Here is a 55,666-nt window from a genome sequence, read left to right as displayed (position 1 = left end):
ACCGGCAGGCACTCACCGAGCAACTGCTTGCGGTAGCAGCCCTTGGCCGCGAAGTCCTCGGCGAGGACGGGTGGAAGGACATTGTTCCGGTGTCCGCAACGGACGGTTTCCAGGTGGGCACAGTGGCGGATGTCCTCATCAGCCACATGCCGCCGTCGCAGCCCCTGTACCCGGACGGGCACCTGACGGACGAGCCCGAAGCCGTTATGGTGGCCGAGCTCATCCGTGAAGCCGCCCTGGAGGGCGTCCGCGACGAACTTCCGCACTCCCTGGCCGTAGTGGTGGAGGAGATCGTGCCCCGCGAGGGCCGGCCCGAAGACAGCCCGTTCCTTGACGTCCGGGTGAACCTCTACGTCGAGCGACCGTCCCAGAAAGCCATCATCATCGGCAAGGGCGGAGCCCGGCTCAGGGAGGTCGGCACCACCGCCCGCAAGGGGATCGAAGCGCTGCTCGGAACGAGGATCTACCTCGACCTGCACGTCAAGGTAGCCAAGGACTGGCAGCGGGATCCGAAGCAGCTGGTAAAGCTCGGTTTCTAGCACCGCTGGCGGTTCCCGACAGCCCGCCGGTCCACCGCCGGCGGGCTGCCTTGCAGGCTGCCGGTCCGGGGCATCGGGCATTCTCCCAGTCTCGGCCACTAAAATGGACCGAACCCCATTTTTTAGAGGAAGGTAACACCACGTGGTGCGACGCCGAGACACACCCGGACAAGGCGCTGGTTCGCCTGTGTCCGACGCCGCCGCCCGGCACTCGGATGACAAGGCCATGGGCCCCGCCCGGCACTTGGGCGCCATGCGCGGCAAGCCTGCCTGGCTCAAGGTGGCAACCGCCGTCGTGGCCCTTGCCCTGGTGGGCGGCCTGGCGTTTGCCGCCTTCTGGGTGGTCCGTTTTCAGATGAACATCACCAAGGCACCGCTGGGGGCCGGAAGCAACCGGACCGAGGAGCCGGTCAACGACTCCACCGACCGGATGCAGATCCTGATCCTGGGCTCGGACACCCGCGACGGCAAGAACTCGGAATACGGCACCTCTGAGGATTCCACCGGCTATGGCCAGTCGGACGTCATGATGATGATGGACATCTCGGCGGACAACAAGCGGGTCAGCGTGATCAGCTTCCCGCGGGACCTGCTGGTGGACATTCCGGAGTGCACCGACCAGAAGACCAAACAGGTGTTCCCTGCCCAGAGCGGTGTGATGATCAACGAAGCCATGAAGCAGGCCGGCATCGGCTGTGCCGTGGATACGGTGAACAAAATTACGGGACTGGAAATCGACCACTTCATGATGGCGGATTTCAACGCGGTCAAGGAGCTCTCCAACGCGGTGGGCGGCGTGGAAGTCTGCATCAGCGACGCGGTTTACGACCCCGACTCCAGGCTCCGCCTCCCCGCCGGGAATTCGCAGGTGCAGGGTGAACAGGCGCTGGCGTTCCTGCGGACCAGGCATGCCTTCGCGGACGGCGGCGACCTGGGCCGCATCAAAGCGCAGCAGGGCTTCCTGTCGTCGCTGACCCGGAAGATCAAGGATGACGGCACGTTGTCCGATCCCCAGAAGATGCTGAAAATTGCCGACGTCGTGACGCAAAACCTCACCGTTGACGATGGATTGGCGTCGGTTCCGTCGCTGCTGACCATCGGCAACCGGCTCAAGAACATCGACATCAGCAAGGTCGCGTTTGCGGCCGTGCCGACGACCCCGGCGCCCGCCGACCCCAACAGGCTGGCCGTTGCCGAGCCGGCCGCATCCCAGCTCTTCGCCGCGCTGCGCAAGGACATTGACCTGACCGATCCGACGGCAACGCCGACGCCCACGGCCGAACCGAGCGAGTCAGCCCCCGCGCCTTCGACACCGACGGAGACCGCGCCGCCCGCCTACGACAAGGCGCTGCAGCCGGTGACCGTTGCAAACGGAACGGGTGTTCCGGCACGTGCCCAGGAAATCACGCAGGCGATCATTGCCGGCGGCTTCACCCAGGTGGCTGAGCTCGTGGCGCAGCCTCTTGAAAAGACGGCCGTCTACTACGGTCCAGGCTTTGAGGACGTGGCGGCGGACGTCGCGGTTTTGATGGACATTCCGGCCACGCAGGTCCTTCCCGCGGCCGGCGTCAGTGGCGTGCAGGTCTACCTGGGCACGGACTTCATGTCCGGCACCAAGATGGGCGTGGCCCTCCCGACCGACATCGTGAACCAGACGGCCGGGGACACCGTGTGCCAGCAGGCCAATCCGGAGCTGATCACCCGCTAGCGGAGCCTGCAAAAAACTGAAGGCCTGCGGGGCCGTCCACTTTGTGTGGCCGGCCCAGCAGGCCTTTCGCGTCGGGTCTGTTACCAGATGCTGACGCGCTCTTCGGCCGGCAGCCACATCCCGTCCTGCTCCGCCACGCCGAATGCTTCATGGAAGGCATCCAGGTTGCTGGCGATAGCGTTGGTGCGGAACTCGTTGGGGGAGTGCGGGTCCGTGGCCAGCCTGCGGATGGCCTCCTCGTTGCGGATCACCTGACGCCAGCCGGCAGCCCAGGATGCGAAGAACCGCTGCTGCCCGGTCAGGCCGTCCAGCACCGGCGGTTCCGCGCCGTCGAGGCTGATCAGATACGCCTTGTACGCGATGGTGAGCCCGCCGAGATCGCCGATGTTTTCGCCGAGCGTGAGTTTGCCGTTGACATGGTGACCCGGAGCTGCGGTGGGCGACAACGCGTCGAACTGGGCCACGAGCTTCGACGTCAGGGCCTCGAAGGCTTTCCGGTCATCCTCGGTCCACCAGTTGCGGAGGGTACCCCCGCCGTCGAACTGCGAGCCCTGGTCATCGAAGCCGTGGCCGATCTCGTGCCCGATGACGGCGCCGATGCCGCCGTAGTTGACGGCGTCGTCGGCATCCGCCGTGAAGAACGGCGCCTGGAGGATTGCCGCCGGGAACACGATCTCGTTGAGCAGCGGGTGGTAATACGCGTTGACCGTCTGCGGCGTCATCAGCCACTTGTTCCGGTCAACCGGCTTGCCGACCTCGTCGAGGTGACGGTCGACGTCGGCGTTGTGGGCCCGCTCGACGTTCCCCAGGAGGTCCGAGGGGTCGATCTCCACTGCGGAGTAGTCGATCCACTCATCCGGGTAGCCGATTTTGGCGCGGAATGCGTCGAGTTTCTTCAGGGCCTCCACCTTGGTGTCCTCGCCCATCCAGGCGAGCCCGGTAATGCTCTGCCGGTACGCCTCGATGAGGTTGGCCACCAGCGTCTGCATGTGCGCCTTGTGGGTTTCGGGAAAGTGCCGGGAGACGTAGATCTGGCCGACGGCCTCGCCCAGGGAAGCTTCGACGACGGCGACTCCCCGCTTCCAGCGGTCCTTGTTGCGCGGCGTTCCGCTGATGGTGGTGCCGTAAAAGGCGAAGTTCGCGTCCACGAATCCGGAGGAGAGGTAAGGCGCCGCGGAGCTGACAACCCGCATGGCCAGCCAGTCCTGCCACGCTGCCAGCGGTTCGGATTCGAGCAGGCCGGCCGCTCCGGCGAAGAAATCAGGGGTGCTGACCACTACCTCTTCGCGTTTATCCGGAGTGATTCCGGCGGCCTCGAACCAGGCGTCCATCAAGGGGAAAAGCTCCACGGCCTCTGCCGCGGATTTCAGGTTGTACGTCTTCTGCGGATCCCGCAGCGTGACGTTGTCCCAGTGGTGGGCGGCCAGGGCCGTCTCCAGCCCGACCACGCGCTCCGCGGCGCCGTCGGGATCGGCAGTCCCCGCGAGGCTGAGCATGGTCCGTACATGTTCGCCGTAGGCCTTGACCATGGGGGCGAACTTCTCTTCGCGGTAGTAGGACTCGTCCGGCAAGCCGAGGCCGCCCTGCCCGGTGTACAGCAGGATCCGGTCCGGGTTGCCGGCGTCGGGGGCCGGGTAGATGTAGAAAAGCCCGGACACGTCGGAGCGGAACAGCCTTCCGGCGAGTTCGATGACATCCCGGGCGGAGGCGGTGGCGAAGACTGCCGCAAGCCGTTCCCGGATGGGGTCCATGCCCTTCGCTTCCACGGTGGCTTCATCCATGAAGCTCTTGTACAGGTCGCCGACCTTCCGCTCGATGCCGCTGGCGTCATCGCCGCGCCCTGCGGCTTCTTCGATGATTTCCCTGACCGCCAGCTCGGAGCCGTCCCGCAAGGCCGTGAAGGTGCCTTCCAGGGGGCGGTCGTCCGGGATGGTCGTGCTCTTCAGCCACGCGCCGTTGATGTGCTGGTACAGGTCATCCTGCGGCCGCACGCTGTGGTCGATATTGGACAGGTCGATCCCCGAGTTTGGCACAAGTGCTCCTTCAGGTGAGGGCTGCCTCCGGCGCTGGCACCGGTGGCAGCGTCTGCATAGTGGACGTTGCTGGAGGTGTTGCTCCTTCATCTTACGCACCCGTGTTACTGTGAAATGGTGCGCGCAGAACTGCTTCTTCTTAGCTGCCGCGGCGAGGCCTCAGACGCGATCTAGCGCAAGGCCCATCCTCGTCGCGGAGTTAGTGTTGCCCGGCCACCCTTTCAAACAGGAACCACAGAAAAGGCCCCGATTGTAATGCGAAACGCACAGAAGCCCTCAGGAATGCCGGTCCACCGCTACGTCCCGTTCCAGGACCAGATCAACGTTGAACTGCCGGACCGGACCTGGCCGGACAAAGTCATCACCAAGGCCCCGCGCTGGTGCGCCGTTGACCTCAGGGACGGCAACCAGGCCCTGATCGACCCCATGAGCCCGGCCCGCAAGATGAAGATGTTCGACCTGCTGGTCCGCATGGGTTACAAGGAGATCGAGGTCGGTTTCCCGTCCGCCTCGCAGACTGACTTCGACTTCGTCCGCCAGCTGATTGAGGGCAACCACATTCCGGACGACGTCACCATCCAGGTGCTGACGCAGGCCCGCGAGCACCTGATCGAGCGGACCTACGAGTCGCTGGTCGGCGCCAAGCAGGCCATTGTCCACCTGTACAACTCGACATCGGTCCTGCAGCGCCGCGTCGTCTTCAACCAGGACGAGGACGGCATCCTGGACATCGCGCTCCAGGGCGCCCGCCTGTGCAAGAAGTACGAGGAAACGCTGGCGGACACGCACATCACGTACGAGTACTCGCCGGAGTCCTTCACCGGAACGGAACTCGAATACGCCGTCCGCGTCTGCAACGCCGTGGCTGACGTCTTCGAGGCCTCCGCCGACAGCCAGGTCATCATCAACCTGCCGGCGACGGTCGAAATGGCCACCCCCAATGTCTACGCCGACTCCATCGAGTGGATGAGCCGCCACCTGCACCCCCGCGAGGGCATCATCCTCTCCCTGCACCCGCACAACGACCGCGGGACCGGCGTTGCCGCCGCCGAGCTGGGCTACCTCGCCGGCGCGGACCGGATTGAAGGCTGCCTGTTCGGAAACGGCGAGCGGACCGGCAACGTGGACCTGGTCACCCTGGGCCTGAACATGTTCGTCCAGGGCATCGATCCCATGATCGACTTCTCCGATATCGACGACGTCCGCCGCACCGTGGAGTACTGCAACCAGCTGCCGGTGGCGGAGCGTTCGCCGTACGGCGGCGACCTCGTCTTCACGGCGTTCTCCGGCTCGCACCAGGACGCCATCAAGAAGGGCTTCGAAGCCCTCGAGAAGGACGCCGCTGCCGCCGGCAAGGATGTGGCCGACTACACCTGGCAGGTTCCGTACCTGCCGGTGGACCCCAAGGACCTGGGCCGCAGCTACGAAGCCGTCATCCGGGTCAACTCGCAGTCCGGCAAGGGCGGCGTGGCTTACCTGCTGAAGAACGAGCACAGCCTGGACCTGCCGCGCCGTGCGCAGATCGAGTTCTCCGGCGTGATCCAGACGCGGACGGACACCGTGGGCGGCGAGGTCAGCGGCGCCCAGCTCTGGCAGACGTTCCAGGACGAGTACCTGCCCTCCAGCAAGGAGGACGGCCAGTGGGGCCGCTATTCGCTGGGATCGTTCAGCACGGAAACGGACGACGACGGCGCCATGACCTTGCACGCGACGGTCACCGTGGACGGTGTCCAGGTCCGCCGAACCGGCTCCGGCAACGGCCCGATCGCGGCGCTGCTGGCGATCCTGGGCCAGGACGGCGTGGATGTCCGGGTCCTGGACTACAGCGAGCACGCTCTCTCGGAAGGCGGCAACGCCCGTGCCGCGGCGTACGTTGAGTGCGCAGTCGGCGAGCGGGTCCTGTGGGGCGTCGGCATTGACTCCAACACCACCACGTCCTCGCTGAAGGCCGTCATTTCGGCCGTCAACCGCGCGGTCCGGGACGCCCAGGCCTAAACCCATCACCCGTTCCGCTGACCTGCTGCGCCCCCGGATCAATCCGGGGGCGCAGCAGCCGCGTTATCCGGAAGGTCAGTGCGAAGATTAACTGTGGCCCAACAATCCTCATTTTCTGCGCGCGCGTACCGGGATGATGCCGTCGTGCTGCGCACCCATAAGCTGGGCGAAGCCGACCGGATCATCACGCTCCTCACCAAACACCACGGACAGGTCCGTGCCGTTGCCAAGGGCGTGCGCCGCACCAGCAGCCGCTTCGGCGCCCGGCTGGAACCCTTTATGGTGGCGGACCTTCAGCTGATTTCGGGCCGGACACTGGACATCGTCACCCAGGCCGTAGCCAAGGGCGCCTACGGGGGCAGCATCGCGGCGGACTACGGCCGCTACACGGTTGCGGCCGCCATGACCGAGACAGCCGAGAAACTGACGGACGTGGACGGCGAGTCCGGCACCGCGCAGTACAACCTCCTGGTCGGGGCTCTGGCCTCGCTGAGCAGGGGCGAGCACACCCCGGAACTCATCCTCGATTCATATCTGCTGCGTGCCCTGGCCACCGGGGGATGGGCGCCAAGCTTCACGTCGTGCGCCCGCTGCGGCGCGCCGGGACCGCACACGGCGTTTTCGGCGCCACTGGGCGGCATGGTGTGCGCCAACTGCCGTCCGCCGGGATCGCCCGCACCCGCAGCCGAAACAGTTTTCCTTCTTGGGGCACTGCTGACAGGGGACTGGACGACGGCGGATGCCTCCGTGGCGGTCCACCGGCGGGAAGCTGCCGGTTTGGTGGCCAGCTACCTGCAATGGCATCTTGAACGTGTGCTGAAATCCCTCAAACATGTGGAGCGTAGCTGACAGTGGCCCTTGGAAAGAAGAAAACTCCCGTCCGGCAGCGGACCACGCCGGTGACCGCACCGTACCGGCACAGTTCCGGGGCCGTGCCGCCGTCCATTCCCGACGAGTTCATTCCCCGGCATGTGGCGATCGTAATGGACGGCAACGGCCGCTGGGCCAACCAGCGGGGGCTGCCGCGGATCGAGGGCCACAAGGCCGGCGAGCCGGCGCTCCTGGACGTTGTTGCCGGCGCCATTGAACTGGGCATCAAGTACGTCACCGTGTACGCCTTCTCCACGGAGAACTGGCGGCGGTCCCCGGAGGAAGTCCGCTTCCTGATGGGTTTTAACAAGGATGTGCTACGACGCCAGCGGAATCAGCTGGACGAGTGGGGCGTGCGCATCCGCTGGTCGGGGCGTCGGCCCAGGCTGTGGGGCTCGGTGATCCGGGAACTGGAAGAGGCTGAGGATTACACCCGGGGCAACAGTACGTGCACGTTGACCATGTGTGTTAATTACGGCGGCCGCGCCGAAATCGCGGATGCGGTCACGGCGATTGCCGAAGACGTGGCGGCCGGCCGGCTCAAACCGGGTGCCATCACGGAGCGGACCATTCAGAAGTACCTGGACGAACCCGACCTTCCCGACGTCGACCTGTTCCTCCGAAGCTCCGGCGAGCAGCGGCTCTCCAACTTCATGCTGTGGCAGTCCGCCTATGCGGAGTTCGTCTTTATGGACACGCTCTGGCCCGACGTCGACCGCCGGACCCTGTGGGACGCCGTCGAAGTCTATGCCCGGCGTGACCGCCGGTATGGCGGTGCCGTGGATGCCGCGGCACCGGCAGGCGGTCAGCCCGGATAGGAATGCAGCCAGGCGACCAGGTCGCTGTACGCTTCCTGCCGCACCTCGCGGCGCGAGAGGAAGATGTCGTGGATGGCCCCCGGGTAGCGGAAGACGGCCGTGCGCCGGCCGAGGCCCAGGGCGCGGCGGGCGGTCTGCTCGACGTCAATGACGGCGTCCACCCGCATCAGCTCCTCGGACCACTCGGCCTGGATCCTGGTGCGGTCCGAGAGCATCACCAGGACCGGCGCACCGATGTCCAGCCGCCGTTCGACGGCGGAGTGTCCGGCAAGGACCGCCCGGGTCCAGCCGGCACGGATGGGGAACGACGCCGTCGGGCGCCACTGCGGATCAAGGAACCATTCCCCGTGCGCCTGGTCGCTGACGCTCTGCCAATAACCCGGCATTTCCGGGAAACGGAAGGGCCTCTTGGGATCCGTGCGCGCGAACGGCTCCACCAGGTGCATGGCGATGTTCCGGATCAGGCTGCTGCCCTGGAGCTCCAGCCAGGGGGCATTCAGGATGAGTGTCCCCAGGGCGCCGGGATGGCGGTCGGCCCAGAGCGCGCCGATCAGCCCGCCCAGCGAATGCGCCAGCATGTGGACGGCAGGGTCCGCCGCCGAACCGGTACGCAGCGCCACATCCGCCTTAATCACTGCCATCGCGGCCGCAATGTCTTCGTCGTAGACGCCCAGGTCGGTGGTGTAGCCGGGTGTCTGCCAACTCCGCAGGCTGCGGCCAAACTTCCGCAGGTCGAGGGCATAGAAATGGAGCCCGTGCGCGCCGACGTGCTTGGCAAGTTCTGCTTGCAGGAAGTAGTCCGCCCAGCCATGCAGGTAGAGGACGGCTACGGGGCGTGCGGATCCGTTGTGTGTCCGCGCTTCCGATCCCGGCCATTCCAGGTTATGGAACATGTTCTTACGCAGGGCGGCGAGGAAGGCCGGCGGACCCGGCGGGGCGGCGGGCACGTACCGCACCAGCGTGGCACACACCGCGCCTTCGTCATCGTCGGACAACGGAAGCTCCACGCGGTCGAACCCGTCACCGAGCTGGTCAGGCCGCCACGCCGGCGGGTTCGGCACGGCCCCGTTCATTCCGTGCCGCCATCATCCGGGATGTATCCCCGGATCCAGCGGCTCAGCCGGGCGTAGGCATCGGCCCGGACGTGGGCCGGAGACAGGAAGACGTCGTGGAGTGCGCCGTCGATCCGTTCCAGCGTGACCGACCGGCCCAGGGCCATGGCCCGGATGGCGATGGTGTTCACATCCAGCACGGCGTCCGTCCTGCGCATCGCTTCGGTCCAGAACATTCCGGTTTCGCTGGCCTCGGACAGGAGCACCAGGATGGGGATGTCGATCCGGAGCCCGCGGGCCACCCTGGAATGCCCGGCCAGCACGGCCCTAAGCCAACCGGCCCGCACGGGAAAAGCCATGGGTGGCCGGTACTTGGTGTCCAGCGTCCACTCACCCTCAGCCTCGCTGCTGATGCTCCGCCAATAGAATCCGCGCTCCGGCAGCCGCAGCACCGCTTCCGGCCGGTAATGCGCCAGCGGACCGACCATTGACCGGGCTGCCCGCCGGACCAGGGAGCTGCCGTGCATTTCGAGCCACGGGCTGTTAAGGACCAGCTGGGCGGCAACCCCCGGATGGCGGCTGACCCACAGGGCGGCGACAAGCCCTCCGGTCGAGTGGCCCATCAGGGTCAGCGACGGCCTGCCGGCTTCCTCCGGCCAGAGGGAGCTGATGAGTCCGATCGCCTTGCTGATCTCTGCGTCATAGTCATCGAGATCGGCCACGAAGCCGCCGTGGGTGTCAGGCTGCAGGCTCCGCCCGTGATTGTGCATGTCCAGCGCAAAAAACTCAAAGCCCTTGTTTGTCCAGAACTCGGCTAGCTCCACATTGAAGAAGTAGTCGCTCCAACCGTGCAGGAACAGGATGGACCGGCGGGGGAGCAGCCGGGGAACCGTGTGGCCTTGCCGGTCCGTTCCGGCTTTTGGCACGTGCCGCACCAGGGTTGCCGTGCGCTCCACGCCGTCGTCGCCCGTCGCCTGGTAGGTCAAGGCTTCGAAATCATCCCCCAGGATATCTGTGTGCCACTTCATCTGCCCAGCCTAGACAACGCGCGCGGCAGCAGCGAGCAACCACAGTGCCTGCAGGATGCGTCACACCGCGGCCGGACCTGCGCGCCGGTTTGGTCTGCGCAGCCGGAACCGGAAAACTGGAGTCATGCGCGTATATCCCACCTTCTTCCGCTTGGCCTTTTCATGGATGGACGCCGAACGCGCCCACAAGATCGGCTTTCGGGCCATCAGGCTGGCCCACGCCTCAGGGGCGGGCAGGGTTCTGGCGAAGTTCACTGCCCCCGCGCCGTCGCTGCAGACCTCCGCTTTCGGCCTGACGTTCCCCTCGCCGTTCGGCCTCGCCGCGGGCTTTGACAAGGAGGGGCACGGCATCGAGGCGCTGACCGAGCTCGGCTTCGGCCATGTGGAGGTCGGTACCATCACGGGGCAGGCCCAGCCCGGCAATGAAAAGCCCCGGCTGTTCCGCCTCGTAGAGGACAAAGCGGTGATCAACCGGATGGGGTTCAACAACGACGGCGCCACCTCCGTCGCCCCCCGGCTCAAGTCCGCGAGGGCTGCCTTGCAGCGACGGCACCCGGCCGTCCGTCCGGTGATTGGCGTCAACATCGGCAAGAGCAAGGTGGTGGAGCTCGTAGACGCCGTCGGCGATTACCTCGTCAGCGCCCGGAACCTTGCGCCCGCAGCCGACTATCTGGTGGTCAACGTCAGTTCTCCCAACACGCCGGGGCTCCGCCTGCTTCAGAACGTGGAAACCCTCCGGCCCCTGCTCAAGGCAGTGGGGGAGGAGGCGGACAAGGCTGCCGGAAGGCACGTCCCGCTGCTGGTGAAGATCGCTCCGGACCTGACGGACGAGGACATCGACGACGTCGCGCGGCTGGCCCTGGACCTGAAGCTGGACGGAATCATCGCCACGAACACGACGATCGGCCGCGAGGGGCTCACCGCCGAACCGGCAAAAATCCAGGCGTGCGGATCCGGCGGCCTGTCCGGCGCCCCCCTGAAGGAACGGTCCCTGCAAGTCCTGCGCCGCCTCAGGGAAGCAACGGGCGGTTCCCTTACATTGGTGTCCGTGGGCGGCGTCGAGACTGCCAAGGATGTCCAGGAAAGGCTCGATGCCGGGGCCACGCTGGTGCAGGGCTACACGGCGTTCCTCTACGAAGGACCCTTCTGGGCAGCGCGCATCAACCGGCAGCTGGCCAAGCACCCCGTCCGTCGCTAAGCCGACTTAGGCGATCGGCGCCTGACGACAGAAAAGCCCCCGGCAGTCGGACTGCCGGGGGCTTTTGTGGCCTGTATCAGGCGGGGAATTCTCCGCGCTTTACGAGCGGCTTGGGAAGACGCAGCTTGCGGAACTGGAGCGAGCGCATGGATCCGTACCAGACGGTGCCGCGTTCCACCTCGCCGAACTTCTCGGTCAGCTGCTTCCGGAGCTTCCGGGACAGGATGAACACGTCAACGAACACAGCAAGGAACATGACCCAGAACCCGCCCAGGACATAGATCATTGACTCGCTGGTGGACGGCACCAGAAGCGAGACGATGACGAACACCAGGGCTCCGAACATCAGGTACTCGCCCAGGCTGAAACGGGCATCCACATAATCGCGCGCGTAGCGCTTCTGCGGACCCTTGTCCCGAAGGGGCAGGAATTTCTCGTCGCCGGTGTCCAGGGCCTGGCGCATCTTAATCCGCTGTTCCTGGACGGCCGCCCGTTCTGCTGCTTTGGAGGCCTTCCGATCCTCCGGCACCAGGGGACGCTTCCGCGCCGCTTCCTGGGCCTTGCGCTTGGGCGTGGGCGCGCCCTTGCCAAGGGCTGCATCCTGCCGGGCCGAAGCCTCGGCCGCCTGCTGGTCAACTACGTCCTGCGCCGCCGGCGCTTCCTTTTTACGTCCAAACACCCCTACAGAATACCTTGCACACGCATGCGAAAAGTCATGCGTCACACCGCTCCGCCGGCGACGGCACGGGGGAACCGGCGGGAGGCATCCGGAGTGTTTCCTGTGGTCCTCGACACAGGTAGGGTTTTTGCCATGACTTCATCACCGGCGGGGACCCCGCAAAAATTGAGCGCAGGATTCGGCGAGATCGACGTCGATGCCCTGCGCCGGGCCGTACACGCGTCCTTTGAGACCACGGTTGGACACCTGAAGGACCTTGTTAAGCTCCCGGGTATCGCCTGGCCAAGCTTCGATCCAGCCCCATTGGACCGCAGCGCCGAGGCTGTGGCGGACCTGGTTCGGGCCGCGGGAATCGAGGATGTCAGGATCCTGCGGTGCAACAAAGATGACGGCACTCCGGGCGGGCCGGCCATCGTGGCGCGCCGGACCGCCGCCGCGGGAAAGCCAACGATCCTGCTGTACGCCCACCACGACGTCCAGCCGACCGGAGACCTGGCGCTGTGGGAGACCGAACCGTTCACCGCCGTCGAACGTGACGGCCGGCTTTACGGGCGGGGCGCGGCCGATGACAAAGCAGGCATCATGGCCCACATCGCCGCCTATGCCGCCGTCACCGACGTGCTTGCCGACGAACTGGGGCTGGGGGTGACGTTCTTCTTCGAAGGCGAGGAAGAGGCCGGCTCGCCGACGTTCCGGACCTTCCTCGACACCCACCGCGAACTGCTGCGCGCCGACGTCATTGTCGTGGCGGACTCCAGTAACTGGAAGGTCGGCATCCCAGCCCTGACCACCAGCCTCCGCGGCCTGGTCGACGGGACGATCGAGGTTCAGGTCCTGGAGCACGCCGTTCACTCCGGGATGTTCGGCGGGGCAGTGCTTGACGCTCCGACGCTGCTGTCCCGCCTCATCGCCACGCTCCACGACGACGACGGCAACGTCGCGGTCCAGAGCCTGGTCAGCAGGGACGATGTTGCCGTCGACCTGACGGAAGCTGAATACCGGGCCGACGCATCAGTGCTCGACGGCGTCCGACTGGCCGGTACCGGGAGCATTGCCTCACGGCTATGGACCAAGCCGGCCCTCTCCATCATCGGCTTCGACGCTCCCGCCGTGGACATGGCCTCCAATACCCTGCTGCCGCGGGCACGGGCCAAGTTCAGCCTGCGGCTGGCCCCGGGACAGGACCCGGCCGATGCAATGGCCGCCATGCGGAACCACGTAGAGGCCAATGCGCCGTTCGGCGCCAAGGTGGTGTTTACGCCGGGGGAGAGCGGAAACCCGTTCCTGACTGACACGGATTCTGTGGCTGCCGGGATGGCAATGTGGGCGCTGGGGGAGGCCTGGGGTGTTCCTGCCGTGGAAATGGGCATCGGCGGTTCAATTCCCTTTATTGCGGACCTCACGGAGGCCTACCCGGAAGTGCAGATCCTGGTAACCGGTGTTGAGGACCCGGATTCCAGGGCCCACAGCGCCAACGAGTCGCTTCACCTGGAGGACTTCCGCAACGCCGTCGTGGCCGAAGCGCTCCTGCTGGCGCGGCTAAACCATGAGGGCCTTGGCTGATACCTGGACCTCCGGGGCCGCAGGCGGCTGTTCCCTGGCGGGTCTGTTCCGGATTCGTCAGGGAACATTCAGGGTATGGCCACGGTTACGTCAGGAGTTAGAGCTACACGCAGGATCGACGTAGCATGTAGCTATAGCCCATACCGTTTCCGTAGGGGCGGGCAACGCGAAAGCCGAGTCGCCACCACCGTCGTAAGAAGGTAGGCCAATGAGCACTACAACCAATGAAAACAGCAACGCAGCCACCGGCACCGCAAGCGAGGACCTGGCCACGCACGAGGTCAAGCTGACCGACGTCGCCGCCGGCAAGGTGCGCAGCCTGCTGGAGCAGGAAGGCCGTACCGACCTTCGTCTGCGCGTTGCTGTCCAGCCGGGCGGTTGCTCCGGGCTGATCTACCAGCTCTACTTCGACGAGCGGCTGCTCGACGGAGACGCCGTGCGCGACTATGACGGCGTCGAGGTCGTAGTGGACAAAATGAGCGTTCCGTACCTGAGCGGCGCCAGCATTGACTTCGAGGACACCATCTCGAAGCAGGGATTCACCATCGACAACCCCAACGCCGGCGGTTCCTGCGCATGCGGAGATTCATTCCACTAACCTGGCTGTTTGCCCCGTGACAGCTTGCATTCGGCACCGGTTTTAACCGGTGCCGACGCACGGTGCCGACATGTGGGCGAAAACCCCCGGGGAGCGGTAAGCTCTACATCGAGTAGTAAAACTTTTAGTGTGCCCGGGGAGCCATCTACGGCCCGGGCAACAGCAACAAGTAGGAAGGGCCGTCTGTGAGTTCGCAGAACCGAACCGGCAGCCGACGCAAACAGATCACTACGATCACTGGCTTGGCACTAGCCGGCGCGTTGGCTTTGACTGGATGTTCACCAGAGGTACAGAAAGGCTGGTTGCCCACCGAGCGTGGCACCACCAATCACACTGACCGCATCATGGACCTCTGGGTCAACTCATGGATTGCCGCACTGGTCGTGGGCATCATTACCTGGGGACTCCTGGTCTGGTGCATTGTCGCCTACCGCCGTCGTAAGGGCACGGTGGGATTCCCGCGGCAGACCAGCTTCAACCTTCCCCTCGAGGTCTTCTATCTGACCATCCCGCTGTTCATGGTGCTGGTGTTCTTTTACTTCACCGACCGCGACCAGCAGGCGATTGACAACCGCTCCGAGCCGGCCGACGTCGTTGTAGATGTCCGCGGCAAGCAGTGGGCCTGGGACTTCAACTACAAGCAGGGCGAGGTCATCACCGAAGATGTCCACGAAGCGGGCGTGCAGGCGCACCTCACCGGTGCTGAAGTGGACAAGGAAAAGCTGCCCACTCTGTACCTCCCCATCAACAAGTCTGTTGACCTGGAACTGAACTCGCGCGACGTCATCCACTCCTTCTGGGTTCCCGCCTTCCTGCAGAAGCGCGACATGATCCCCGGCAAGACGAACTACATCAGGTTCACCCCCACCAAAGAGGGCACCTATGACGGCAAGTGTGCCGAACTCTGCGGCGAATACCACTCCGAAATGCTGTTCCGCGTGAAGGTTGTCTCCGAATCGGAGTTCCAGGCCCACATGGACCAGCTGCGCCAGGACGGTAACACCGGACTGCTCGGCGAAGAGTACGACCGCAACCCGAACCTGAACGAAATTAAGTAAGGGGAGCGACGTGGCTACTTACACTCAATCCGCACCTGTCGGGACCCTTGGGGCGCCCGTAGTACCGAAATCCAAGGGACGCATCGTCGTCAACTGGATCACTTCGACCGACCACAAGACCATCGGGTACATGTACCTGATCGCGTCCTTCGTGTTCTTCTGCTTCGGCGGCGTCATGGCCCTGCTGATCCGCGCCGAGCTCTTCGAACCGGGCATGCAGATCCTGCAGACCAAGGAGCAGTACAACCAGCTGTTCACCATGCACGGCACGGTGATGCTGCTGATGTTTGCCACCCCGCTGTTCGCGGGCTTTGCCAACGTCATCATGCCGCTGCAGATCGGCGCTCCCGACGTGGCCTTCCCGCGACTGAACGCGCTTGCTTTCTGGTTCTTCCTGTTCGGTTCCACGATTGCCGTCTCCGGCTTCATCACCCCGCAGGGTGCCGCGTCGTTCGGCTGGTTTGCCTACGCGCCGCTGTCCAACACCACCTTCAGCCCCGGCGTCGGCGGTGACCTCTGGGTCTTCGGCCTCGCGCTGTCCGGCTTCGGCACCATCCTTGGTGCGGTCAACTTCATCACCACCATCATCTGCATGCGTGCCCCGGGCATGACCATGTGGCGCATGCCGATCTTCACCTGGAACACGCTGGTTACCGCCATCCTGGTCCTGATGGCCTTCCCGCCGCTGGCAGCAGCGCTGTTCGCCCTCGGCGCCGACCGCCGCTTCGGTGCGCACATCTTCGACCCAGAGAACGGCGGCGCCGTCCTCTGGCAGCACCTCTTCTGGTTCTTCGGCCACCCCGAGGTGTACATCATCGCGCTGCCGTTCTTCGGCATCGTCTCCGAGATCTTCCCGGTCTTCAGCCGCAAGCCGATCTTCGGCTACAAGGGCCTCGTCTATGCGACCATCGCCATCGCGGCGCTGTCCGTGACCGTGTGGGCGCACCACATGTACGTGACCGGCTCAGTCCTGCTGCCGTTCTTCTCCTTCATGACGATGCTGATCGCGGTCCCGACCGGTGTGAAGTTCTTCAACTGGATCGGCACCATGTGGCGGGGTTCCATCACCTTTGAGACACCCATGCTGTGGAGCATCGGCTTTCTGGCGACCTTCCTCTTCGGCGGCCTGACCGGCATCATCCTGGCCTCCCCGCCGCTGGACTTCCACGTCTCGGACTCCTACTTCGTGGTCGCCCACTTCCACTACGTGGTGTTTGGCACCGTGGTGTTCGCCATGTTCGCCGGCTTCTATTTCTGGTGGCCGAAGTGGACCGGCAAGATGCTCAACGAGCGCCTCGGCAAGATCCACTTCTGGTTGCTGTTCCTCGGCTTCCACGGAACCTTCCTGATCCAGCACTGGCTGGGTGTCGAGGGCATGCCCCGCCGCTACGCCGACTACATGCCGCAGGACAACTTCACCTGGATGAACCAGTTCTCCACGATCTCCTCGTTCGTGCTGGGTGCCTCGCTGATCCCGTTCTTCTGGAACGTCTACATCACCTGGCGCAGCAACGAAAAGATCGAGGTGGACGATCCCTGGGGCTTTGGTGCTTCGCTGGAGTGGGCCACGTCCTGCCCGCCGCCGCGCCACAACTTCACGTCGCTGCCGCGCATCCGTTCGGAGCGCCCGGCCCTGGATCTCCACCACCCGGAGCTTGCCCAGTCGCACACCGTTGAGTCACCGGCACCGGCAGCAGCCGTGCTCGGCAACGCCGATCAGAAGGACACCGCCAAGTGAAGATCGAATCATGGATTTTTGGAGCCGGGGCCTTCTTCTTCGTACCGGTCTCCGTGGTTTACGGATTCCTGACCCACTGGTCTGAATGGGTCGGCATCCTTGGCATCCTGCTTGTAGGCGGACTCGCCGGCATGATTGGCGCCTACCTCGGCTTCACCGGCAAGCGCGTGGGACTGCGCCCCGAAGACCGCAGCGACGCCGAGATCCACGAAGGCGCCGGCGAGCAGGGACACTTCAGCCCCTGGAGCTGGTGGCCGCTGGTCCTGGGCCTTTCCTGCGCAGCAGGCTTCCTCGGCCTGGCCGTCGGGTTCTGGATTGTGTACATTGCGGCCGGACTCGCGACCATAGCCCTCGTTGGCTGGGTCTTCGAGTACAGCCGCGGCGATCACGCCCACTAGCCTTACCTGCTCTACTGACAATGACGGCGGGCCCCACCATTTGGTGGGGCCCGCCGTCGTTTGCTTTGTGTTCGTCTTCGTTGCTTCAGGGTGCCCTGAGGACGGGTTGCCATCGAGGCGGGCCGGAAGCACCCGCCGCGGCCCGCAGGGAAGCCTTAGGCGGCCGCGCCTGCCTCCAGCAGCAGCGTCAGGCCTTCCAGTGCTGCTTCGGCTGATTCAACGCTATAGCGGGCGGGCAGCGCCTCGGAGTCAACGGAGAGTTCCACTTCGCAGCCACAGTAGAAATCGGCCGTCATCACCTCGAGCAGGGACCGCGCATCGACGGGTGGAACTCCGTCCTTACCTATTCTGACCGGCAGACCGGACTCCGTGACAGCCCGAACAAAGATAGCGGCCGGCCGGGCGTGCAAGCCGATGGGTGATTGAACAATTGCCTTACGCACTGGCAACGGGACTCCTTTGTTCCGACGGGACTCGGCCGTCATGACTGCATTCCTGATCAAGCGTAGCCGCGGCGTGACCCGACGCTGAAACTGTTGCCGCGGTGGTCTAGACCTGCGGCGCCGGTGCCCTACGCTTAAACCATGAAAGTTATTCTGGAGCATTGCCATGGCGGCCTCTGACGCAAACAAAATGGTGGGGGAGATCGACCGCGAAAACGGCGTCCCCATCTACGTCCAGCTGAGGGAACTCCTGCGGGCCCACATTGCGGCCTCGTGCCCGCCCGGATCCTCGCTGCCCTCGGAACGGGACCTCGCCGAAAGGTTTGGCCTGGCCCGTATGACGGTCCGGCAGGCCATCGACGCACTCGTGGGCGAGGAAGTCATCGAACGGGTCGTGGGCCTCGGAACGTTCGTCCGCAAGCCAAAACTCGACCTGCAGGTGAAGCTCACCTCGTACAGTGAGGAAATGCAGCGCCGCGGAATGGTTCCGGCAGCCAAGGTGCTGAGTTTCGAGCAGATCAGCGCCAGTGCGTTCCTGGCCCGTGAGCTCCAGCTCGACGAGGGCACGCCCCTGGTGCGCTTCAGGCGTCTTCTCCTGGCAGATAACGAGCCCATGAGCGTGGATGAAAACTTCATCCCCGCGCACAGGGTTCCCGGGCTGCTCGACGGCGAACCTCCGACATCCCTGTACAACGTCCTGAGCGAACGGTTCGGCCTGGTCATGGAGTGGGGGGAGGACATGATCGAGGCCACCGCAGCCTCACCGTCCACGGCACGGCTTCTCAACGTTGAAGTCGGATCGCCGCTGCTCAAGATCCAGCGGCACGCCTTTGTGGCCCGGTCCATGGTGGACTACTCGGTGTCCTACTACCGTGCGGACCGTTACAAGCTGTGGGTCCCGCTGCAGCGTCCCGGCGTCAGGCCTACGCGCAATTACGCCTCAGGCTACCGAAACCCGTAGGGAGCAACGCAAAGAGGCCCCGTCCTGTCGGACGGGGCCTCTTTGCGTTGCTCGGTAGCGCTTGAACTAGTGGCTGAGGGTCTTCTGGGCCTCGGCCGATTCGACTGCTTCGTGCTGGCCGTGGTGGCCATGGGCCGCCTCGAGTTCAGCGGGCGAAGCGGGTGCTACGCGGTCTTCGAAGAACCACTGGGAGAGCGCTGCGCGGCGCTTTTCCTTGCGCGTCACGATGCCGTGTTCGTTGGGAACAGCAGGCAGCGGTACCGGCGACTCAAAGCCGACCAGCTTGTAGCGCTTGTAGTCATCCAGCGGTGCATGGACCTCAATGAACTCACCGTGCGGCAGGCGCACGATGCGGCCGGTTTCGCGGCCGTGCAGTGCAATTTCGCGGTCCTTGCGCTGGAGGGCGAGGGCCACACGCTTGGTCACGACGAACGCGATGATCGGGCCAATGAAGAACAGCGCACGCAGCCAGTACGTCACGTCGTTCAGTGAAACGTGGAAGTGCGTAGCGATAAGGTCCGAGCCAGCAGCCGCCCACATGACGCAGTACCAGGTGAAGCCGGCTACACCGATAGCAGTACGCGTCGGCGCATTGCGCGGACGGTCCAGCACGTGGTGCTCGCGGTCGTCCTTGGTGATCCAGCGTTCGATCCACGGGTACATGAACAGCACGGTGAAGATGATGCCGGCCGGCACGAGCGCCGGGAGCAGGACGTTCAGTGTGAGGACCTGCCCGAAGATGATGTATTCGAAGTGGAAGTCGCTAATGACACCCGGCATCAGGCGCAAGGCGCCGTCCACAAAGCCGATGTACCAGTCAGGCTGGGTTCCTGCGGACACCGGTGAGGGGTCGTAAGGACCGTAGTTCCAGATCGGGTTGATCGTGAAGAACGCCGCCATCAGGGCGACTACGCCGAACACGATGAAGAAGAATCCACCGGCCTTTGCCGCGTAGACCGGGCCGAGAGGGTAGCCGACGACGTTGCCGTCGTTGCGTCCCGGGCCGGGGTACTGGGTGTGCTTGTGCACGACCACCATGAACAGGTGAAGGACGATCATCAGCAGGATCAGGGCCGGCACCAGGAGGATGTGCAGCATGTACAGGCGGCCGATAATCACGGTGCCCGGGAATTCCCCGCCGAACAGGAAGAATGAAATGTACGTCCCGATCACCGGGATGGACTTGATCACGCCGTCGATGATGCGCAGGCCGTTGCCGGAGAGCAGGTCATCGGGGAGTGAGTAACCGGTAAATCCTTCAGCCATGGCCAGGATCAGCAGGACCCCGCCGACAACCCAGTTCATTTCGCGGGGCTTGCGGAAGGCACCCGTGAAGAAGACACGGAGCATGTGAACACCGAGGGACGCGACGAAGAGCAGGGCTGCCCAGTGGTGGACCTGGCGCATGAACAGTCCACCACGGACATCAAAGGAGATGTTCAGGGATGAGCTGAACGCGACTGACATTTCGACGTTCTTCAGTGGCGTGTACGAGCCGTCGTAGTGCGTCTCCGCCATGGACGGATCGAAGAAGAACGTCAGGAACGTGCCGGAGAGCAGCAGGATAACGAAGGAGTACAGGGCAACTTCGCCGAACATGAAGGACCAGTGATCCGGGAAGACCTTCCGGCCGAATTCGCGAAGCATCCCCGAACCGCCGACGCGCTGGTCAACGAAGTCGGTAATGCGGCCGCCCTTGGTTTTGGCGACGAAGGCGGGGGCATTAGCTGTTGAATTTGCGCTCATGCTCATCACGCTCCCAGTAACTCGGTCCTACGGGTTCTTTGAAGTCGCTGGTCGCGACCAGGTAGCCCTCGGCGTCAACTGCGATGGGCAGCTGGGGGAGAGGCCGGCTGGCCGGGCCAAAGATAACCTTGCATTCCTGGGTCAGGTCAAAGGTCGACTGGTGGCACGGGCACAGCAGGTGGTGGGTCTGCTGCTCGTACAGGGCAACAGGGCAACCAACGTGGGTGCAGATCTTCGAGTAGGCAACGATGCCGTTGTAGCTCCAGTCCTCGCGGCCCGCAGAGGGCTTCAGGGACTCGGGGTTCAGGCGCATCAGCAGGACGACGGCCTTGGCCTTTTCGTTCAGCTTGCCTTCATGGAGTTCGTTGAGACCTTCCGGAATCACGTGGAACGCCGAACCGATAGTGACGTCAGAGGCCTTGATGGGCGTGCCGTCGGGGTCGCGGGTAAGGCGCTTGAGCTTGCCTTCCTGCGGGGCCCACATGGTGTGCGCCAGTTTGTCGTCCGGCCGGGGACCGAGGTCGCCGAAGACGGCGAGGGCCGGGAGCGGAGCCAAAGCGACGGCGCCGAGGAGGGTGTTGCGGATCAGCGGCCGGCGCTTGATCCCGGTTTCCTCCACGATGTCATCCACGATGCGGACTGCCGCCTGGCGGTCCTCTTCGGTGCGGATGGGGTGGCGCTCTTCCGACACCTCGTGGTCCGGCATAAGGGCCTTGGCCCAGTGGACGATGCCGGTGCCGATGCCAAGCATGGCAAAGGCGGTGCCGATGCCCAGCAGGGCGTTCTGCAGCCGGATGGTGGCGATCGTGGAGCCGGGTCCAAGATCGATGGCGAAGTACGCCACCAGGAAGATTAGGGTGCCGACAATGGAGCTGCCGAAGAGAATGGCAACCTGCCGTTCTGCACGTTTTGCGGCCTTCGGGTCCGTGTCGGCCAGGCGCAAACGATGCGGAGGAAGTCCAGGATCCTGGAACTTCTCCACCTCATTCTGACCAGCCGTAGCTACGGTGCCCGAGTGGCTCGGACTGCCGTCACTATGGTTGCCCATAATTCGCCTCATCCTTCTCTCGTCCCGGCCAATGCCGGGTTAGTTTTCAATTCCATACTGCTGACTCGTCAGCAGGAGTTCTTACAGTTGCCGGACGGCTGCTAGGACGTCCGGGAGGTCAGCCAGATGGTGAAGGCGATAATGACGCCCAGGCCGGCGATCCAGACAAAGAGACCTTCTGAAACGGGCCCTATTGCACCGAGGTCGGCACCGCCGGGTGAGCCATTGGCTTCAATCTGCTTCAGGAAGGTAATGATGTCGCGCTTGCCTTCGGGGGAGACGTTGGCGTCGTTGAAGACGGGCATGTTCTGCGGTCCGGTGGCCATTGCTTCGTAGATGTGCTTCTCGGAAACGTCCGCGAGGGCGGGAGCGAACTTGCCCCGGGTCAGTGCACCGCCGGCTGCTGCTGCGTTGTGGCACATGGCGCAGTTCACGCGGAAGAGCTCGCCGCCTTCTGCGGCGTTGCCCTGTGCGTCCAGAAGGTGCTCTTCGGGGATGGACGGGCCGGGCCCGAGCGAAGCGACGTAAGCGGACAGCTGGTGGGTCTGTTCATCGTTGAACTGTGCAGGCTTCTTGTAAGCCTGCGGGCCATTCATCTGCATGGGCATGCGCCCGGTGCCTACCTGGAAGTCAACGGCGGCAGCACCGACGCCTACAAGTGAGGGTCCGTCCTGGGTTCCGCTCGCACCCATGCCGTGGCAGGTTGCGCAGTTGGCGGCGAAAAGCTTCCCGCCCTCTTCAGCGTCGTTCGCACTGAAGCTGGTGGTGGAAGCCTTGGCCTCGTTGACGGTGGTGGCAACGGCGTACAGCCCACCAGTGAGGAGGAGGCCCATCAGCAGCAGCGCAATGGCTGCCAGTGGGTGACGTCGCTTCTGCGAGAGTGCCTTCACGTGGTGGTTCCTTTATTCGATCGTGCGTCGGCTCCGGGAGCCGCTTCTTGAAATTCTGCCTCTTGTAGAAAAAGAGTCAAGTCAGGGCTACCTGAGGACGTAGATGACCAGGAAGAGGCCGATCCACACGACGTCGACAAAGTGCCAGTAGTACGAGGTGACAATCGCGGACGTGGCTTCGAAGTGACCAAACTTCTTGGCGGCGAACGAACGGCCGATGATGAAGAGGAAGGCGATGAGGCCGCCGATGACGTGCAGGCCGTGGAAGCCGGTGGTCATGTAGAAGGCCGAGCCGTACGCATTCGACGAAAGCGACACATGCTCCGAAACGAGCATGGCGTATTCAGTTGCCTGGCCGGCAACGAAGAAGGCACCCATGATGAACGTCAGGGTGAACCATTCGTTCATCCCCCAACGCGTGAATGCAAGGGGGCCGCCGGCGCGGCGCGGCTGGAGCCGCTCAGCGGCGAAGACGCCCATCTGGCAAGTGAATGAACTTGCCACGAGGACGATCGTGTTTACGAGCGCAAAGGGGAAGTTGAGCTTAGCTGTCTCTTCAGCCCACATCTGTCCGGAAGTCGAACGGAGTGTGAAGTACATGGCGAAGAGACCGGCGAAGAACATCAACTCACTGGACAGCCAAACAACGGTTCCTACGGAAACCATATTCGGGCGGTTCAGCGTCGGGTGCGCCGGGGTACTGGGGGCATGGGTCGCAGATGTCACATAGACATTATGTCTGTAAAAGTTCCTCCTGCCCAATGCAAACCGCCTTTTGCAGGGACTTTTTCTACAAAGACGCGAATTCGCGCGGAAAAGTTCCCGGGCCGGTTCACATTGGTCATCAGGGCGGGTGCCTCGATAGCATCAGGAGGTGACTTCACAGGCATCAGCACAGCCGGCCGGCAACACCTGGCCGCGGCTCATTTCGGCTCTGATCAACGGCGCGGACCTCACGGCTGACAACACGGAGTGGGCGATGGACACGATCATGTCCGGCGAAGCCACGCCCGCCCAGATTGCCGGATTCCTCGTGGCGCTGCGCGCGAAGGGCGAGACGGTGGATGAGATTGCCGGCCTTGTCGAAGCGATGCTGGCCCACGCAAACCCCGTGGACATCGGCGGCGAGAAGCTAGACATCGTGGGCACCGGCGGCGACCAGCTCAATACGGTTAACATCTCCACCATGGCGGCGCTTGTCTGTGCGGGAGCCGGTGCGAAGGTGGTCAAGCACGGTAACCGGGCCTCCTCGTCGTCGTCGGGCTCAGCGGACGTCCTGGAAGCCCTGGGCGTACGGCTGGACCTCCCCATCGATCGCGTCGCACGGAACGCCGAAGAGGCCGGAATCACCTTCTGTTTCGCCCAGGTGTTCCATCCCTCCTTCCGGCACACCGCCGTGCCCCGCCGCGAACTTGCCATACCCACGGCGTTCAACTTCCTCGGACCGCTGACCAACCCCGCTCGGGTGCAGGCCTCAGCAGTTGGTGTTGCCAACGCACGGATGGCGCCCCTGGTTGCCGGAGTGCTTGCCAAGCGCGGAAGCCGCGGACTGGTCTTCAGGGGAAGCGACGGACTGGACGAGCTGACAACGACCGGGCCGTCCACGGTCTGGGAGATCAGGAACGGGGAAGTCAGCGAACAGGCCTTTGATCCGCAGGCGCTGGGCATCCGTCCGGCGACGGTGGAGGAGCTTCGTGGCGGTGACGCCGCAGCGAATGCCGCCGTCGTGCGTGATGTTCTGGCCGGAGCGGCCGGAGCGGCCCGCGACGCCGTCCTGCTGAACGCCGCCGCAGGACTGGTGGCGTTCGATGTCCGGGCCGAGGGTCCGCTGACGGACCGCATGGCGGCAGCGTTGAAGCGCGCTGAAGAGTCCATTGACTCCGGCGCCGCAGCTGCCGTTCTGGAAAAGTGGGTGGCCCTGACCCAGGGCTAGGCGCTGTGCCCGGCCTTACTGCTCGAAACCGAGGGCGAAGGCCGCATCGAGGTCGTGCTGGGAGTAAGCGCGGAAGGCGATGTGCGTTGTGGTGTGCACAACGGCAGGGACCTTGGACAGCTTGTCCGCGATGACGTCCGCCAGCTCATCATGCTTCGCCACCCGCGCAACAGCAATCAGGTCCCATTCCCCGGTCACGGAGTAGACCTCGCTGATGCCCGGAATCGCCGAAATCTCCTCTGCCGTTTCCGGAATGCGCGAGGCGTCTGTCTTGATCAGGACGAATGCGGTGATCACTCTTGACCTTTCGGATCGGGTGCGCCGTTGCGGAAACGGCAGGCGTTGCTGTCTGTTGCCAGCCTAGTACATCAGGGTGCTTCAGCGGCGCTGCCGGTGCCCTGCCAGCCGCCGGAATCCGGCCACGATGAGCCGGTAGCCGAGGAGGAACACGCCCAGGCTGAGCAACGCCACAAGGACGAACGGCACTACCACCGTCTGGCCGGTCAAAGCACGGAGCAGCATGCCCAGGGCCACAGCTCCGATCCACACGCTGACCCCCGCCGGCCAGACGCGCAACGGCGCGCGCCACAACCGCAGCCCAAGCCAGGCTATGGCCGCTCCCGCCAGGAACGGCCAGGCTGTCAGGAGGACTCCGGCGATCACATCCCCGCGCTGGTGGGCGTCCCGGCCGATGGCGGCGAAGGTAAGGATCAGTGCCGCGTCGGCGAGGGCGGCAATAGCCACGGAACTCCTGGCGGCTGCGCGGACGGGGGCGGTGTCGGTGCGGGAAGGCATGCCTCCAGAGTAGTAAAGGATTTTCGTTGCTACGACCTGGCATGACCGCCTGACGCGATGGCCCGCAGCGGCCGTACACTGTGACCGGGCCGTTTCCCGGCACATCGCGTTTCCGTTACTACACCCCGGACGGCAGCATGAGACTAGTCCAGATTGCGCAACATGCCAGTGACCTGCAGCGGGCGGCAGGGTTCTACACCGCGCTGCTCGGCGCCGAGGCCCGGGCAGTGTTCGACCCGCCCGGACTCCTGTTCTTTGACCTGGACGGCGTCCGGCTGCTGCTGGAGTCCGGGGCGCCGTCGTCCCTGGTCTACCTGGCGGTTCCCGACGTCAGGGACTCCGTGACCGAGCTCCGGAACAGGGGAGTGGAGATCGTGGCCGAACCACAGGTGATCTTCAGCCACACAAATGACCGGCTGGGCCCGGACGGGACGGATGAATGGATGGCATTCATCCGTGACAGCGAGGGCAACACCGTGGGCCTGGTCAGCCAGTTGCCGCGGTAGCAGTCAGGCCCTGCTGGCCGCGATCTTCGCGGCAAAGGCCACAAGTACGACGCCGGCAATACGGTCCGTGGCTTTGCCCACCGCCGCGGACTGCAGCCAGCGCCGGGCATAGTGGGTGGCCACGATGATTCCCGCGAACCAGAGCATGCCCTCCACGTTGTGCACGAGAGGCAGCAGGACCCCCATTAAGAGGGGCGGGACATCCTGCGGCAGGAACTGCGGGATCATGGCCATGTAGAAAACGCCCACTTTGGGATTCAGCAGACTCGTTGTCACGCCTGTCAGAAAGGGCGCCCGTCCGCTTCCGGCAGCCTGCACCGGTTCCGTGGGCATTGCCGGTCCTCTTCTGAAGGTCCTGATGAACATCGAGATTCCGAGAAATGCCATGTAGCAGGCGCCCGCGATCTTCAACACCGTGAAGGCCGTTTCAGAGGCAGCCAGGAGCGCGGACGCACCCAGCGCGGCCGCAACGCCCCACGCCACCGTGCCGGTGCAGATTCCCGCCGCCGTCGCAAAAGCCGGACCGCGCCCCCGGCTGATCGCTGTGCGGAGAACCAGCACGGTGTCGAGCCCGGGAATCACGGTCAGCAGGGCAGCGACCACGGCGAACTGGAGAAGGGCTTCAGGGACGGACATACTCGATGATAACCAGGCCCGGATCCCTTTCCCGCCGGGGAGGCGGCGGCGACGTGACACCGGATGCCGCGGCCGCGCCATTGTGTCCGGAATCACGCCCGGCTAGGCTCGCAAACGCAACCAAAGGATCGCCGTCGGGAGCCGTTTCCGGCGCAGCCAGTGAGATGAGGGACCAACGTGAGCCAAAAGATCACCACCTGCCTGTGGTTCGACACCCAGGCCGAGGAAGCCGCCGACTTCTACGTCTCGGTTTTTGACGGCTCCAAAATTCTCAACACGGCACGCTATGGCGGCGACGGCCCCGGCCCCGCGGGACAGGTCATGACGGTCGAATTCGAGATTGAGGGCCGGAAGTTCCTTGCGCTTAACGGAGGCCCGGCATTCTCCTTCAGCGAGGCGGTTTCCTTCGTGATCGACTGCTCTTCGCAGGAGGAAGTGGACCGCTACTGGTCGGCGCTGACGGCGGGTGGCTCGGAGAGTCAATGCGGCTGGCTCAAGGACAAGTTCGGGGTTTCGTGGCAGGTTGTGCCGTCCGTCCTGAGCCAATTGCTGGGAGGTCCGGACCAGGAGGGGGCGCAGCGGGCCATGCAGGCGATGCTGGGCATGAGGAAGCTCGAGATCGCCGAACTCCAGGCCGCCTATGACGGTTCCTGACCGTCCGGGGAGCCGGGAGGGGGCCGGATGGGGGCCGGATGGGGGCCGTAAGGGCGCAAGGGAGCAGGCCCCATGACCATCGGCCCTACCCTGCTTCGCTCAACCGGACGATAATCGGGACTATCCCACCCCGTACGTGATTGGAGGCGTTGGCGATGTCTGTTTACACGCTCGGAATCTGGTTGGTTAAACCCGGCAGGGAGGACGATTTTGTGCAGGCCTGGCGCAGCCTTGCCAGCAGGACCCAAGAAGAATTTCCCGCGGCAAAGGCAGTTCTGATGCGCGATCGCGACGTTCCCAACAGGTTCATCAGCACCGGCCCGTGGGAGTCGCTCGAGCAGACTGAACGCTGGCGGGCCTCAGCCGCGTTCGTCCAGGGATACGAGGCCATGCGGGAAATGCTGGAGCATTTCGAACCGCATACGCTGGAGGAAGCAGCGACCATCGGGTGATGCCTGACGCGACTATGAAGCCGTTGATCCTTCTCGACATTGACGGGGTCCTCAACCCACGTGCCCGGGTGGCAAGCCCCGACGGCTCACTGGAGCTCGTGCTCTCGGACGCGAAAATTGCCTTGGTCAATAGGCTCGCGGTGTTCGGCAGGATCGCTTGGGTATCGACGTGGCCGGCCGAGCAGACCGCCGGGCTCGAATCCCAGTTGCGGCTGGGGAACGAAACGTTACGAGTGCCATTGCCCGCACGTGCCCTGGACGAATCCGAGTCACCTACACCGAAGCTCCGGCCGGTGACCCGGTGGCTGGCCAGGATGGAACTTTCGGGCGAGGCCACCTGGGACTCGGTCGTGTGGATTGATGACGTCCTTGGACCGGACGCCCGCGAGTGGGCGCGCGGATTCCGGCGGCAGGTACTGCTGGTGCGGCCCCTGACGGCTGAAGGCCTGACCGAAGCGCATGTTGTGGCGGTTGAGGTCTTCGTCCAAAGCGGGAGCTGAGCCTGGTCTGCTCAGCCGGGTCTCCGAAGCTAGGGCTCCCTGCTGCCGTGGTTCAGGAACTCATGGATCTTTTCCACCATGGCCCTGGACTGGGTCCAGTGCAGGTAGTGCGGGCCGTCGAGAATGACCAGCTCATGGTGCTTGACGTTGAGCAGTCGGCGTTCATGCGCCGGGAGCCATTCCGGTTGCTGGTTCATGGTTTCCTGGGACAGAAACTCCAGCACGGGAAGAGCCTCGGGGTAGCTGAGGTTCTGGAGCTTCTGGGCGTTCTCCCCGATTCGGTTCGTTTCGTCGGTCAGTGCCGCGTTGCCAAAGTTCCAGCTCAGCAACTTGCGCATTTCGTCGCGTTCCGTCGTCGTATAGCCGTCGCCTGCCGGGTCTGCGAGACCAAGAGCGCCGGCCCAGCGGACCAAGCCGGTGGTCGAAGGAATCCGTTCCCAGAAGTTGCCTGACACAGGCATGTCGGCGGGTGCAGGAGCTTCGGCCGTGGCAGTCGTGGCAGCGGGTACCGTGGGGTCGATCCCGATAACCCCGGATACTTCTTCCGGGTATTTGTTGGCGTAGTGAAGAGTGGTGAAGCCTGCGATCGAGTGACCGACAAGGACGTAGGGAACATCGACGGCGAGTTTGGCGAGCACCTCATGCAGTTCCTCGGAGATGTTCTCGATGGTCCGCGGTCTGGCGGTCATATCGCTGAAGCCGTAGCCGAACCCCTCTACAACGACGACCCGGTATCCGGCCAATTCCCTGATCAGCGGGGCAAAGTCCAGCGCCGGCGCCGGCGTGCCCAATCCGCTGAGCAGCACCAGGGTCGGGCCGGTCTTTCCGGTTCGGGCGACGTTGATGGTCCCTTGGGCGATCTGGATTTTCTCCCCATACGGCACAGTATTGGGGCGTTCAACACTTTCCATGATGAGGTTGGCCGAGGTTGACCCAAGCACCAACCCGAGTATTGTCAGCGCGGCAATGCCCGTTGCCCGGAGTCGTCGCCTGCGTCGTTTCTGACGGGACTGTGTGTGATCGGGGAATGAACGGGTGCGGCGGGAGAAGCTGCGCAGCGGCATGGCGGAACTCCAAGGTAGAGACGTGACGGGCCGCTGAGCGGGCCATCTGGCATTAGGTTAGTCCCCCAACTTTTGGAACGATACTGCTGTTACTGACCATGGACGGGGAAGCCCGCATTTGTTGGGCAGGACAGGACGGCCGGCACCGTAGGGCAACGGTGCCGGCCGGGGGGAAAGCCTGGTGACGTCAGAGCCTGGCCAGCATGGCCCGCATTTCCTGTATTTCTGCTTCCTGTGCGGTCACGATGGCCTGGCCGAGTTTGACGGCCTCGGGGTTTTTCCCGGCAGTGCTTTCGTTTTTGACCAGGACGATGGCGCCTTCGTGGTGGACGATCATCTGGTTAAGGAAGAGCTTGGCCGCTTCGCTGCCGTCCATGCCGCCCGTGCCCTGGGTGGACATGTCATGGGCGTTGGGCTCCTGCATGGACTCGTTCCAGCTCTTGAGCCAGCCGGTCATCGTATCGATCTCCGGTCCCTGCGCGGCCTTGATCCTGGTGGCGAGGGCAGTCACGTCCGCGGGGATGTCTTTCTTGGCCAGCATCACGTCGCTCATCTCCACCGCCTGGGCGTGGTGGGGGATCATAATCCAGGCGAACATGACGTCGGCGGCGTTGTGATCCGCGGCAGACGCCGGAGTGCTCCTGGCCGGGGCGGCGCTGGAGCTGCCGTGATCCATGTTTGGCATGGACGTGCCGGAGGAACCGGGTCCGGTTCCGGTGGTGCAGCCGGCCAGCGCGATTGCCGCAGCGATCGCGGTGGCGGAAAGGGGCAGAAACTTCTTGATCATGAAAAACCGTTCCTTCGAAAAATATCAGGGGGCCGCAAGGCACCGCCGGGGGAGAGTGTGCATCATTTGGATGCGGGGGACGCGCCGGGATTGGGGCGTGTGGTCGTGCGCGCTTCGAATCCTCAGGGCGCTCCGGTTTACGTCCGACTGATGGACAACTCACCCGGCGACGGGCTTCCGGGAAGGTAGGAATATCGCGGCGGGAGCGAGCCTGGGGGATCGGCGGCGGGAACGGCACCGAACATCGTGGTGCCGGGGAGCGGTGCGGTCAGGGAGCCGGCCGTTGCTGACAGTGTGCAGCACGCCGTCGTGGCCTGGATGCTGTGGCAGTTGCCGGGGCATGGATCCGAGGGTTGCCCGGTCGTGTCCTGGACGAACCCGGGGGCGCCGACGGCGGTGACCCGGACCCGGACGGTATTGTCTGTCGCGACAGTGCCGGCCACGACCTGGTCGCCGGGGGAGTGGGGCACCGTCTTGGACTCGCCGGTGATCATCGATTCATCGAACTCTGCCGCGCCGTCGACCACAATGCCGTCCGCCGGCATCCGGGCGCCGGAACGGACCAGGAGCGTGTCGCCGATCTGGAGTTCAGTGACGCCAACGGTTTCCGTGCCTGCTTCGGTGATGCGTTCGGCTTCGTCGGGCAGCAGTGCCGCGAGGGCATCGAGGGCTCCCCGGGCGGAGCCAAGGGCGCGCATTTCGATCCAGTGGCCCAGCAGCATGATGGCCACCAGCAGGGCCAGCTCCCACCAGAAGTCCAGGTCGAACCCTCCGATCCCCAGGCTGGTGACCCAGGAAGCGGCGAATGCGACGCTGATGGCCATGCCGATCAGCAGCATCATCCCCGGTTGCCGGGCTTTCAGCTCATGCAGTCCGCCCCGCAGGAACGGCATACCGCCGTAGACAAAGATCACCGTGCCCAGGACTGGCGGGATCCAGGCCGCGCCCGGAAACCCGGGCGGCATGTAGCCGAGCAGGCGCCCGAACATCGGGCTGAAATACACCACGGGCACTGAGAGCGCCAGCGTCAGCCAGAACCTGTTCTTGAACATCGCCGTGCTGTGCCCGGCGTGCTGGCCGTGGCTGTGCACCACGTGGTCATCATGTGGACCGCGGCCTGCCTCCTGATCGTGGTGGCCCGTGGTGGTTGTTGCGCCCTCAACGAGCTCGACGGCGGAGCCGTCCATGCCGTCCATGCCGTCCATTGAGGAAGCCAAGGGCAGTTCTTTCCGGGATTCTGTTCCGCACATGTCAGTTCCATTCCTGAAGAAGGGTTCGACGGGTGCTGTGGTTGAACGGCTGTGACGGCGGTGCAAAGCCGGATTATCTTCCCTCGGACAATGTTTTGGCTGGTCAGAGTTGGATGCCTCCGAAGGCCACGTTGGGCACGTTCGGAGGGAATTGACTGTGATTATGTGTGTACCGCAGGACTCCGGGGCTCGGGGGTTTGACGCTCGGACAACGAGCGGTCCCCTTATGGGCAAGGTGGTTGCGGGTTGTTCGGGACTTGCTTGTGCGTCTGTGTGAGTTCGTCACCGCACTTCGATGGCGCCCATCATGCCGAGGTCTTCGTGGTCCAGGATATGGCAGTGGTAGGCGGACCGTCCGCGGAAGTCATTGAAAGCCACCCTGACCTTCACGCGCCCGTTCGCGGGGACGTTCACGACGTCCCGCCAGACAGCGGTGGTCTTTGATTGGCCGTTTTCCTCGATGATTTGCATCGGCCAGACGTGGAGGTGGAATGGGTGGTCCATCGGGCTGGTGTTGGTCAGTGTCCATTCTTCGACGTTCCCGGCCGCAACGGTTGTGTCTGTTCTGGTCTCGTTGAATTCCCTGCCGTTGATAGTGAACCGCATCATGCCGCTGGCGCCCATGCCCATGCCTGCAGCCAGAACGATCTGTCGGCGGGCGGCGATTGCGGATGACGTTAGGTTCTCGGGCCCTTTGAGGGCGGGAACGGCGGCCAGGGGCGCGGCTTGTTCGCCTGATACGCGCAAGGTGGCCAGCGCGGTGCCGTCCGGCTGGGTCGGGTTCCGGGCTCCGGATCCCATCATTCCCGGCATGTTTCCCCGGTCGTGGTGGAAAGCGCGCAGGGCGGACTCGCCGGTTGTTGTGGTCACGAGGAGGTCTGCCCGGTTTCCGGGCGTGAGTAGCAGGTCATCCACCGTTTCCGGTTGCGGGTAGCGGCCGGAGTCCATGCCGAGGAGCTGCAGTTGCTGTCCGTCGAGCCTGAGCCGGAGGTAGCGGGCCACGCATGCGTTGATGATGCGCCATCTTTCCCGTTCTCCCGGGCGGGCCGTGAATTGTGGGTTGCTCTGTCCGTTGACGAGGATCAGTTGGCCTTCCCTGCCCATCATTCGTTCCATCGCAGGGACCGCCTGGATGTTCCCTAGGCCGTCCAGGGTGGTGTCGGAAACGACCAGGACCCGTTCCGTGCTCACCTCGATGGGGTCCGGGTCCTCGACGATGATCGCTCCGAAGAGGCCGGCGAAGATCTGGTCGGCGACCGTTCCGTGGTGGTGGGGGTGGTACCAGTACACGCCCGGGGGATGGTCCTCGGGGAGTGTGTATTCGTAGTCGAAAGTGCTCCCGGGTTCCACGGAGATGAAGACATTGTCGCCGTTGCCTTCGGGGGAAACGTGGAGGCCGTGCACGTGCAGGTTGGTGGGTTGGGCCAGGTTGTTGACGAGCTTGATCTTCAGGACGTCGCCGGCTTGTACGCGGAGTGTCGGACCGGGGATGCCCCCGTTGTAGCCAAGAGCGGCTGCTTGCTTCCCGGCCAGCAGTATCTGTCCGGGTGCGGCTTCGAGCCGGACCTGCAGCAGCCTGTCTGCGCTTCGCTGGTCCTGCGGCTGGACCAGCTTGGCCCCGGTAACTGGGTCTGGAGGGGATGACAGTGCCCAGATCATCCCGGTGGCGCCGGCCGCTGTTCCTGCAGCGCCCAGTCCGCCCAGAAGCAGTGCCTGTCGGCGGCTGATGGGCTGCACTACCGGCCCTCACCGAGCACTCTGAGCTGTTCGCGGTACTGGTCCGCTGTCAGCTCTCCTCTCGCGAAGCGTTCATCGAGGATCTCGCGGGCCCTGTTCCCTCCCGGGGTCTGGGGCGGCCCGGATCCGTCCGGGCCGCGCGGACCGTACCCGCTGCGGATGCCGCCGCCGGCGACCCTCACCGCCACCAGTACCAGGAGCGCGATTCCGATGAGCAGGAGGGGACCCCAGAGCCACATCCACCCCATGCCCTGTCCGTATCCCCACATCATGACCGGCGCCTTCCGCTTTGTTGTTAGTACTCTGATTCTTCGCGGGGCGTCGGCCAATGGGTAGAGTCCGAGGTCCCGGCCCAGGTCCGATCGGTGACCGGCCACTTTTCCGTGTCACTTCGGCCTTGGAGGGCAGGGCTTACACCTCGCCAAGCTCGGCGCAGTTCCTACCGGAGCCGCGCATTCACCCGGGTCCCCGGGAACCCGCGCGTGGAACGCTTTGTCGGGCGTTCAGTGTTCCCTTTTCACGGAGCCTGCTGACTTGTCCCGGAGGCGGCCCGCCGACCGTGACTGTCACGAATCCTGCCGGGGCCCGCCGCCGGCGGGTCTCCTTCCCGAAATTCCGGTGCTCCTCAAGCGTCAGGCCGAAAGCCCGAACGTACTCCGCGGCGCGCTTCCTGGCCGGGGGAGTGTTGTCGATCCCAAACGTGAGCGGCTCGCCCGCGAACTTCGCCGTTGCCCGGAGGTAGCGCATATTAGGTGTCGGCGATGCGATGACCCCGGCGTCAAAGTAGTCAAAGGAAATTACGCTGCCAGGGGCCGTCCGGGCGATCCGTTGGAGCGTTGACTCGACGGCGGCGCGGTCCAGGTACATGGTCACTGCCTCCCAGAGGAAGAACGTCGTCCCGGCGGAGTCGAAGCCGGCCTCGGCAAGCTTCTCGAACCAGTCCTCTGCCTGGAAATCGGCGGCCACGTAGGTGGCCTGGTTCGTTGGAAGCCCCGCGGTCTCCATCATCTTCAGCTTGAACGCCTGGGTCTCGGGCTGGTCGATCTCGAAGCACCGCACATGGTCCTCCGGGGACAATCTGTGGACGCGGGTGTCCATGCCGGCGCCAAGGATGACCAGCTGGTTGATGCCGGGGAGGTGCCGGGCGAGGGCGGCGTCGTAGAAGGTGGTCCGTGCGCTTTGCTGGTGTCGCATGGGGGGGTTCGCCCTCGTACGGATAGCGGTAGATCCGGGGAACGTAGCCGGTCAGGAAATGAGCCGCCATCGTCGGTGTGGTCTCCAGTGCGAAGCCGGCCCGGGAAACATTGGGCATGGCCATCATGAGCCGCGCAGCGGGTTCGTCCGCTCTGGCCCCTAAGCGGTGCTGCATGTATCGCGTGTAGAGCGAAGCGAACAGGTCGCCGACACACGCGTCTGCCGGCTGAAGACGAGCAGCTTAGGCACAGCCCACAAGTAACCGATTGTCCCCACCGGGATGAGCGCCATCTGGATCACGCGAAATAAGGCAGCCGATGCTGTTCCCCGCCTACGCCGCATCTCGCCCCGGTTCCTCTTCTGCGCCCGCCCCTCATGCTCCTCGGGCGGGCAGCGGCCGTCAACACGCTTCGTGTGCTGCCCGTTGCCAACTCGATCCGGGGCTAGGCCGCCGACCCCGTTCTGAACCAGCGGGAGTGTGGCAGGTTTGGATGGCCCGGGAGGTCGGGTGAAGACGGTCCCGCCTCTTCTGGTTGTTCATGCCTCCCGAACCGACGGCGTGCGCGGGATTGGTGAGCTGTCGTCGCGCTCGAAGTCGGGTCGTGCAGCCCCCGCTATGCTCAGCCATCCACTTGCGCGGGCGGCGCCGAGGAAGGAAACTGCAGCAATGATGAGTGCCGGCTACTGGAAGAGTCATTACGTTCTTGACTCAGACCCGGAAGTGATCGATCGGAATCTGCATACATCGTTTTTCGTATCCGGCTCGGAGCGTTTTGAACTACTGACGTTCGAAAGGAGCAAGGATGCCCCCAATATTCTGGTCTCGCCAGGGTCAGCCGGCCACGCTCACGTGTTCGCGGAGCTGGGATACCAGATGCATCTGAGGGGCTACAACGTCTTCATCATGCCCAAGCACGGTGGGGCTACTGTCGGTGAGCTCGTGCGACGGCACGGTGATGCCGTTGAACGCATCTCGGGTACTTACAGCGACATGCTCGGGGTCTTTAGTGAAGGCCTCGGCGGGTTCGCGGTCTTCTATCTGGCTTTGTCCCATGGGCCGATCAAGAGCGCTGTGTATCAGAACTCCCCGGCAGTTCTGACCGAGGCACAGTTTCTCAGGGCGGTCTTAACAGGCAGAGGTGCCGCCCGACGACGAAAGCTGTTCCTTCCGGTACTGCGCATCCTGTCCAGGATTGCTCCTTGGGCCCCCGTACCCGTATCGCTCTACCTGGACTTCGAAGACCTGATAGACATGGAAGGGAACCGGGAGCGCGAGACACGTCTCGTGAAGGAAGGCTATCTAAGAGATCCTGGCTTCGACCGGTGGTACCCGCTTTCCGCGGTCATGTCCCTGGTTTCAACGGCGCCCTCTGGCCCTCTCTCTGCCCTGAAAGTACCCACGATGTTTCTGGTCCCCTCAAGGGGATGGACCGATCCGTCGTATCTGACGGACCTGTACCGCAGGCTTCCACCGATCAAGAAGAGGTTTGTGGAAGTCAACGGCGGAGTGTTCTGGATGTGTTCCCACCCAAAGGAAGCCGCCACAATCATCTGCGACTGGTTTGACGAGACGGTCTAGTTCCGCCGCAATCGTCGAGCTGAAGCGAATGGACTTGCTTCAACCTCGGCGGGCTGGGGTTGGCGTCAAGCATGGCCAGCAACACGGTAGGTGCATGATGCGCCTCCTGGTACCGGGTAATGGTGGGCGACCGCCCTTCCCGGCTATCACGGCTGCCCGGGACCCGTGATAGCCGGCCCGTCAGCCTCGTCAGGATGGAGACTACGCCCCGGTCTGCTAGCGAAGCACCAGCGTGGCCAATACGATGACAAAACCGAGAAGGAATAACAGAATGCGAAGGAAGACGCCGGTGTTTTCGGCGGCCCTAACCAGCGCAGGATCTGCCGGCCTCGGAAAATCGTAGAGAGCCGTGCCGATCCGCAGTTGGTAGCGCAGGACCTCCTCACGGAAGATGGACCACACTGCGGCGAGGACCATCATGGCAAAGCCCAGCTCCACCGTGATGCCGCTCCCGCCGGGGGAGGACGTGCCGATGCCATATGCGGCCGCAATATCAGGACCGCCCGCAGCCAGCACAACACAGCCGGCCAATACCCAGCGCTGCACCCCGATCCGCCTGCCCGCTGCCCTCCGGCCCGGACGGATGAAAGCAATCCAGAACCCGATGGCGGCGGCAACGACGGATCCCCCAAAGAGGAGCATGAACGGGTCACGCATCAGCGGTCAGGGAGCGTCGGCGGGCCCGAAGGTGGCTCCGCCGTCGGTGGAGACGACAATCCCGGCGGCGGTCGCGGCCCAGATCGACAGGTTCGCCTCCGGGCCCTTCACCGCGGCCATAGCCTGGACGGTGTCTTGGATTTGGCCTTTGCGGCTCCAGGTCGCACCGGCGTCCGCGGAGTAGTGGACGGTCCCGTCCGGTGCGACTCCGACGGCCTCCGTAGGGCCGGCAAACGCCGCGAACTGAATCACGGGTCCGGACCTCACCGCGCTCCAGGTTTTCCCGCTATCGGTGGAGCGTCGGATCCCCTGCGGGGTGGTGGCCAGGACGGTGTCGCCGGCTGGGCTTCCGGCGAGGACGGCCGGGACGAAATCCGTGGTCACTGTGTTCCAGGTTTTTCCGTCCGGGCTGGTGCGCAGTGTGCCGTCGAAGCCGACGATTCCGGATTTGGTGGCGGTGAGCGCGTGGAAGTCGGATTCGCGTTGCCGGGAGAGCTGTTCCCAGGTTTTCCCGCCGTCGGTGGATCTGATCAGCCCGAGCGGGTTGGGCAGGTCGGAGTCCGCGCCGGGGTGTCCGGAAGCGTAGAGGACGCCGTGGTCGGTGCCGCCGGTGAAGCCCATCAGGTCGTTGGTGGCCCCGATTTTGGCAGCGGGCTGATTCGTCATGTCGAACAGGCCGTCGTGGGTGGACAGGAGCACCTGGCCGGTTTTGCTGCTGACGCTCAGGCCGTGAATGTGGGCGTCGGGCATGGTGCTGCCGGTGCTGCTGGCCGGGGCGGGTCCTGCCGGGACGGAGGCCGGACTGCATGCTGACAGGGCAAAGATGAGGCCGGTACTGGCTGCCAAGGCAGCTGTGGTGGCGCGGACCCGGGGACGGGAGTGGATGGGCATGGGGGCTCCAGGGATTCAGATTGTGAAATGGCAGGGATGGCGCCGGCCCGTGAGGGCCGGCGCCGGAGGACACCGGTTGTTAGAGGGTGGCCAGCAGGTCCTGCATTTCCTTGATTTCAGCTTCCTGGGCGGTCACGATCTTTTTGCTGAGTTCGATTGCGTCGGCGTTCTTTCCCTGCGACGTTTCGGTCTTGGCCATCATCACGGCGCCCTGGTGGTGGGCAATCATCTGCTTCAGGAAGAGCTTGGCCGCTTCGGTGCCCTGGGCCGCTTCGAGCTGCTTCAGGTCATCCTCGCCCATCATGCCGTCCCTGGTGTGGCCGGTACCCATGGTCGCGGATTCGTTCCAGCTCTTGAGCCAGCCGGTCATCGTTTCGATCTCGGGTGCCTGGGCCGCCTTGATCCTGGTGGCCAGATCGGTCACTGCTGCCGGGATGTCCTTCTTCTGGAGCATCATCTCGCTCATCTCCACGGCTTGTTCGTGGTGCGGGATCATTCCCTGGGCGAACATGGTGTCGGCCGCGTTGTGTTCGGTCGAGGCCGGTGCGCTGCTGGACATCATCCCGGGGCCCTGGCCCATTCCCGGCATGGAGCTGGCGGAGGAAGCGGGGCTGCTGGAGGTGGCGGATGGTGTGGAGGTGCCGGTTGAGCAGCCGGCAAGGGCGAGTGCCGCAGCGATGGCGGTCGCGGAAAGGGTCAGAAACTTCGTGTTCATCATGGCTGTTTAAGTCCTTCAAGACATTAGTGGGCGCGTGGGCGCCAGGGGAGTGTGTGCATCAGTGATGCGCCCGTCTCAGAAGCGAGTCAGGCAGAAACAGGCGCCGGACAGGTCACAGCGCGGGGCCCCTGTTTCACGTTCTGCTGATGCAGAGCTCGCCCGGTGAAGGACTGCCCGGACGGTAGGACCACTGCGCGCTGATCGCGATGAGGTTTCCGGTGGTGATGTTTCGGCCGATGATGCCGGTGCCTGGCAGCGGCGCGGCCAGGGAGCCGGTCTTGGCTGACGGGGTACAGGACCCGGTCATGGCCTGCATGCCGGTGCAGCTACCCGACTCGGTGCACTGCGCGGTCCGCGTGCTCTCATCACCTTGAGCCGCCGGCATGGCCGGGGCAGAAGCCGGCCCGGGAGCATGATCTCCGCTGTGGCCGGAATCGGATGACTCGTGATGGGCGTTGACAGTGGCCGCCGCCATGGCCGGGGAGTGCAGGGCATGCGTGGCAGTCATGACGTGCATGCCGAAAATCCCGGCAATCAGGGCCAGGACGGTGGCGAACAGGCCCGCACGGCGAAGGAACGCAATCGCGGCGGTGTGTGCCGGTGCGGTCATGACGGTCCTCCTCCCTTCCGTTGCGGACATTCTGTTCAAAGACTACCGGCCGTGGCGGCCACTCTCCGATACAACGATCCTGCGCCGGATTCCGTTTCCCCACGCCGCCCACCGGTCCAGGTGACCGGGCCGGGATCTTCGGCCCTTGCGGTCAAATCCATACGGGGACGACACTATGGGCAACACATGTAAAGAACCTGGCGGAGGGCGGCGCTCATGGGCGGCGAAACAGGATTCAGGATCGTGGCCCGGGGTGGACGGTTCGGCCCCCTCCCGCCTCGCACTGGAATGGGCGGTCACGGAGGCGCGGCTGCGCCACGGCCAGGTCAGGGCCGTGACCGCGTGGGAGTTCCTCCCGTCACGGTCGGGATGGAAGGCCCGATCCGGGACCCGGATGTCTTCCCTCAGACCGCACGACGCCTCCAGAACGAGGCCCTGAAGCGTGTGGACAGCGAGGGTGTGACGGTGACCGGTGACGTTGTTCAGGGCAGCGCGGCCGCCGTGCTCCTGCGGGCGGCCGAGAACGCGGACCTGCTGGTGGTGGGTTCCCGCGGTCTTGCGGATTTACCGGGTTGCTGCTCGGTTCCGTGTCGACGCAGGTCCTTCATCACTCGTCGTGTCCGGTGCTGGTGGTCCGGACCCGGTCCCGGACCGGCGACGAATGAGGTCTCCATTGACCCCCCAGGGGAACCTCTGCGCCGGAAGCAGCGGCCGTGACCGCTGACCACTCCTCCCATCTGCACCCAGTGCCCGGCCCCGACGGCGGGACGGTTCCGGCAGTGCGGACCGTCCGGGGCAGGCTCCACGCGCTGTGGCACACGGTGGTCGGCGCCGTGGGCCTGATCATGGGGCTCCTGCCGCATGTCCTGCACCACGTCGGGCTGCTCGCCGGGACCGCACTCGTGGCAGGATCCGGCGGCACCGCGCTGTTCGGGGCGCTGGGGCTCCTGGCGTCCATTCCCATGCTGGTCCGCCTTTACCGGCGGTTCGGCAGCTGGATTGCACCGGCGCTGGGACTGCTGGTCTTCGCCGCCATGTTCTCCCTGTCCGCGTTCGTCATCGGCCCGGCCATCAGCGGCACCGGAGGGGACGTGACTCCCGGCCCGGTACCCACCGTGGACCACACCGGCAACCACACCGGAGGCCACTGATCCCCGGGCCGGTCCCGGGCGCCGTGCTGACCGCGTCCGGCGGAGCGTGTGGAGGCTACTTCGCGCCGGCCAGGACATAGCCGGAGGAGCGCACGGCCTCAGCCAGCGCCTCCCGGTCCGCGGTGCCGGTAACGCTCAGCCGCGACATTCCGCCCGGGACCAGGTCCACCGCTGCCGACTTAACCCCGGGTACCCCGGACACGGCCTGTTCAACGGTCCGGACGCAGTGACCGCACGTCAGCCCTTCCAGGGAGTACTGCGCGGAGGATGCCGCAACCTCCGACCTGGCGGCGGCCGTCGCCGCAACACGCGTTTCGGCGGCGGGCGAGCAGCAGCTGCAGCCCTGCTGCGCCGTGGAGGCCAGGGGGAGCTGGGTTCGTGTTTCGAGTGTTCCGCACATGTCAGTTTTCCTTTGAAGCGAGGGATAGGAAAGAGCTGTTGCGGTTGAACGGCTGTAACGGCCCGGGCCTGGACAAACCACGTCACTGGCAACACACAAAGAATACCCCATGGGGGTATCTTGCGCAAGGGGTGGCTGGCCCGGGCGGCCTCGCCCGCCTCTACGTACTGCGGGCCGTTAGGCTCCACCTCTGGGGTACTACCGGGCGGGACACTCGGGGGTATGAGCAGCATCTCCGACCCGCAGCAGTTCCCGCCGCTGCGGCCGTCCCCGCCCTGGACGCAGGCCCTGACCGTCCTCATTGCCGGAGCCGCCGTGTACCTGATCTCCAACCACTGGCTGCATGTCCTGGACGCACTGCCCTACCTGTGGGTGGTGCTCATGATGGGCATGCACATGTTCATGCACGGCGGCCACGGGGGTCACGGCGGCGCCGGCCGGCCCGGGGTGGCGGGGAAGGGGCCGGACATGTCCACTGACTACAGCTATGACCTGTGGTGGCTGGTGATCCTCAATTCGGCGGTGTTTATCATCTTCGCGTTCATCTTCGTCCGGCCCAGGACGAAACTGGGCTGGCGGGCGCTGGGCGGATTTTCCGCGTTCGTCGTGGCGCCGTTCACCGAGATGTACGGCTTCCCGCTGACGATCTACCTGCTCTCGGGATGGCTGGGGAACCGGATACCGGGCCTGGACCTCCAGAACCACAACTCCGGTCATTTGTGGCAGGACCTCACCGGCTGGCAAGGGGATCCGCACCTGAGCCCGCTGCACCTTCTTAGCAACGTGCTGATCGCGGCAGGGTTCATCCTGCTCTACCGGTCCTGGCAGGTCCTCTTCGCGGCTCAACGGGACCACCGCGTGGCGACCACGGGACCCTACGGCACGGTGCGGCATCCCCAATACGCGGGTTTCCTGACCATCATGGCCGGGTTCCTGTTGCAGTGGCCCACGCTGCTGACCCTGCTGATGTTCCCGGTCCTGGTCATCGTCTACCTGCGCCTGGCCCGGAAGGAGCAACGCCTGATGGACGCCGAATTCGGCGCAGCCTATGCCGCCTACCGCCGGCAGGTCCCGGGGTTCGTCCCCCGGTTCGGACACCGCCCCGCCGTCACCGGGCAGAAACTGTAGGCAGAGATCTGTGAGGGCCGGGCGGCCGGACACGGCAGAGGGGATGGCTCCATGCTGTTCCTGGCGATAAAGAACCTGGTCCAGGAAAAGACCCGGCTGCTGATCAGCGTCGGCGGGGTGGCGTTCAGCGTGCTGCTGATCATGAGCATCCAGGGCCTGTACCAGGGCTGGAGCAACAAGATCGGCGAATACATCCGCACCGTGCCGGCAGACTACTGGATCACCCAGACCGGCGCGACGGACATGTTCCACACCCCGTCCGTGCTGCCCCTGACCGTCCGGGATTTTCTCACCGGTGTTCCAGGAGTCGCCAGCGCCAAACCGTTCAGCGGCCGCCGCGTCGCGTTTGCGCACAACGGAAAGGACATCAACGTCTACGTCATCGCCGACGACACGGAGATCAACGTCGGGGCCCCCGCACGGGTGGTCGAGGGCAAAGCCGTCCCGGACAAGGGCGAGATCATCATCGACCGGGTGGTCGGACGCAGCGAAAACATTCGGATCGGGGACACCATCCCTGTCGCCGGCAGGACGCTGAAAGTCGCCGGCTATTCCGAGGGCGGATACATCCTCAGCTTCTCCTTCGCATTCGCCACCAAGGAAGACGCCGAAAGCATCCTCCAGCTTCCGGGAGCCACCAACTTCTTCCTCGTCACGGTCAAAGACAGCACCGACGCAAATGAAGTCGCGTCCCGGATCGAAGCCGACCCGGCGGTGGATGCCATCACCAAGGACAGGTTCGTGGAAAACAATACGAACATCGTCCGGGACACTTTCCTGCCGATCATCCTGGTTCTGCTGCTGATCGGGATCGCCGTGGGCATGACCGTCATCGGCCTGACCATCTTCACCTCGACCATCGAAAAAGCACGCGAATACGGTGTCCTGAAGGCCATCGGGGTGAGCAACCGCCGGCTCTACACCGTAGTGGTGGAGCAGGCCGTCACCGCAGCCGTGCTCGGGTACATCGTCGGGGCGGACCTCGCCCTGGCCGTCAGCGCCGCCGCGGGAACCTTTGTTCCGGAGTTCATCACGGAAATCCGCTGGCTCGATGCGGCCTGGATTTTCGCCGTCACCCTGGCCATGGCCGTGGTGTCCTCGCTGCTGCCGGTCCGCCGGCTGGCCCGTATAGACCCTGCGGAAGTGTTCCGCGCATGAGCGTCGTCTCGGTCGAAGACGTGTCCAAGACCTTCGGGGCCGGACACACCGCAGTGACCGCCGTGGACCACGTATCCCTCAGCGTTGACGCCGGGGACATTGTGCTCGTGATGGGACCCTCCGGGTCCGGAAAAACGACCCTGCTGTCCATGATCGGCACCCTCATGTCCCCCACGACCGGCCGGATCCTCATCTCCTGGCAGGACACGTCCACCCTCGGACCCGCTCAACTGTCACGGCTGCGGCTGAAGGAATTCGGCTTCGTCTTCCAGACCTTCAATCTGCTGTCGGCCCTGACCGCGGAGGAAAACGTCATGATGCCCCTCGTCACGGCCGGAGTGCCCCGGAAAGAGGCCCGCGCCAAGGCCCGGATGGCGCTGGAGCAGCTCCAGCTCGGACACCGGCTGCGGAACCTGCCCCGGGACCTCTCCGGCGGAGAGAAACAACGCGTGGCCATCGCCCGGTCCCTGGCCAACGACCCCCGGCTGATCCTCGCCGACGAACCCACCGCCAACCTGGATGCGAAGACCGGCCAGGACGTGACCCTTCTCCTGTGTGAAACGGCCTGCCGGGAAAACCGGGCGGTCATCATCGTCAGCCATGACCAGCGGCTCCGGACGGCCGCCAAACGGGTCATTACCGTCGAGGACGGACGACTCACAGCCGAAGAACCCGGGGAACACAACCTGAACTGCCGCATGCACCCCGGAACGGCACCGTCATGAAAATGACTGACGACGAACTGCTCGCGGCAATGGCCGACCCGGCCGAATACACGGTCCGGTTGGAACGGATCAGCGCCGAAATCGACGCCGGATTCGGCCTGCTCTCCGCTCGGGTGGGCAAGGCAGTCGCTGTGTTCGGATCGGCACGCCCCGGGTCCGGGGATCCCCGCTACGCGGTGGCCCGGACGATGGGGGCACGGTTCCGCCCGGAAACTCATGTTCGTCCGGTACGCCTCGGCCTTCGTCGTCCTTCCCGGCGGGTTCGGAACCCTGGATGAACTCTTCGAAGCCCTGCCCCTCGTCCAGACCAGAAAAATCCATGAGTTCCCCGTGGTCCTGATCGGAACCGGGCACTGGGCCGGGCTCATGGCCTGGATCCGGGAGCGGCTCCAGGACCAGGGATTCATCGCCCCCGATGACATCCGCCTGCTGCGGAGCACCGATGACATCGACGAAGCCGTCGAACTGATCCAGCAGTGCCACCTGCGCCAGCTCGGCCCCTGATCCCGGACGCGCGATGAACGGGCCAGCCGCGGGAGAGGGCAGGGGAGCACCCGCCCCGGGACCATGCTCTGGATCACCGCCCCATGGGGCCTGTGTTTTCTAGCCATCAGACTGGGCCTGCAGGACGCACTGGTCCTGTGGTTCGCGGCCCTGAGGGCACTGATCGCGGCAGCAGCACTGCTGTTGCTCTGCCTGGTTCGGCGCAGGGGCCTGCCCCGGGGGCGGCGGACCTGGGCGCTGATCACGCTGATGGGGGTTACGAATGTCACGGTTGCCTTCGCCGCAATGTTTGCCGGGACCGCCGTGATGGCCATCGGCGCCGGAGCGGACAGAAGCCACGCACTCCCGACTGGACCTCCTGACTGCCTGGACGCTGCTCGTGCCCGTCATTGGCATCGGCGTCTCCCTGTTCCTTCCCGGGGAACGGCCACCCCCGGTGGCAGCGGCCGGCACCGGTCTGGTCCTGACCTCCCTCTGGCTTGTGCTCCGCCAACCCCGCCGCGGAACAGGGAAGAGCAGAGGGACCAAAGACTCTGACGCCACGCACCGCCCGGGACGATAGTGAACGCAGAGGCACTGGTACATCCGTGCGCAGGGAGGAAACAGCGATGATGTATTGGGACGGCAACATGGGCGTCTGGGGCTACATCGTGATGGGGGTCAGCTTTGTCCTGTTCTGGGGCGCCATCATCACCGCCATCATCCTCTTCGCCCGCGCCATGGGAGCAAGAGGCCCCCGGTACGAGCCCGGCGCACCGGGTCCGGGCATCGCAGACAATCTGCTCGCCGAACGGTTTGCCCGCGGCGAAATCGATGAGAGCGAATACACCGCCCGCCTCACTGTCCTTCGACGCGCCCGCGGAGAACGGTGAACCGACATGGCGCACCCGCCTTGACGTATACCCCTAGGGGGTATACGTTCGGGGTAACCGGAAAACGACGTCTCAGGCGGGAGCCTCTACGCAGTGAAGGTCCGACAGCGGGTGAATCTCCCCGTTGCCCTCCACGGACACCCCTGCGAAAGGACGCACGATGACCACTGACCCGAAGCCCGCCGCCGGCGGAGCAGTGACCACGCCTCTGAAAAGCACTGTCGTGGAAGTGCGCGGCCTGCACTGGGCCACCTCCAAGACGGTCGTGGAACACGTGCTGCTGCAGCGGCCCGGAGTCGCCACCGTCGACGCAAATCCGGTCGCCCAGACCGCCACCGTGAGCTTTGACCCGTCCGTGACCTCGGTGGAGCAGATATCCGGGTGGATCCGGGACTGCGGATACCACTGCCGGGGCGAATCGGTCCCCGACCACGTCTGCTACCCGATGGACGAAACCACGCGCACGCCCGGGATGACGCATGACACCGCCACGAAGACCGGTGCCGGCCACCCGCCGTCCGGACACATCCACCCCGCCGCGGCCCAGCCAATGGAGCATATGCATCCAATCGAGGGTGACCACCCGGGCATGCAAGCCGGTCATGCGCCGGAAACGGCGAAAACGCACACCGGGCATGTCCATCCGCCGGCGGACAGCCATGACGGCCATGCCCCCGGCCCGCACGGTGAGATGCCCCGGACCCCGCAGGACATGATGGGCCACGGCGGACACCATACCGGAATGTCGATGGATGACATGGTCAAGGACATGCGCAACCGGTTCCTGGTCGCCGCGGTCCTCTCCATCGGCGTGACCCTGTGGTCGCCGATGGGCCGCGACATGTTCGGCTTCACCGCCCCGACGCCGTTCGGTCTCCGCGACGACGTTATGGCCCTGATCCTGTCGCTGCCGGTCATCTTCTACTCTGCCTGGATTTTCTTCGACGGCGCCTACCGGGCGCTGAAGGCCCGCACCCTGGACATGATGGTCCTGGTCGCGATCGCCGTGGGCACCGGGTGGCTCTACAGTGTCTGGGTGACCCTCACCGGCGGCGGTGAAGTGTTCTACGAGGCTGCCACCGTCCTTGCCTCCTTCGTGCTGCTGGGCCACTGGTTCGAGATGCGCGCACGGGGCGGGGCGAACGAGGCCATCCGTACGCTGCTCGAGCTTGCGCCGCCGGTCGCGGTCGTGATCCGAGACGGCGACACCGTGGAGATCCCCACCTCCGACGTCCTGACCGGGGACCTACTGCTGATCCGGCCGGGATCGAAAATCCCTGTTGACGGGGAGGTCGAGGACGGCCAGTCGGAGGTCGATGAGTCCATGGTCACGGGCGAGAGCCTTCCGGTGACCAAGACGATCGGCTCGGAAGTGATCGGCGCGTCCATCAACACCACCGGCACGATGCGTGTCCGGGCCACCAAGGTCGGAGCCGACACCGCCCTGGCCCAGATCGTCGCCCTCGTCCAGGAAGCCCAGAACTCCAAGGCTCCGGGCCAGCGGCTGGCCGACCGGGCCGCGTTCTGGCTGGTCCTGGTCGCCCTGATCGGCGGAACCGTGACGTTCGCCGCCTGGCTCGCCCTCGGCGCCGGCGTCCAGGCCGCCCTGCTGTTCGCCATCACCGTCGTCGTGATCACCTGCCCCGATGCGTTGGGGCTTGCCACGCCGACGGCCATCATGGTCGGAACCGGACTCGGTGCCAAGCGCGGCGTCCTGTTCAAGAACGCCACCGCCCTGGAAGTCTCTGCCCGGATAGACACCGTCGTGATGGACAAGACCGGCACCCTGACCAAGGGCGAACCTGAAGTGACCGACGTCGTCGTTGACGGAATAAGCGAAAACGAACTCCTGACGCTGGTCGCTGCGGTGGAGCAGGAATCTGAACACCCCCTCGCCGCGGCCGTGGTCCGACACGCCCGGGAGCGCGGGGCACCCGCGCTGGCGGCCTCGGATTTCCTCAATGTTCCCGGTCACGGGGCCGGAGCGACCGTGGACGGGCACCGGGTGCTGGTCGGCAACCGCAAACTCATGGCCGACGAAGGCATCGACCTTGGACCGCTGGCCGCGGTGCGCGACGAACTTGCAGCCACCGGACGGACTGCCGTGCTCGTCGCTGTGGACGGCCGGGCCGCGGCGGTGATCGCGTTGGCGGACGCCGCGAGGGAAACCGCGGCCGCCGCCGTCGCGGCCCTGCACGAAGCCGGGATCGAAGTCGTCATGCTCACCGGAGACAACGAAGCGACCGCCCAAAGGATCGCCGGCCAGCTGGGCATCGACACCGTCATCGCCGAAGTGCTCCCCGGAGACAAATCAGCGAAGATCGCCGAACTGCAGCAGCGCGGAAGGGTGGCCATGGTCGGCGACGGCGTCAACGACGCTCCGGCGCTGGCCCAGGCCGACCTCGGCATCGCGATCGGCGCCGGCACCGATGTGGCCATCGAAACGGCCGACGTCGTCCTGATGCGTTCGGACCCGCTGGATGTGCCCATCGCCCTGCGGATCGGCAAAGGCACCCTGCGGAAGATGCGCCAGAACCTGGGCTGGGCCGTGGGGTACAACGCGATAGCGCTGCCCATCGCAGCCGGGGTCTTCGCGTTCGCCGGGATCGTCCTCAGCCCGGAGATCGCGGCCCTCTCGATGTCCGGGTCCAGCTTCCTGGTCGCCGTCAACGCCCTCCTACTTAAGAGGCTGCGGCTGCCCCGGCCGGAAACGCCCGAGGCCACCACGGCGCGCGCTTCCCGGCCGCTTGCCCCGGCCGGGACCCGCTAGGCCCCCACCATGGACCTCCGCCTCATCTCCCGGGTGCTGTTCCTGCGGGCCGCATGGCGGAGAAGGGACCACTGGGACGCCGCGCGGATCACCGCCCACCAGGAACACGCCCTGCAGGAGCTGCGCCGGGCAGCCTACGCAGGATCGGAGTTCTATCGGCGCCATCACGCCGGGCTGCACGACGCTCCCCTGAACCGGCTGCCGCCCGTGACGAAGGCGGACCTGATGGACCACTTCGACGAGGCCGTCACCACACCGGACCTGAGGCTGGAGGATCTGGAGAACCACCTGCGGGCCCTGACGGAGAGCGGAGGAGACCCGGGGGTGCCGTGGAAAGGCCGGTGGTGGGCTGCGGCAACGGCCGGGACCACGGGCCGGCGCGGAACTTTCGTCTGGAACCGTTCGGAATGGGGGACCGTCCTGGCGTCCTACGCCCGCGCGAACGACTGGGCCGGGATCTCCGCCGGGCTGACCCGACCGCTGAAAATGGCCCTGGTGAGCTCCCGCGTCCCCACACACCAGTCCGCCGTCGTCGGTGCATCCCTGCGCTCCGGACTTGTCCCCGCCCTCCGCCTGGACGTCACCGCGCCCATGGATGAGACGGTCGCCGCGCTGAACCGCTTCCAGCCCAGAATATTGGTCGGCTACGCCTCAGCACTCAAACCCCTCGCGGCAGAGCAGCGCGCCGGACGTCTGCACATCTCACCGCAGGGTGTGATGTCCGCCTCCGAAGTGCTAAGCCCGCACACCGCCTCGGAACTGGAGGCGGCCTGGGGAAGCGCCCCCTACGATGTCTACGCCGCCACCGAAACGGCCGGGATCGCCTCCCCCTGCACCTACCGCAACCGCCATGTCTACGAGGACCTGCTGATCATCGAACCCGTGGACCAGGCCGGGAACCCCGTGCCCGCCGGGACAACAGGGGCAAAGCTCCTGGTGACCGTCCTGTTCTCCCGGACCCTCCCGCTGATCCGCTACGAAATGTCCGACACAGTGAGGCTGGGCGCACGGGGCTGCCCATGCGGGCGCTCCTTCACCCTTCTGGAGGACATCGAAGGGCGCATCGAAGACGTCCTGCAGCTGCCAGGCAAGGCAGGCAAAATATATGTCCATCCGATCGTGTTCCACCACGTACTCGATGAAGCCGGGAGTGCGGGGTGGCAGGTCATCCAGGAGCCGTCCGGGCTTCGCGTGCTCCTGGCGGGCCTCGTACCAGGGGTATCCATCGAGGGAGTCCGCGCCGCTGTGATCAGCGCGCTCAATGAGGCCGGCGTCGTGGAAACGCGGGTTGATGTTTACCTGACCGATCACCTCGAACGGACAGCCCTGGGCAAGGCGCCGTTCGTACGAGGGCTGGCCGCACCGCACTAGGCGATTTGTTGGACAGCTAGGACTGTTGCCGGCGGTTCAGCCGAGTCATGAGTGAACGGTTCACCGTGTGCGCGGCGTGGATGTCAGCCGATAACGACGTGATTCTCTTTTCCAGCTCGGCAATCTTTCGGAGCGCGCAGCTGGCCTGTTCCGAGAGGATGGTGTTTTGGGACGTCAACTCCTGGACGCGGAGGCGCTGGGATTGGGTATCCGTGCCGTCGATTTCATCTCCGAGCAGCTCGGAGATGCGGCGCTGCTGGCTCCGTATCTGGTGGCGGAGCCGCTGGTTTTCCTGTCGCAGCAGATCACGTTCGACATGCAGCGAAGCAGTAGCGGAACCTTCCGCCGCTCCTCCTCTCGCCCTGTCCCCGGACGAGGCCCTGTTTTGTGCTTTCCGGACTTCGGTTAACGGTGGTTCCTGACGGACCAGCCAAGGGCTGACCCGCGCCCGGCGCGCAACTTCGGCGATGGTGATGGGAGTGTGAATGCGTTCGAGTGCCTCGATGGCAGAGAGGACGGCTTGCCTTTTGGTCCTGCTGTCTTTTTTCCTTTGCAGCAGCATGGCTGCTGTCTTGGGCTGCGGCGAGGGGGTCACTGCCCCTCCTCCGGGGGGAGATCATCAAGCCTTGTCTCCTGTGCCCGGACAAGGGTTCGAAGGAATCGATCTCACTCTTGGTGTCCGTGATCAGCGACGGACGGAACTTCTGGGCGAGCTGCCGGGCGCGGTGTTCCAGGTGCAGGACGTCAACTACTTGAGCTGCCAGAATTTCGAGGCCGCGGAGTTGTTCGTCACTGATCCGGCCGGTTTCGCGGGAACCGGCGCACAACGTGCCCAGGACAAACCCGTCATCCGTTATCAGCGGTATGGACGCGTAAAACCTGACCCGGCCACGCCGGCCGTCAACGTAGGGGTTGCCGCTGTACCGGGGGTCAAGGGAGGCGTCTTCGAGAACGGTCGGTGACCCGCTGAGAAATCCGACCGCGCACATCGAGTCTTCGCGGGCACACATGTGCGGGTCAATGCCTGCTGTCGCGACCTGATACTGCAGATCCTCGGTGATGATGTTGATCGCCGTCACGGGCTGCCCGCAGACTGTCCGGGCCAGCTCCACCAGGTTTTGCAACCTTCCGATGGAATCGGGACCACAATTCGCGCGTCCGGCCCCGAAGGGATTGGAAGCCCGGCCCCTGCAAGTACTGCGTCCCGTACTATTTCGTTCACCGTTATGGCTGTGAGCCCGGGCGCCAGGAACCGAAGTCGGCCGCGCCGGCCGTGTCCAGGCGTTTCATGCTGCAGTCCCCATGGCTCCAGCATCGCAGATTCTCGCAGGCCACTAAACCAGATCCGCGATTTTGGCCGGTGTCCAAACGTAGGTCGGGTCCCTGTCCCTGTCCCTAATGGCTGGATGGCATGTTCACGCGCACTGGCGGGCGATGGCCAGCGTCTGGGCGATGACGTCGACCCGTTCGTCCACGGTGGCGTGCGGCGGGGCAGCGACTTTGATGCCGCGGACGCCCGTTCGATGGTCCGTCCCGGCGGCCGCCAGGCAGTCCCTGATGCTGTCAGCGGTCATCAACGAGGCGGGTTCGAGGACCCCGGACAAAGCGTAGGCGCGGGGTTCACTCCCGCCGGTTTGGGGCGGAGCAGGCGGCACGTGTACGTCTGCCCAGGCGGGCCCGAACCGGGTCTCGGCGTCGGAGCAGCCTGACAGGACGAGGCCGCCGAGCAGGCCAGCCTGTCGGAGGAACCTGATGTGTTCGACGGCGGCGCCGGCTCTCCGCTGTTCAATGACCGAACGGCCCCAATTGATGCCCAGCTTCACGGAGCGCCCGGTCAGATCGTTGGCCCGGCTGACGGCTTCGACCTCAGCTTCCAGTGTCATGAACCCCTTGGCAAAAGGCCGGCCGGGAGTGAAGGCGTCGCAGTGTTCAAGGACGATTTGTACGCCCTGCCAGTCCCAGGCCGAGATCTCCGTGAGCGAGTCTGTCAGCGCCGACACAGAGGTCCGGCCGCCGTCCGCGACTGGGGCCGCATGAAGTTCCAGGACTCGAACTCCGGACCCGCCGGTATGGGCGCTGAGCCGGTGTGCGGCGTCGAGCGCCTCGCCTGCGAACTCCACGGCGGCTTTGCGCCCCGCGGCGGACGTCGAGCCAAGGCCGAAGGCCGGGTCGGCTTGGAGCCGGGCCGCCGTTCCGGGAATCGTAGTCACGATATATTCGGCAGTGGCGGGAAGCTGCTGCAGGAACCACGGTTCATCGTTTTTGTGGAGCGCGCCGGTGAACGGTATTTCCAGCCCGGCGACACCGTCCAGCGCGAGCACGTCTGCCAGGAACTTGCCTTCGGAGGCCGGGTTCCAGCCCTGCAGGCTGGGGGCGGCGGCATAGGCTCCCACGAAGAATTTTGTGCCGCTGGGGTGCTGGGGTTCATTCATACTGGCTTCGCCTCTGGTTGGGGTGTGGCTCGTGGCTAACGGCAGGCAGCCTCTGTTTTTGCAGATGGCGAAAGAGACTCCACGTCTTCGCCGGGAGCAGGCAGGCCGGTAATTCGGAGGTCAGCGGCTGACAGGTTCCTTCGTGTCGAGCAGGGTGAGTTCATGGCGGCGGGGGAAGCCTTCCCAGTCACCTGGCACGAGGCAGGCGAACGCGCCGGTGGCCGCTGCTGTCCGCAGCCTTTCTTCGGGGCCCCGGCCAGTGACGTATTCGGCAAGGTAACCGGCGACGAACGCGTCGCCGGCACCGACGGTGTCCACAGCAGCAACACTGACTGCATCCTGGCGGAGGACCTGACGGTCGATCAGGGCGAGGGCGCCGTCCGCGCCGAGCTTGATGACAGCCTGGCTTGGACCCAGGTCAGCTATGCGTCGGGCAAGGTCCTCGGGTTCGCCGGTCCCGACTGCAATCGCGGCTTCGTCGTCGCCCGCGAACACAATGTCCGCGAGCGGGATGAGATCCCGGTAGACGCCTGCGGCGCCTTCCCGCGACCAGAGATTGGCCCGGAAATTGAGGTCGAAGGAGACCGGCACGCCGGCTGCCTTGGCCGCGGCGATGGCATAGCTGATGGTTGACTCGGCTTGCCTGGACAGCGCCGGAGTGATTCCGCTGATGTGCAACAGTGCTGCCTGGGAGATGAGCAGTTCGTCGACGTCCCCTGGAGCGATCCTGGAGCCGGCGCTGCCGGCACGGTAGTAGCTGACCCGCTGGGTGGCCGGTGTCCGGCGTTCCTTGATCATCAGTCCTGTTGAGGCTGTGGGGTCGACCGCGATGCGGACGTCCACGCCTTCTGCCCTGATTTCGCGCTCAACAAGCTGGCCCAGGGAGTCGGCCCCCACGCGTCCGCACCATACGGACTGCACACCAAGCCGTTGCAGACCGATGGCGACGTTGGACTCGGAGCCGCCAATCCCCAGGCTCATGGTGGAGGCGTGGGCCAGAGGGCCGACCTGATCGGCACGCATCAGGGCCATGGTTTCGCCGAATGTCAGGACGTACGGTGCAGGGGAGCCGCTCACCGTTTCGCGCCCATCTGGTCTGTGGTCTGGTCGACCAGCTCACGGACACGCCGTGCCCTGGCCGTGAGTTCCCGCAGGTCCCCACCCTTGAAGGCGTCGCCAAGGAGCGGACCGCCGAGGCTCACGGCGAGGGCTCCCGCCCTGATCCATCCCGGTACATCCTCTATGTCCACCCCGCCGGAGGGGATGACCTGAATGTCCGGGAACGGGCCGCGCAGCTGGCCAACGTAACCGGAGCCGACCACGGATGCCGGGAAGACCTTCACTGCGGTTGCGCCGAGTTTCCAGCCGGCATGCAGTTCCGTGGGGGTGAGACCGCCGGGATACACGGCCACGCCCCGCCGGATGCATGCCGCGATGATGCCGGGGTCCGTCACCGGTGTGACGATGTAGGCTGCGCCGAGGTCCAGTGCCGTTTCTGCTTCGTCCGCAGCAGTCACGGTTCCGACGCCGATTTCCAGGCTGTCGCCAAAGTGTTCCTGGAGGCGGGGGAGTTCGTCGAACACGCCCGGTGTGCTCAGCGTCAGTTCGATGCTGAGCACACCGCCCTGCTGCAGTGATTCGATGACCGGGGCATACTCCCTGGCGTGCGTGGCCCGGAGGACAGCTACCACTCTCGTGTCGCGGAGGATGGAGGACGGTGCCGGGCGGGAAATGGTTGCCTGGTGTTCGAGGCGCAGCATGGGTTCCTTCTTCGGAGGTGGTTGGGCCGGAGGGCTTTACTTGGCGTGGCGGGCGTCGGCCAGCCCGGCGTCGGCTAACTCGGCGTCGGCGGGCGCCGGCCCGTTGCCGTGCCGGCGGGCATCCTCCGGATCCGTGAGGTCGCGGTTGAGGGTTTCGGGCGAGAGCCGGGTTGCTATGAAGCTGACGAGCATGACCAGGGACATGTAGATGGCCACCGGGACCCACGAGTTGCTGAAGACTGCCAGGAGGCCTGCGCAGACCATCGGTGCGATGCCGCCGCCGATGATGGAGGAGAATTCACGGCCCAGCGTGACTCCGGCGTAGCGGTAACGGCTGCCGAAAATCTCCGGGAAGTAGCTCATGTGCACGCCGACGACTCCCTGGCAGGCGAGCATGAATCCCACAATGATCACGAGCATGATGGCAATGGGTGAACCGGTGGTGAGGAGCATAAAGGCCGGGGCCGGAAAGAGGACCAGTGCGCCGGTGATGATGGAAACCACCCGGCGTCGTCCGATCTTGTCCGAGAGCATCCCGAAGCCGACTGCGGCAGCGCCTCCGCAGAGAGCTCCGATCAGGAGCACCTGCGGGATGAACTTGGGGTCCGTGCCGACAACAGTGATCAGGTACGAGGCCATGAATACCTGGATGGTGTAGGACTGGGTGCTAACGCCGAAGTTCATCAGGATGACGCGCAGGACGTTGGCCTTGCCGAATTTCGCGACTTCGCGGAGCGGTGCGGGCGGTTCGGTGCGGGCCTGCTTGATTTCTTCGAACACCGGGGATTCATCCAGCTTGCGGCGGATGACCAGTGCGGCGATGGTCACGAAGATGCTGGACAGGAAGACGAGCCTCCAGCCCCAGGTCATCATGTCGTTGGGAGCCAGGGCCTGGGCGCCGATCCAGACCAGGGCGCCGAGCGCGGTTCCCGCGGCGGCACCGACCATGATCAGGGAGGCGAGCTTGCCGCGGGTACCGGGCGCAGCCGATTCCGTCAGCAGGGTGGCACCGCCGGACTGCTCGGCGCCGGCGCCGAAGCCCTGGGCTGCGCGGCAGACACAGAGCAGGAGCGGGGCGAGGACGCCCACCTGTTCGAAGGTCGGCAGCAGGCCGATGACGAGGGTGGCGCCGCCCATCAGCAGCAGGGTGGTGACAAGGATCCACTTGCGGCCGAGCCGGTCACCGAAGTGGGAGAAGAAGATTCCGCCGAGCGGACGGAACAGGAACCCGACGGCGAAGGTGCTGAAGCTGGCCAGCAGGGCGGCCGCGGGTGAAATGTTCGGGAAGAACAGGTGGCTGAAGACCAGCGCGGAGGCAGTGCCGTAAATGACGAAGTCGTAGAGTTCAAGCGTGGTGCCGATGAGGCCTGCCAGGGCCGCCTTCCGGACCTTTTTCTGGTCTACCGCCGTGGCGTGGGGATGTTCTGTGGTCATTTCCATACTCCTTTGAATGGATGTCCTGCATGGACGGTCTAAAGCTCCGCCGGTGCGGGAATGAATCAGTAGCTGATGAGGACCTTGAGGTTGGTGGGGTCCGTGACCGGGGCCGTGAGGGCGGTCGCGGCATCGGCGAGGGGGTACGTGCTGGTGATGATGGACCGCAGGTCCACCTTCCCGGATGAGGCGAGTCCGATCGCCGTCGGGAACGCATGCGCATAGCGGAAGGCAGTGACAAGGTCGATTTCGTAGCGCTGGAGGAAGCCGAGCGGGATTCCGTCCACGGTGGGCCGTGCCTGGCCCACTACCGTCGCCCGGGCTGCCGGCGCCAGGGTCTGAATGCCGTCAATGAGTGCCCTGCTGTTTCCGGAGCATTCGATCAGCCGGTCCATTCCGGTCAAGTCGAGCGCCATTGCCGCCGTATTGATGGTGCGGGTGGCTCCAAACTGCGCGGCGACGGCCAGGCGGTCGTCGTTGACGTCGGTCACGATGACCTCGGCTGCGCCCTGTACGGCGGCAACCTGTGCCACGAGCAGGCCGATGGGCCCTGCACCGGTGATCAGCACCCGCTGGCCGGCCTGCACCTGGGCCCGTTCAATGGCCCAGACGGCGACGGCGAGCGGTTCGATCGCTGCGCCGATCTCCGCCGGGATGGACTCCGGGAGTGCATGGAGCGCAGCTGCCGGCACCACCACGTGGCGGGCGAAAAGGCCGTCCGTGGGCGGCGAGCCGAAGCACGTGCCGGCCGGGCACACGTTGTACCGGCCGGATACGCATGCGGGGCAGGTGCCGCAGGGGAGCGCAGGTTCAATGACGACGGCGGTGCCCGCGGCGACGGCGGCAGTCTCTCCGGCGGCGATGACCACCCCTGCGCCTTCGTGCCCGAGGACGGTGGGCTGGCGGAGTACGTTGGTGCCGTTGCGGCCGTCCGCGAAGTAATGCATGTCCGAGCCGCAGATGCCGCCGGAGCGCATTTCCACGAGGACATCGTTCGGGCCCAGTGCCTTCAGCGGTTTCGGCTCGATGCGGAGGTCTTTGGCGCCGTGCAGGACGGCGGCTTCAGTGGTGCGCGGCAGCGCCGGCTGGTCCGGGAGGCGTACGGCTTGGGTGGTCATGGGATGCTCCGGCTCTGTGCGGGAAGGAGGGCGGTTGACTCGGCAGCAGCGCGGGCGGCGGCCAGGGGTCCGTGCTGGTGGATGATGTCGATCAGTTCACCGGTGCGGTGCATGAAGTCGTCGCGGGTGGCGAGTTCGTCACCGAGGAGATGGAGCTGGCCGATGACTTTGCCGGCGAGTTCCCGGCCGGAGGCGGACCCGGCGGCGAGATTTTGCAGTGATTCCCTGGCGGGGTCCTGCATCTCATGGGCGTGAATGCCGGGGTCGAATCCGTGCAGCGGCGCGATGCACGACAGGTACGCCGCGGTGGTGAGGGCAAGATGGTGGGGCATGACGCCGCCGTCGAGCATTTGCAGCGCGGGGAGGGGGATCCGCTGGCGGAGCTTGACGGATCCGTCCGAGCCCACCTGGCTGGTCCGGTGTCCCAGCGCCGAGTTCCGCCACCGTGAGAAGAGCTGGGCTTCGTAGGCGTCCACGTCGACGTCGGCCGGCACCTGGACGCTGGGCAGGTACTCGT

General features: G+C 65.1%; 58 protein-coding genes and 4 pseudogenes (2 of these 62 only partly in view). 31 read left to right on the top strand and 31 right to left on the bottom strand.

Features of this window, described 5'->3' with window-relative positions; all coding sequences use genetic code 11:
* Together era and CXQ91_RS05695 are read left to right on the top strand one after the other, a co-directional pair.
* A protein-coding gene (gene era, locus CXQ91_RS05700; protein ID WP_104172961.1) for a GTPase Era crosses the window boundary here: on the top strand, positions 1-539 show its 3' portion. It extends 421 nt beyond the left edge of the window; only the last 539 of its 960 coding nucleotides appear in the window; the start codon falls outside the window, past its left edge; it ends in the stop codon at positions 537-539.
* Between the two features lie 142 nt (positions 540-681).
* Entirely contained in the window at positions 682-2,247 is a 1,566-nt protein-coding gene (locus tag CXQ91_RS05695; RefSeq protein ID WP_104172960.1) for an LCP family protein, read from the top strand.
* A gap of 80 nt (positions 2,248-2,327) precedes the next feature.
* Here CXQ91_RS05695 and CXQ91_RS05690 read toward each other — a convergent pair whose 3' ends face one another.
* On the bottom strand, positions 2,328-4,280 hold the full coding sequence (locus tag CXQ91_RS05690) for a M13 family metallopeptidase (RefSeq protein ID WP_104172959.1): 1,953 nt from the start codon (positions 4,278-4,280) through the stop codon (positions 2,328-2,330).
* A gap of 255 nt (positions 4,281-4,535) precedes the next feature.
* Here CXQ91_RS05690 and leuA point away from each other — a divergent pair, with 255 nt between their 5' ends.
* From leuA to CXQ91_RS05675, 3 genes are all read left to right on the top strand, one after another.
* Positions 4,536-6,275, top strand: a complete 1,740-nt coding sequence (gene leuA, locus CXQ91_RS05685) for a 2-isopropylmalate synthase (protein ID WP_104172958.1) — start codon at positions 4,536-4,538, stop codon at positions 6,273-6,275.
* Positions 6,276-6,353: 78 nt separating this feature from the next.
* On the top strand, positions 6,354-7,124 hold the full coding sequence (recO, locus tag CXQ91_RS05680) for a DNA repair protein RecO (protein WP_181038791.1): 771 nt from the start codon (positions 6,354-6,356) through the stop codon (positions 7,122-7,124).
* A 2-nt stretch (positions 7,125-7,126) separates the two neighbouring features.
* Positions 7,127-7,963, top strand: a complete 837-nt coding sequence (locus CXQ91_RS05675; RefSeq protein ID WP_104172956.1) for an isoprenyl transferase — start codon at positions 7,127-7,129, stop codon at positions 7,961-7,963.
* On the opposite strand, the gene CXQ91_RS05670 is transcribed toward CXQ91_RS05675, so the two are convergent.
* A complete protein-coding gene (locus CXQ91_RS05670; RefSeq protein ID WP_104172955.1) occupies positions 7,951-9,036 on the bottom strand; it encodes an alpha/beta hydrolase in 1,086 nt (361 codons plus the stop codon). The genes CXQ91_RS05675 and CXQ91_RS05670 overlap by 13 nt on opposite strands.
* Complete coding sequence (locus tag CXQ91_RS05665; RefSeq protein ID WP_104172954.1) at positions 9,033-10,043, bottom strand: alpha/beta hydrolase; 1,011 nt, start codon at positions 10,041-10,043, stop codon at positions 9,033-9,035. The genes CXQ91_RS05670 and CXQ91_RS05665 overlap by 4 nt, the downstream gene beginning before the upstream one ends.
* 124 nt (positions 10,044-10,167) lie before the next feature.
* Here CXQ91_RS05665 and CXQ91_RS05660 point away from each other — a divergent pair, with 124 nt between their 5' ends.
* Positions 10,168-11,241: a quinone-dependent dihydroorotate dehydrogenase gene (locus CXQ91_RS05660; RefSeq protein ID WP_104172953.1), complete on the top strand. Its 1,074-nt coding sequence runs from the start codon at positions 10,168-10,170 to the stop codon at positions 11,239-11,241.
* Positions 11,242-11,317: 76 nt separating this feature from the next.
* Here CXQ91_RS05660 and CXQ91_RS05655 read toward each other — a convergent pair whose 3' ends face one another.
* Positions 11,318-11,920: a DUF3043 domain-containing protein gene (locus CXQ91_RS05655; protein ID WP_104172952.1), complete on the bottom strand. Its 603-nt coding sequence runs from the start codon at positions 11,918-11,920 to the stop codon at positions 11,318-11,320.
* Positions 11,921-12,052: 132 nt separating this feature from the next.
* On the opposite strand from CXQ91_RS05655, the gene CXQ91_RS05650 reads away from it, so the two are divergent.
* The 5 genes from CXQ91_RS05650 to CXQ91_RS05630 all read left to right on the top strand — a co-directional run bounded on the left by CXQ91_RS05650 (position 12,053) and on the right by CXQ91_RS05630 (position 17,275).
* Entirely contained in the window at positions 12,053-13,483 is a 1,431-nt protein-coding gene (locus CXQ91_RS05650) for a dipeptidase (protein WP_104173180.1), read from the top strand.
* 208 nt (positions 13,484-13,691) lie between these two features.
* Complete coding sequence (locus tag CXQ91_RS05645; RefSeq protein ID WP_104172951.1) at positions 13,692-14,081, top strand: iron-sulfur cluster assembly accessory protein; 390 nt, start codon at positions 13,692-13,694, stop codon at positions 14,079-14,081.
* Between the two features lie 185 nt (positions 14,082-14,266).
* On the top strand, positions 14,267-15,139 hold the full coding sequence (gene coxB, locus CXQ91_RS05640) for a cytochrome c oxidase subunit II (protein ID WP_104172950.1): 873 nt from the start codon (positions 14,267-14,269) through the stop codon (positions 15,137-15,139).
* Between the two features lie 10 nt (positions 15,140-15,149).
* Positions 15,150-16,877 (top strand): cytochrome c oxidase subunit I, encoded by a 1,728-nt coding sequence (ctaD, locus tag CXQ91_RS05635; protein ID WP_104172949.1) that lies wholly within the window; start codon positions 15,150-15,152, stop codon positions 16,875-16,877.
* Positions 16,874-17,275, top strand: a complete 402-nt coding sequence (locus CXQ91_RS05630; RefSeq protein WP_104172948.1) for a cytochrome c oxidase subunit 4 — start codon at positions 16,874-16,876, stop codon at positions 17,273-17,275. The genes ctaD and CXQ91_RS05630 overlap by 4 nt, the downstream gene beginning before the upstream one ends.
* A gap of 155 nt (positions 17,276-17,430) precedes the next feature.
* Here CXQ91_RS05630 and CXQ91_RS05625 read toward each other — a convergent pair whose 3' ends face one another.
* Positions 17,431-17,724 (bottom strand): HPr family phosphocarrier protein, encoded by a 294-nt coding sequence (locus tag CXQ91_RS05625; RefSeq protein WP_181038790.1) that lies wholly within the window; start codon positions 17,722-17,724, stop codon positions 17,431-17,433.
* Between the two features lie 160 nt (positions 17,725-17,884).
* Here CXQ91_RS05625 and CXQ91_RS05620 point away from each other — a divergent pair, with 160 nt between their 5' ends.
* Positions 17,885-18,679 (top strand): GntR family transcriptional regulator, encoded by a 795-nt coding sequence (locus CXQ91_RS05620; RefSeq protein WP_104172946.1) that lies wholly within the window; start codon positions 17,885-17,887, stop codon positions 18,677-18,679.
* 66 nt (positions 18,680-18,745) lie between these two features.
* Here CXQ91_RS05620 and CXQ91_RS05615 read toward each other — a convergent pair whose 3' ends face one another.
* The 4 genes from CXQ91_RS05615 to CXQ91_RS05600 form a co-directional block, all read right to left on the bottom strand.
* Entirely contained in the window at positions 18,746-20,425 is a 1,680-nt protein-coding gene (locus tag CXQ91_RS05615) for a cytochrome bc complex cytochrome b subunit (RefSeq protein WP_104172945.1), read from the bottom strand.
* Positions 20,403-21,473 (bottom strand): ubiquinol-cytochrome c reductase iron-sulfur subunit, encoded by a 1,071-nt coding sequence (locus tag CXQ91_RS05610; protein WP_104172944.1) that lies wholly within the window; start codon positions 21,471-21,473, stop codon positions 20,403-20,405. Before CXQ91_RS05610 ends, CXQ91_RS05615 begins: the two co-directional genes overlap by 23 nt.
* 101 nt (positions 21,474-21,574) lie before the next feature.
* Positions 21,575-22,363 (bottom strand): c-type cytochrome, encoded by a 789-nt coding sequence (locus CXQ91_RS05605; protein WP_104172943.1) that lies wholly within the window; start codon positions 22,361-22,363, stop codon positions 21,575-21,577.
* Between the two features lie 87 nt (positions 22,364-22,450).
* Positions 22,451-23,125, bottom strand: coding sequence for a heme-copper oxidase subunit III (locus CXQ91_RS05600; protein ID WP_231510979.1), 675 nt, complete (start codon positions 23,123-23,125; stop codon positions 22,451-22,453).
* Positions 23,126-23,237: 112 nt separating this feature from the next.
* On the opposite strand from CXQ91_RS05600, the gene trpD reads away from it, so the two are divergent.
* Positions 23,238-24,296 (top strand): anthranilate phosphoribosyltransferase, encoded by a 1,059-nt coding sequence (gene trpD, locus CXQ91_RS05595; RefSeq protein WP_104172942.1) that lies wholly within the window; start codon positions 23,238-23,240, stop codon positions 24,294-24,296.
* A 15-nt stretch (positions 24,297-24,311) separates the two neighbouring features.
* Here trpD and CXQ91_RS05590 read toward each other — a convergent pair whose 3' ends face one another.
* Positions 24,312-24,593, bottom strand: a complete 282-nt coding sequence (locus CXQ91_RS05590; RefSeq protein WP_028269180.1) for an Lrp/AsnC family transcriptional regulator — start codon at positions 24,591-24,593, stop codon at positions 24,312-24,314.
* Between the two features lie 81 nt (positions 24,594-24,674).
* Positions 24,675-25,091: a DUF3054 domain-containing protein gene (locus CXQ91_RS05585; RefSeq protein WP_104172941.1), complete on the bottom strand. Its 417-nt coding sequence runs from the start codon at positions 25,089-25,091 to the stop codon at positions 24,675-24,677.
* Between the two features lie 137 nt (positions 25,092-25,228).
* Between CXQ91_RS05585 and CXQ91_RS05580 the strand changes: the two genes are divergently transcribed.
* The gene (locus CXQ91_RS05580; RefSeq protein ID WP_104173179.1) at positions 25,229-25,597 is read left to right on the top strand and encodes a VOC family protein; all 369 of its coding nucleotides are present in this window, start codon (positions 25,229-25,231) and stop codon (positions 25,595-25,597) included.
* Between the two features lie 3 nt (positions 25,598-25,600).
* Here CXQ91_RS05580 and CXQ91_RS05575 read toward each other — a convergent pair whose 3' ends face one another.
* The gene (locus tag CXQ91_RS05575) at positions 25,601-26,233 is read right to left on the bottom strand and encodes a LysE family translocator (protein WP_104172940.1); all 633 of its coding nucleotides are present in this window, start codon (positions 26,231-26,233) and stop codon (positions 25,601-25,603) included.
* Between the two features lie 177 nt (positions 26,234-26,410).
* Between CXQ91_RS05575 and CXQ91_RS05570 the strand changes: the two genes are divergently transcribed.
* The 3 genes from CXQ91_RS05570 to CXQ91_RS05560 all read left to right on the top strand — a co-directional run bounded on the left by CXQ91_RS05570 (position 26,411) and on the right by CXQ91_RS05560 (position 27,839).
* A complete protein-coding gene (locus CXQ91_RS05570) occupies positions 26,411-26,887 on the top strand; it encodes a VOC family protein (protein ID WP_104172939.1) in 477 nt (158 codons plus the stop codon).
* A gap of 155 nt (positions 26,888-27,042) precedes the next feature.
* Positions 27,043-27,339 (top strand): antibiotic biosynthesis monooxygenase family protein, encoded by a 297-nt coding sequence (locus tag CXQ91_RS05565; protein WP_104172938.1) that lies wholly within the window; start codon positions 27,043-27,045, stop codon positions 27,337-27,339.
* Entirely contained in the window at positions 27,339-27,839 is a 501-nt protein-coding gene (locus tag CXQ91_RS05560) for an HAD domain-containing protein (protein ID WP_104172937.1), read from the top strand. The genes CXQ91_RS05565 and CXQ91_RS05560 overlap by 1 nt, the downstream gene beginning before the upstream one ends.
* Positions 27,840-27,868: 29 nt before the next feature.
* On the opposite strand, the gene CXQ91_RS05555 is transcribed toward CXQ91_RS05560, so the two are convergent.
* The 6 genes and pseudogenes from CXQ91_RS05555 to CXQ91_RS05530 form a co-directional block, all read right to left on the bottom strand.
* Entirely contained in the window at positions 27,869-28,780 is a 912-nt protein-coding gene (locus tag CXQ91_RS05555) for an alpha/beta hydrolase (RefSeq protein ID WP_258073844.1), read from the bottom strand.
* A 310-nt stretch (positions 28,781-29,090) separates the two neighbouring features.
* Positions 29,091-29,690, bottom strand: a complete 600-nt coding sequence (locus CXQ91_RS05550) for a DUF305 domain-containing protein (protein WP_104172935.1) — start codon at positions 29,688-29,690, stop codon at positions 29,091-29,093.
* A 383-nt stretch (positions 29,691-30,073) separates the two neighbouring features.
* Positions 30,074-30,940: pseudogene (locus tag CXQ91_RS05545) on the bottom strand (heavy metal translocating P-type ATPase); the annotation flags it as partial.
* Positions 30,941-31,222: 282 nt separating this feature from the next.
* Positions 31,223-32,677 carry a multicopper oxidase family protein gene (locus tag CXQ91_RS05540; protein WP_104172934.1) on the bottom strand — a complete coding sequence of 485 codons (1,455 nt, stop codon included), beginning with the start codon at positions 32,675-32,677 and terminating at the stop codon, positions 31,223-31,225.
* Positions 32,677-32,949, bottom strand: a complete 273-nt coding sequence (locus CXQ91_RS05535) for an SHOCT domain-containing protein (RefSeq protein ID WP_104172933.1) — start codon at positions 32,947-32,949, stop codon at positions 32,677-32,679. Before CXQ91_RS05535 ends, CXQ91_RS05540 begins: the two co-directional genes overlap by 1 nt.
* A 184-nt stretch (positions 32,950-33,133) precedes the next feature.
* On the bottom strand, positions 33,134-33,895 hold the full coding sequence (locus CXQ91_RS05530) for an SAM-dependent methyltransferase (RefSeq protein ID WP_258073855.1): 762 nt from the start codon (positions 33,893-33,895) through the stop codon (positions 33,134-33,136).
* A gap of 643 nt (positions 33,896-34,538) precedes the next feature.
* Here CXQ91_RS05530 and CXQ91_RS05525 point away from each other — a divergent pair.
* Positions 34,539-35,450 (top strand): hypothetical protein, encoded by a 912-nt coding sequence (locus CXQ91_RS05525; protein ID WP_104172931.1) that lies wholly within the window; start codon positions 34,539-34,541, stop codon positions 35,448-35,450.
* 216 nt (positions 35,451-35,666) lie between these two features.
* Here the strand turns inward: CXQ91_RS05525 and CXQ91_RS05520 are convergent, their stop codons facing one another.
* The 4 genes from CXQ91_RS05520 to CXQ91_RS05505 all read right to left on the bottom strand — a co-directional run bounded on the left by CXQ91_RS05520 (position 35,667) and on the right by CXQ91_RS05505 (position 38,326).
* Positions 35,667-36,107, bottom strand: coding sequence for a hypothetical protein (locus CXQ91_RS05520; RefSeq protein ID WP_104172930.1), 441 nt, complete (start codon positions 36,105-36,107; stop codon positions 35,667-35,669).
* Between the two features lie 6 nt (positions 36,108-36,113).
* The gene (locus CXQ91_RS05515) at positions 36,114-36,998 is read right to left on the bottom strand and encodes a F510_1955 family glycosylhydrolase (RefSeq protein ID WP_104172929.1); all 885 of its coding nucleotides are present in this window, start codon (positions 36,996-36,998) and stop codon (positions 36,114-36,116) included.
* Between the two features lie 79 nt (positions 36,999-37,077).
* A complete protein-coding gene (locus CXQ91_RS05510) occupies positions 37,078-37,716 on the bottom strand; it encodes a DUF305 domain-containing protein (RefSeq protein WP_104172928.1) in 639 nt (212 codons plus the stop codon).
* Between the two features lie 133 nt (positions 37,717-37,849).
* Positions 37,850-38,326, bottom strand: a complete 477-nt coding sequence (locus CXQ91_RS05505) for a hypothetical protein (protein WP_104172927.1) — start codon at positions 38,324-38,326, stop codon at positions 37,850-37,852.
* Positions 38,327-38,501: 175 nt separating this feature from the next.
* On the opposite strand from CXQ91_RS05505, the gene CXQ91_RS25620 reads away from it, so the two are divergent.
* The 3 genes and pseudogenes from CXQ91_RS25620 to CXQ91_RS05495 all read left to right on the top strand — a co-directional run bounded on the left by CXQ91_RS25620 (position 38,502) and on the right by CXQ91_RS05495 (position 39,477).
* On the top strand, positions 38,502-38,765 hold the full coding sequence (locus CXQ91_RS25620) for a universal stress protein (protein WP_374953628.1): 264 nt from the start codon (positions 38,502-38,504) through the stop codon (positions 38,763-38,765).
* Positions 38,696-38,991: pseudogene (locus CXQ91_RS25690) on the top strand (universal stress protein). Before CXQ91_RS25620 ends, CXQ91_RS25690 begins: the two are co-directional and overlap by 70 nt.
* A 48-nt stretch (positions 38,992-39,039) precedes the next feature.
* Positions 39,040-39,477, top strand: coding sequence for a hypothetical protein (locus CXQ91_RS05495; protein WP_104172926.1), 438 nt, complete (start codon positions 39,040-39,042; stop codon positions 39,475-39,477).
* Between the two features lie 55 nt (positions 39,478-39,532).
* Here the strand turns inward: CXQ91_RS05495 and CXQ91_RS05490 are convergent, their stop codons facing one another.
* A complete protein-coding gene (locus tag CXQ91_RS05490) occupies positions 39,533-39,877 on the bottom strand; it encodes a heavy-metal-associated domain-containing protein (RefSeq protein WP_181038789.1) in 345 nt (114 codons plus the stop codon).
* A 222-nt stretch (positions 39,878-40,099) separates the two neighbouring features.
* Here CXQ91_RS05490 and CXQ91_RS25685 point away from each other — a divergent pair.
* The 10 genes and pseudogenes from CXQ91_RS25685 to CXQ91_RS05450 all read left to right on the top strand — a co-directional run.
* Positions 40,100-40,306 (top strand): annotated as a pseudogene (locus CXQ91_RS25685) (DUF2933 domain-containing protein); the annotation flags it as partial.
* 39 nt (positions 40,307-40,345) lie between these two features.
* Positions 40,346-41,005, top strand: coding sequence for a methyltransferase family protein (locus CXQ91_RS05485; protein WP_374953634.1), 660 nt, complete (start codon positions 40,346-40,348; stop codon positions 41,003-41,005).
* A gap of 51 nt (positions 41,006-41,056) precedes the next feature.
* Positions 41,057-42,163: an ABC transporter permease gene (locus CXQ91_RS05480; RefSeq protein WP_104172923.1), complete on the top strand. Its 1,107-nt coding sequence runs from the start codon at positions 41,057-41,059 to the stop codon at positions 42,161-42,163.
* A complete protein-coding gene (locus CXQ91_RS05475; RefSeq protein WP_104172922.1) occupies positions 42,160-42,888 on the top strand; it encodes an ABC transporter ATP-binding protein in 729 nt (242 codons plus the stop codon). Before CXQ91_RS05480 ends, CXQ91_RS05475 begins: the two co-directional genes overlap by 4 nt.
* Before the next feature lie 2 nt (positions 42,889-42,890).
* Complete coding sequence (locus tag CXQ91_RS24725) at positions 42,891-43,166, top strand: hypothetical protein (RefSeq protein WP_181038788.1); 276 nt, start codon at positions 42,891-42,893, stop codon at positions 43,164-43,166.
* Entirely contained in the window at positions 43,105-43,392 is a 288-nt protein-coding gene (locus tag CXQ91_RS05470; protein WP_104172921.1) for an LOG family protein, read from the top strand. The genes CXQ91_RS24725 and CXQ91_RS05470 overlap by 62 nt, the downstream gene beginning before the upstream one ends.
* 63 nt (positions 43,393-43,455) lie before the next feature.
* Positions 43,456-43,929, top strand: coding sequence for an EamA family transporter (locus tag CXQ91_RS25680; RefSeq protein WP_374953627.1), 474 nt, complete (start codon positions 43,456-43,458; stop codon positions 43,927-43,929).
* A gap of 71 nt (positions 43,930-44,000) precedes the next feature.
* Complete coding sequence (locus tag CXQ91_RS05460) at positions 44,001-44,264, top strand: SHOCT domain-containing protein (protein WP_181038787.1); 264 nt, start codon at positions 44,001-44,003, stop codon at positions 44,262-44,264.
* A gap of 160 nt (positions 44,265-44,424) precedes the next feature.
* Entirely contained in the window at positions 44,425-47,034 is a 2,610-nt protein-coding gene (locus tag CXQ91_RS05455; RefSeq protein ID WP_181038786.1) for a heavy metal translocating P-type ATPase, read from the top strand.
* 9 nt (positions 47,035-47,043) lie between these two features.
* Positions 47,044-48,405 (top strand): phenylacetate--CoA ligase family protein, encoded by a 1,362-nt coding sequence (locus CXQ91_RS05450; RefSeq protein ID WP_104172920.1) that lies wholly within the window; start codon positions 47,044-47,046, stop codon positions 48,403-48,405.
* Between the two features lie 16 nt (positions 48,406-48,421).
* Here CXQ91_RS05450 and CXQ91_RS24720 read toward each other — a convergent pair whose 3' ends face one another.
* The 8 genes and pseudogenes from CXQ91_RS24720 to CXQ91_RS05415 all read right to left on the bottom strand — a co-directional run.
* Positions 48,422-49,000, bottom strand: coding sequence for a hypothetical protein (locus CXQ91_RS24720; protein ID WP_181038811.1), 579 nt, complete (start codon positions 48,998-49,000; stop codon positions 48,422-48,424).
* A 202-nt stretch (positions 49,001-49,202) separates the two neighbouring features.
* Positions 49,203-49,484 (bottom strand): annotated as a pseudogene (locus CXQ91_RS25215) (GAF domain-containing protein); the annotation flags it as partial.
* Positions 49,485-49,820: 336 nt separating this feature from the next.
* On the bottom strand, positions 49,821-50,837 hold the full coding sequence (locus tag CXQ91_RS05440; RefSeq protein WP_104172919.1) for a DUF4862 family protein: 1,017 nt from the start codon (positions 50,835-50,837) through the stop codon (positions 49,821-49,823).
* 120 nt (positions 50,838-50,957) lie between these two features.
* A complete protein-coding gene (locus tag CXQ91_RS05435; protein WP_104172918.1) occupies positions 50,958-51,914 on the bottom strand; it encodes a sugar kinase in 957 nt (318 codons plus the stop codon).
* A complete protein-coding gene (locus CXQ91_RS05430) occupies positions 51,911-52,597 on the bottom strand; it encodes a bifunctional 4-hydroxy-2-oxoglutarate aldolase/2-dehydro-3-deoxy-phosphogluconate aldolase (RefSeq protein ID WP_104172917.1) in 687 nt (228 codons plus the stop codon). Before CXQ91_RS05430 ends, CXQ91_RS05435 begins: the two co-directional genes overlap by 4 nt.
* Positions 52,598-52,633: 36 nt before the next feature.
* Entirely contained in the window at positions 52,634-54,031 is a 1,398-nt protein-coding gene (locus tag CXQ91_RS05425) for an MFS transporter (protein ID WP_258073843.1), read from the bottom strand.
* Positions 54,032-54,096: 65 nt separating this feature from the next.
* Entirely contained in the window at positions 54,097-55,149 is a 1,053-nt protein-coding gene (locus CXQ91_RS05420; RefSeq protein WP_104172916.1) for an alcohol dehydrogenase catalytic domain-containing protein, read from the bottom strand.
* A protein-coding gene (locus CXQ91_RS05415; RefSeq protein WP_104172915.1) for a mannitol dehydrogenase family protein crosses the window boundary here: on the bottom strand, positions 55,146-55,666 show its final stretch. It continues 1,003 nt past the right edge of the window; 521 of the gene's 1,524 nt are visible here — the last part of the coding sequence; the start codon falls outside the window, past its right edge; the stop codon is at positions 55,146-55,148. The genes CXQ91_RS05420 and CXQ91_RS05415 overlap by 4 nt, the downstream gene beginning before the upstream one ends.

Origin of the sequence: Arthrobacter sp. Y81 (assembly GCF_002929335.1) — a bacterium.
Lineage (GTDB): Bacteria > Actinomycetota > Actinomycetes > Actinomycetales > Micrococcaceae > Arthrobacter.
Note: the sequence above shows the minus strand (reverse complement) of the source record. Positions and strands in the feature narration are given on the sequence as shown.

Excerpts from the sequence above, each read along its gene's own strand:
- CXQ91_RS05585 (WP_104172941.1), bottom strand. The coding sequence starts at position 25,091 with ATGCCTTCCCGCACCGACACCGCCCCCGTCCGCGCAGCCGCCAGGAGT.
- CXQ91_RS05610 (WP_104172944.1), bottom strand. The coding sequence starts at position 21,473 with ATGGGCAACCATAGTGACGGCAGTCCGAGCCACTCGGGCACCGTAGCT.
- CXQ91_RS05670 (WP_104172955.1), bottom strand. The coding sequence starts at position 9,036 with ATGAACGGGGCCGTGCCGAACCCGCCGGCGTGGCGGCCTGACCAGCTC.
- CXQ91_RS05420 (WP_104172916.1), bottom strand. The coding sequence starts at position 55,149 with ATGACCACCCAAGCCGTACGCCTCCCGGACCAGCCGGCGCTGCCGCGC.
- CXQ91_RS05460 (WP_181038787.1), top strand. The coding sequence starts at position 44,001 with ATGATGTATTGGGACGGCAACATGGGCGTCTGGGGCTACATCGTGATG.
- CXQ91_RS05535 (WP_104172933.1), bottom strand. The coding sequence starts at position 32,949 with ATGATGTGGGGATACGGACAGGGCATGGGGTGGATGTGGCTCTGGGGT.
- CXQ91_RS05575 (WP_104172940.1), bottom strand. The coding sequence starts at position 26,233 with ATGTCCGTCCCTGAAGCCCTTCTCCAGTTCGCCGTGGTCGCTGCCCTG.
- leuA (WP_104172958.1), top strand. The coding sequence starts at position 4,536 with ATGCGAAACGCACAGAAGCCCTCAGGAATGCCGGTCCACCGCTACGTC.
- CXQ91_RS05430 (WP_104172917.1), bottom strand. The coding sequence starts at position 52,597 with ATGCTGCGCCTCGAACACCAGGCAACCATTTCCCGCCCGGCACCGTCC.
- CXQ91_RS05650 (WP_104173180.1), top strand. The coding sequence starts at position 12,053 with ATGACTTCATCACCGGCGGGGACCCCGCAAAAATTGAGCGCAGGATTC.
- CXQ91_RS05645 (WP_104172951.1), top strand. The coding sequence starts at position 13,692 with ATGAGCACTACAACCAATGAAAACAGCAACGCAGCCACCGGCACCGCA.
- CXQ91_RS05485 (WP_374953634.1), top strand. The coding sequence starts at position 40,346 with ATGTCCACTGACTACAGCTATGACCTGTGGTGGCTGGTGATCCTCAAT.
- CXQ91_RS05665 (WP_104172954.1), bottom strand. The coding sequence starts at position 10,043 with ATGAAGTGGCACACAGATATCCTGGGGGATGATTTCGAAGCCTTGACC.
- CXQ91_RS05615 (WP_104172945.1), bottom strand. The coding sequence starts at position 20,425 with ATGAGCGCAAATTCAACAGCTAATGCCCCCGCCTTCGTCGCCAAAACC.
- CXQ91_RS05660 (WP_104172953.1), top strand. The coding sequence starts at position 10,168 with ATGCGCGTATATCCCACCTTCTTCCGCTTGGCCTTTTCATGGATGGAC.
- CXQ91_RS05525 (WP_104172931.1), top strand. The coding sequence starts at position 34,539 with ATGATGAGTGCCGGCTACTGGAAGAGTCATTACGTTCTTGACTCAGAC.
- CXQ91_RS05560 (WP_104172937.1), top strand. The coding sequence starts at position 27,339 with ATGCCTGACGCGACTATGAAGCCGTTGATCCTTCTCGACATTGACGGG.
- CXQ91_RS05475 (WP_104172922.1), top strand. The coding sequence starts at position 42,160 with ATGAGCGTCGTCTCGGTCGAAGACGTGTCCAAGACCTTCGGGGCCGGA.
- CXQ91_RS05510 (WP_104172928.1), bottom strand. The coding sequence starts at position 37,716 with ATGATGAACACGAAGTTTCTGACCCTTTCCGCGACCGCCATCGCTGCG.
- CXQ91_RS05440 (WP_104172919.1), bottom strand. The coding sequence starts at position 50,837 with ATGAATGAACCCCAGCACCCCAGCGGCACAAAATTCTTCGTGGGAGCC.
- CXQ91_RS05505 (WP_104172927.1), bottom strand. The coding sequence starts at position 38,326 with ATGACCGCACCGGCACACACCGCCGCGATTGCGTTCCTTCGCCGTGCG.
- CXQ91_RS05565 (WP_104172938.1), top strand. The coding sequence starts at position 27,043 with ATGTCTGTTTACACGCTCGGAATCTGGTTGGTTAAACCCGGCAGGGAG.
- CXQ91_RS05580 (WP_104173179.1), top strand. The coding sequence starts at position 25,229 with ATGAGACTAGTCCAGATTGCGCAACATGCCAGTGACCTGCAGCGGGCG.
- CXQ91_RS05520 (WP_104172930.1), bottom strand. The coding sequence starts at position 36,107 with ATGCGTGACCCGTTCATGCTCCTCTTTGGGGGATCCGTCGTTGCCGCC.
- CXQ91_RS05515 (WP_104172929.1), bottom strand. The coding sequence starts at position 36,998 with ATGCCCATCCACTCCCGTCCCCGGGTCCGCGCCACCACAGCTGCCTTG.
- CXQ91_RS25680 (WP_374953627.1), top strand. The coding sequence starts at position 43,456 with ATGCTCTGGATCACCGCCCCATGGGGCCTGTGTTTTCTAGCCATCAGA.
- CXQ91_RS05450 (WP_104172920.1), top strand. The coding sequence starts at position 47,044 with ATGGACCTCCGCCTCATCTCCCGGGTGCTGTTCCTGCGGGCCGCATGG.
- CXQ91_RS05480 (WP_104172923.1), top strand. The coding sequence starts at position 41,057 with ATGCTGTTCCTGGCGATAAAGAACCTGGTCCAGGAAAAGACCCGGCTG.
- CXQ91_RS24725 (WP_181038788.1), top strand. The coding sequence starts at position 42,891 with ATGACTGACGACGAACTGCTCGCGGCAATGGCCGACCCGGCCGAATAC.
- CXQ91_RS05455 (WP_181038786.1), top strand. The coding sequence starts at position 44,425 with ATGACCACTGACCCGAAGCCCGCCGCCGGCGGAGCAGTGACCACGCCT.
- CXQ91_RS05470 (WP_104172921.1), top strand. The coding sequence starts at position 43,105 with ATGTTCGTCCGGTACGCCTCGGCCTTCGTCGTCCTTCCCGGCGGGTTC.
- CXQ91_RS05425 (WP_258073843.1), bottom strand. The coding sequence starts at position 54,031 with ATGACCACAGAACATCCCCACGCCACGGCGGTAGACCAGAAAAAGGTC.
- CXQ91_RS05620 (WP_104172946.1), top strand. The coding sequence starts at position 17,885 with ATGGCGGCCTCTGACGCAAACAAAATGGTGGGGGAGATCGACCGCGAA.
- CXQ91_RS05490 (WP_181038789.1), bottom strand. The coding sequence starts at position 39,877 with ATGTGCGGAACACTCGAAACACGAACCCAGCTCCCCCTGGCCTCCACG.
- CXQ91_RS25620 (WP_374953628.1), top strand. The coding sequence starts at position 38,502 with ATGGGCAACACATGTAAAGAACCTGGCGGAGGGCGGCGCTCATGGGCG.
- CXQ91_RS05550 (WP_104172935.1), bottom strand. The coding sequence starts at position 29,690 with ATGATCAAGAAGTTTCTGCCCCTTTCCGCCACCGCGATCGCTGCGGCA.